This is a genomic window from Polynucleobacter sp. MG-5-Ahmo-C2, assembly GCF_018687735.1.
GTDB lineage: Bacteria > Pseudomonadota > Gammaproteobacteria > Burkholderiales > Burkholderiaceae > Polynucleobacter.
Window position 1 is genome coordinate 795,235 of sequence record NZ_CP061304.1, and the last position, 57,671, is coordinate 852,905.

Below are 57,671 nucleotides of genomic sequence, written 5' to 3' on the forward strand. Positions count from 1 at the left end.
CTGTGCGGTAGTAATCACTTCTTGTGGGCTATGACAGCCTGCTGTATTTGGCAAGACGGGCACAGCCATCTTTTTAAGAAGATCCCAAAAGCCACTATGCGCCTCAGTAGTTGATGTGCCTTGGCGACGCAAACTCACAGTAATCATTGCTGGATTAGAAGCTTGCACCGCATTCTCTAAAACTTGTGGAGAGGGGTAGCGAGAGGTGCCTAGCAATAAACGGCTAGCAAAGCTCTCACCATAAAGAACCAAAGCGTCAGCACTATTGAGATTATTCGGTAAAGGTACTGTCATGACTCTTTAACCACCTGTCACAGGAGCGATTACCTCAACCTGGTCATTCTCATTCAGAAGAAATTCTCCATGCTTGTTCTTGGGAACAAAATTCAGATTTACGGCCACAGCATAGGGTGGCTTAGCATCAACCAAAGCAAGTACATCAGTGATCATGCTCTGATTGGGAACTTGATACTCCACTTGGTTCACGATCACGCGCATAAGCTAGCCTCTCGATTGCTGGCTTCCTTGCTAATGTTCAGGCCTAAGTCTAAAGCGGTATTGCTGTCACCAGACGCTAGAAGCTCTAGAGCGCAATCTAGAATGGCTGGGGCAATCATAAAACCATGGCGATATAAGCCATTGATCATGATCAAATCAGAAAGCCCTTGATCTTTGCGCATTCTAATTTCTGGAAGATTGTTTTTCAGGGTTGGACGGCACTGTGTTGCCATTTCCAGAATACGAGCCTCTGCAAAACCACTGTGAACGGTATAGACGGCACTCAGTAATTCCATGGCCGAACGCACGCTCATCTCGGACAGATCGTCTGATTCGATTTCGGTTGCACCAACCACGTAAATGTCTTTTTCTTTGGGGGCAATATAGATTGGATAGCGCGGATGAATCAAACGGGTAGGGCGCTTGAGTTTGACTTCAGGAGCATATAAGCGCACAACTTCACCGCGTACACCCCGTAAGGTATTGTTACTATTCGCGACCCAAGCATTCTTAGCGCCCGTACCACGACAGTCGATCACGGCTTGGTAAGAATCATCTTTACGCAGATCGTCTGGATTAACTTCGGTATTCCAGTGGCAATGAACCTTCAGATTATTCAACTCAATCAGAAGCGCATCTAAAAGCTGGCGATTATCAAGTTGCCCCTCATTAGGTAAAAACAAGCCTTGTGTGAATCGAGCCGCAACACCAGGCTCAAGATCACGTATTGCTTCATTATTCAGTTTCTGCGGAAGTTGTAGTGACGCGTTATTGCGGCAGTTGCGCTCCAGGTGTGCAGTAAACCGCTCAGCATCACTAGCATCTTGCCGATGCCACAAAATCAATGTGCCATCTTGTTGGATAAATACTGGCGCTGATAATTGATTGATCAATTCTTTCCAACGCGGCAGACTATGAATGCCCATACGGACAACCGAATCTTCAGTAATAACCGATTCTGCCAGCGGGGCTAGCATGGCTGCAGCAATTCTGGCAGCAGCACCACTCGCATCTGAGTGTCCTTTGTCAAAAAGATCTACTTCAGCACCACGCTGGGCAAGTGAGACTGCCAGTAAACGGCCCATTAGGCCGCCACCGACAATCGCGTATTTGCTGTGCGAGAAGGATGCGCTATTCACAATCTGCTCAGATGTACTTACTGATAAATTTCGCTGCCACGCTTACGAAACTCTGCCGACATTTCTTCCATGCCTTTTGCTGGATCTGAAGATGCTTCTGCGGTGATCGGAATGACTTTTGCTTTTGGGTTGCCATCAGCATCGAGTGTTGCAGCGTAGTCACGCACTTCTTGGGTGATCTTCATCGAGCAGAACTTCGGTCCGCACATGGAGCAAAAGTGAGCGATCTTGGCGCCCTCGGCAGGCAAGGTTGCATCGTGGTATTCACGGGCACGCTCTGGATCCAGACCAAGATTAAATTGGTCTTCCCAGCGGAACTCAAAACGCGCTTTAGACAGAGCATTATCGCGAACTTGTGCGCCAGGCAAACCTTTGGCTAAGTCAGCGCCATGTGCAGCAATCTTATAAGTGATGATGCCCTCACGAACATCTTCCTTATCAGGGAGGCCTAAGTGCTCTTTAGGCGTCACATAGCAAAGCATCGCTGTACCGTACCAACCAATTTGGGCAGCACCAATACCGCTGGTGATGTGATCGTAGCCAGGAGCAATATCGGTGATCAATGGTCCAAGGGTATAGAAAGGGGCTTCTAAGCAATGCTTGAGCTCTTCAGTCATATTTTCTTCAATGCGTTGCATTGGAACGTGACCAGGGCCTTCAATCATGACTTGAACATCATGCTTCCAGGCTTTAGCAGTCAGTTCACCCAAGGTATGGAGTTCACCAAACTGGGCAGCATCATTAGAGTCTGCAATACAGCCTGGCCGTAAACCATCACCTAGACTGAATGACACGTCATAGGCTTTCATGATCTCGCAGATCTCATCAAACTTGGTATACAGGAAGTTCTCTTTGTGATGCGCTAAGCACCACTTCGCCATGATCGATCCACCGCGAGACACAATACCGGTGATGCGATCTGCAGTGAGCGGTACGTAGCGCAGCAATACACCTGCATGAATGGTGAAGTAATCCACACCTTGCTCAGCTTGCTCCACCAAAGTATCCCGGAACATTTCCCAGGTGAGATCTTCTGCAATACCGCCAGTTTTGTCTAGGGCTTGATAAATAGGCACGGTACCAATTGGCACTGGTGAGTTGCGAATAATCCACTCACGGGTTTCATGAATATGTTTGCCGGTAGAAAGATCCATGATGGTGTCTGCACCCCAACGAATCGACCACACCATTTTTTCTACTTCCTCATTTATTGAGGAGGTGACTGCAGAGTTACCCAAGTTGCCGTTAATCTTCACACGGAAATTACGACCAATAATCATGGGTTCTAATTCAGGGTGATTGATGTTCGCGGGAATGATCGCTCGACCCGCAGCAATTTCAGAGCGGACAAATTCACCGGTAACGATATCCGGTAGGTTGGCACCATAAGACTTACCAGGATGTTGCTTTAAAAGTTGTTTATATGCAGGATCCTTGCGCAGTTGCTCTAGGCCCATAGATTCGCGGAGAGCTACGTATTCCATTTCTGGAGTAACGATCCCTTGGCGAGCGTAATACATCTGACTGACATTGCTGCCGGCTTTAGCAACCCTAGGGGCACTGATATGTGAGAAGCGTAAGTTTTGGGTTGCTTCATCTTCAGAGCGCGCAACGCCATACTCAGAGCTCGGGCCAGCGAGTTGAACGGTGTCCTTACGTTCAGTAATCCAAGTCTCACGCAGTCTTGGCAAACCTTTTTCAAGATTGATCACGATTTCTGGATCGCTATAAGGCCCTGAAGTGTCATAAACAGGTACCGGTGGATTAGGCATCATCTCTTCACCAACACGTGTAGGCAATTGCTCGATCATGCGAATCGGAGCCTTCACATCCGGGCGTGAACCTTGTAGATAGGTCTTTGTAGATGCAGGGTATGCAAATTTTTGACCAAAGTCACGCTCTAAACTTTTTAAGCTTGGAATTTCATGTTTGGTTTTTTGATTCTCTTTACTCACGTCCATCTCCTCACTGTTTTAGATGGACGAAACCGGGTGTCGGTCTGATGTAACTCCCCACGCCAGCATTACCTGGATCGGGTTCTAGGGTCTTTCTCAGCGCCTCTAGGCAGATTCTGCTCTAGAGGGCACCCCTGTTTCATCCTTATTATGGATTTAACCACGAAATTCAGTTTAGAGGCATGACCTCAATCAAGAGGCTCAAATAGGCCTAGAAGCCGTATTTATTGCGTCGCAAAATGTAGTCAGCCGTTACAAATGCGGCGTCGCTCGTAAATTCATCGGCTAGGATTCGGGCGGCTGCTTCAGCTAGGGATATCTCAATAAAGCCACTGACTTCACCATCATGATTAGTGGGCACAAAGTTATTCGGCAGCTCCAAGTCATAAACATAGAGTTGCTCATCATGAAAGCCGCGACCAGCAATTGGGCGGCGCATATGGATGCGAGCAACTGGTTCAACTTGATCTGCAATATGGGTGGGTACACCAGCCTCTTCCCATAGTTCGCGTTTTGCACAAATCCAAGGTGTCTCATCAGCAGAAATACCGCCTGCAGCAATGTTGTCTAACAGGCCAGGATCGGTAGCCTTTGTTTCACTGCGTCTACCCAACCACAGCAAACCCGATTGTGTATAGCCATTGATATGGGCTGCTGTGCTGCGAAACCCAAAGCTACGAAATGCTGCACGCTCTAAACGAAAGTACTTATGCCCATTTTGATCGATCCAAGCAAAATCTTCGTTGCGCCAACCAGGGATAAAACCACCTGCCCGCATTTTGTCAGCCAGTTTATAAAGGCTGGCAGATAAATCTACAGGGCGAGCTAAGCGGATAGTGAGGCAATCATTTCCAATGGAGATGAGGGGAATAGGCTCTTTTTTAAGAGACTCTTGAAGATACGGGATAAATTCTGGATTTAAGTGGCCAATCACCTGTTCACCCTCAGGGCCTCTAAAAAGATGAATTGGCATAAAGTCGACGGGCGCAGAGCGCGCCGTGTTTTGAAGCATTTCCTCGAGGGCGGCGAGTGTGCTGGTAGATAAGCTAGTCATACATTGGAGTTTAAGGTAACCGACCAGTCTTCGGGTGTTTGTCAATTACTCATAGCATAAAAGTTTGCAGAGAATAAAAATAAATTTCCATCTGCATGCGCAGCAAATCCAGATGAAGCAGCTGCTAATTATTTAAGCAAGCTAGTTCACTCTATACAAATCTGCGACTTACGAAAACTTTTGTGGATTTATCCACATTGCCTGTGGATAAGTTTTACTAAATTAGTGGTCCCGCCGACAGGAATCGAACCTGTATCCCACGCTTAGGAGGCATGTGCACTATCCATTGTGCTACGGCGAGTGTGTATCAAATATAAAACTGTGCTAGGCGATTGAATTCTGAAATGGAAACGGATTACCAACCACAAAGCGCCCAAACTTGATTGGTAACCGCGACCATCATGTCAGGCGCATAGTACGCTGAAAAAATGAGTAGCAAGCCCAATAGGGCAAAACTATAAAACAGCCATTGCGATAAAGAAAATCTTTTGCTCATGCGTTTGCTGTGCGAGCGATGGCACGCTCTTTAACAGGTAAGTTCACCAAAAATGCAAACACACCAAGTGCGATGGCAATTTCCCAAACGATGAAATATGAGCCGGTGCGATCAAACAAGTATCCACCAAGAAAAGCACCACAAAAGCTTCCAAGCTGATGCGAAAAGAACACTAAACCCGATAGCATCGTAAGGTATTTAACGCCAAAGATCTGCGCAACAATGCCGTTTGTGAGCGGGATAGTGGATAACCACAGGAATCCCATGATGGCTGCAAAGATATAAGTGGTCATTGGGCTTAATGGTAGGAGCAAGAAGCCAATAATGGCAATCGATCTGCCCAAATAAATACCAGAGAGTAGATAGCGCTTTGGAAAACGTTGACCCAACATGCCTGCGCTATAGGTCCCAAAAATATTAAATAGACCGATGAGTGCAAGTGCTGTAGTCGCTACTGCAGGTGCGCCGACTGCAGGATAGATTGCAGAAAGATCCTTTAAATAAGGGGCTAGATGAACCGCAATAAATACCACCTGAAAGCCGCAAACAAAATAGCCCAGGGTTAGTAAGCGAAAGCTAGGATTAGAAAGAGCTTCTTTTAAAGCCTGTTTGATTGTTTGATCACCGAGATTGTTATTGTGAACAAAGTTTTTCTCACGCAACATAAAAGCAGTTGGAATCATGAGGCTTGCCATCAATGCTAGTAAGAGGAGTGCATCTTGTGATCCAAAGGCACTTAATAAACCTTGCTCAGCCGGAATCATCAGAAATTGACCAAAGGATCCTGCGGCTGCAGCAATACCCATCGCCCAAACGCGTTTATCTGCAGGAACATTGCGACCTAAGATGCCGTAGACCACGCTGTAAGTGGTTGCAGTTTGCGCTAGACCAATCAGCAATCCGCCAGCAACGGTGAAGTTGAAGATATCGGTAGAGACTGCCATGCCGGCTAAACCAAGTGCATACAGTATGCCGCCAGCCACCATAATCTTGAATGCGCCATATCGATCAGCCAGTGCGCCAGTAATGGGCTGAAAGGCACCCCAAATTAAGTTTTGCAAAGCAATAGTGAGGGCAAAGGTTTCTCTACCCCACTCATTGGCCGAGGTGATGGGCAAATTAAATAAGCCGAAGCCATGACGAATGCCCATGGATAGTGTCACCATGAGCCCGCCATAAATAAGGACTTGTTTCATGGTCAGTGATGGCTTGATCGCAGCAATGTTCATGGTTTAAATGACTCCTTTTTGGTGCAGCGTTTTAATTGCATCATCATCTAGTTTCAGGCGCTCATGCAAAATCTCGTCAGTATGTTGTCCCAGCGTGGGGGGCGCCATCCGAACTTCTGTAGGGGTTTTAGAAAGCTTCATTGGGCTAGCTACTAATTTCATATTGCCAACAGTAGGGTGTTGTACGTTCAATTGCACGTTTCGCGAAATGACTTGCTCATTCTCAAACACTTCTTTGAAATCATTAATAGGTCCGCAAGGAACATTGGCTTGTTCCAATAATGCAATCCATTCACCTTTGCTTTTCTTGCGAGTCATTTGCTCAAGCAAGGGAATCAATTGCTTACGATGCTGTACTCGCAGAGGATTATTGAGATACAAGGGATTATTGGCCAAATGGGCTTCACCGCCTACGGTGACGAAATGCCTGAATTGACCATCATTACCGGCAGCCACAATCATCCAGCCATCTGATGTTGGGAAGGTTTGGTAGGGAACGATGATGGGAGAGGCGTTCCCCCAGCGCTTTGGCACTTCACCCGAGGTGAGGTAGGCGCTCGAGACGTTGGCCATTACGGCAATTTGCGTATCGAGCAAAGACATATCAATGTATTGACCTTCGCCAGTGTGGTCGCGATGAATAACTGCCGCCAAGATGGCAGAGGAGGCATACATTCCAGTAAAGATATCGGCAATTGCCACCCCCGATTTTTGTGGGCTGGCACCTTCAAAATCATGGGCTTCACCCGTAACACTCATAAAGCCACCCATGCCTTGGATGATGAAATCGTAACCAGGGCGATGGGCGTAGGGACCAGTTTGACCAAAGCCCGTGATGGAGCAATAGATTAAATCAGGCTTCACTTTTTTGAGGCTCTCATAATCGAGCCCATATTTAGCTAAATCCCCAACCTTATAGTTTTCAATGACAACATCGGATTCGGCTGCGAGCTTACAAATAATTTCCTGACCTTCGGGTTTGGCAATATCTACCGTGATAGACCGTTTATTGCGGTTAATGCAAATAAAATAGGCAGATTCTTCGGTTTCTTGGCCATTGGCGTCTTTGGCAAATGGAGGTCCCCAATGACGGGTGTCATCTCCGACCCCGGGACGCTCAACTTTGATCACATCGGCGCCCAGGTCGGCCAGGTTCTGGGCACACCAAGGGCCAGCCAGCACTCGGCTAAGATCTAAAACACGAATATGACTTAAGGCTCCCATGCCCTGATTTTGGCATGGATGGCAGGGCAATTCTTGAAAAGTTCGGCTTAGACTTCAGACATGACTACAATTTGCGCGCATGGCTACCCGTAAAACTTCCGAATACAGCGAATCGTCGATTCAGGTCCTAAAAGGCCTAGAACCCGTCCGTCAACGGCCGGGAATGTACACCCGAACCGATAATCCCCTCCACATCATCCAGGAGGTCTTGGATAACGCTTCTGACGAAGCTTTAGGTGGATTTGGTAAGCAAATTATTGTGACGATGCATGCTGACGGCAGTGTGAGCGTGGAGGATGATGGTCGAGGCATTCCAGTGGGTATGCATCCCACTGAAAAACTTCCTGTTGTAGAAATTGTATTTACCCAATTGCACGCTGGCGGCAAGTTCGAAAAAGGCTCTGGTGGTGCATATGCATTCTCAGGTGGATTGCATGGTGTTGGTGTTTCTGTAACCAATGCGTTATCGAAACGTTTAGAAGTCACCGTTTGGCGTGATGGACAACTCTCTACCTTGACCTTTGCTGATGGCAAAGTGATTGAGAAGCTCAAAACAAAGCCGTCATCTAAAGAAGATAAATCGCATGGCACACGCGTTCGCGCTTGGCCTGATGGCAAGTATTTCGATAGTTCAGCCATTCCAATGGCGGACCTGGTGCGCCTCCTACGCTCAAAGGCAGTGTTGTTGCCTGGTGTGAAGGTGACACTCATTCAAGAAAAATCTGGCGAGAGCCAAACTTGGCAATATGCTCAGGGCCTACGTGGCTACTTAAATGAAGCGATTGCGCAGGCAGGTCATGGCCCAGAAGTGATTCCACCATTTGAAGGTGAGCAATACGCTACCGGCACAGGTGAAGATGATTCCTTTGCCGAAGGTGAGGGGGCTGCTTGGGTTGTTTGCTGGACTGAAGATGGTGCACCAGTTCGCGAGAGCTACGTTAATTTAATTCCGACACCCGCTGGCGGCACGCACGAAAGTGGTTTGCGCGAAGGCCTATTCAATGCTGTTAAAGGCTTTATCGAAATGCATGCTTTGCAGCCGAAAGGCGTTAAGCTCATGCCCGAAGATGTATTCGCTCGCGCATCTTTTATTTTGTCTGCCAAAGTATTGGATCCTCAATTTCAGGGGCAAATTAAGGAACGCTTAAATTCTCGCGATGCGGTTCGTCTGGTTTCGGGCTATGCAAAGTCTGCATTAGAACTATGGCTCAACCAGCATGTAGATTACGGCCGGAAACTTGCTGACCTGGTGATTAAACAGGCGCAAGCAAGAACAAGAGCTGGTCAAAAAGTGGAGAAGAAGAAGTCATCTGGTGTTGCAGTCCTACCTGGAAAGCTCACCGACTGCGAGAGCCAAGATATCGCCATGAATGAAATCTTTCTCGTTGAGGGTGATTCGGCGGGCGGCTCTGCCAAAATGGGTCGGAACAAAGAATATCAAGCGATCTTGCCATTACGTGGCAAGGTTCTCAATACTTGGGAAGCGGAGCGTGATCGCTTATTTGCCAATAATGAAGTGCATGATATTGCTGTAGCTATCGGCGTAGATCCACATGGCTTAAATGATGACCCTGATTTATCGAACTTGCGTTATGGCAAGGTGTGCATTCTGTCTGATGCTGACGTCGATGGCGCTCACATTCAAGTGCTTTTGCTAACACTGTTCTACAAGCATTTTCCAAAACTCATTGATCTAGGTCATGTGCATATTTCTAGGCCGCCACTCTTCAGGGTGGATGCGCCAGCACGCGGTAAGAAACCAGCGCAAAAGATTTATGCATTAGACGCAAGCGAGTTACAAGCGATTGAAGATAAATTACGCAAAGACGGCGTTAAAGAATCCGCTTGGCAAATCTCCCGCTTTAAGGGCTTAGGTGAGATGAGTGCTGAGCAATTGTGGGATACCACCTTAAACCCCGACACTCGACGCTTATTGCCAGTAACACTGGGCTCTTGGACGGAAGATGAAACGTTTAAAACCATGGATATGTTGATGGGTAAATCCGAATCTGGTGCGAGACGTGATTGGCTGGAAGAGCGCGGCAATGAAGTTGAGGCAGACATTTAATGGCAACGAAGAAAACACCAGGTAAAAATCCAGCTGCAGAGCAGGCGGATTTATTTTCCAATCCAATGAAGGTGGATATCGTAGAAGTAGACGATGCTCCTCAAGTAAGCACAGCCACAAACAATCCCAAAGGGCCAAACGATCCGCATGATCCAAAGACCATGGATCTCAACGAGGACAATAAAGACAGTTTGACCCTGGCCGTTTACGCAGAGCGTGCTTATCTTGATTACGCAATTAGTGTAGTAAAGGGTCGTGCTCTACCAGAAGTAGCCGATGGGCAGAAGCCAGTACAACGCCGTATTTTGTTCTCCATGAGTGAAATGGGTTTACGTGCTGATGCGAAGCCGGTGAAGAGCGCCCGCGTTGTAGGTGACGTGCTTGGTAAGTTCCACCCCCACGGCGATCAATCTGCTTATGACGCCTTGGTTCGTTTGGCGCAAAGCTTCTCATTGCGCTACCCCCTAATTGATGGTCAAGGTAACTTTGGTTCGCGTGATGGCGACGGCGCTGCTGCAATGCGTTATACAGAAGCACGTTTAACCAAAATCGCTGGCTTGTTATTAAGTGAAATCGATGAAGGTACAGTCGATTTCGCTCCCAACTACGACGGTTCATTTCAGGAGCCCAAGTTACTGCCGGCACGTCTTCCATTTGTTCTTTTAAATGGAGCATCTGGTATTGCCGTTGGTATGGCTACCGAGATTCCGTCACATAATCTACGTGAAGTCGCTAGCGCTGCAATTGCTTTGATGAAGTCTCCAAAGCTCTCTACCGCTGATTTGCTCGGCATCATGCCTGGCCCAGATTACCCGGGCGGAGGACAAATCATTTCCTCTACCGCAGAGATTGCACAGATCTATGAAACTGGTCGTGGCAGCATTAAGGTGCGCGCTCGCTGGTCTGTAGAGGAATTAGCCCGCGGCCAATGGCAGATTGTTGTGAATGAATTGCCGCCGGCAACCTCATCACAGCGCGTGTTGCAAGAGATCGAAGAAATCACCAATCCAAAAGTCAAGGTTGGAAAAAAAACGCTAACGCCAGAGCAAAACAATCTGAAGTCCACCATCCTTAATGTATTGGATGGTGTACGTGATGAATCGAGTAAGGATGCTGCAGTGCGTTTGGTATTCGAGCCTAAGAGTAAAAATATTGACGTTAATGAGTTCGTTAATCTTTTGTTGGCCCATACCTCACTAGAGTCCAATGCGCCAATGAACTTGGTGATGATCGGCAATGATGGTCGTCCTCGTCAAAAAGGGCTGAAAGAGATTTTGACGGAGTGGGTTGAGTTTAGAGTTGCCACAGTGACTCGCCGAACTCAGTATCGCTTGGGCAAGGTGAAAGATCGGATGCACATATTGGAAGGGCGCTTAACCGTTCTTCTCAATATAGACAAGGTCATTAAGATTATTCGCAATAGCGATGAACCGAAAGCTGACCTGATCAAAGAGTTCAAACTCTCAGACCGTCAGGCTGAAGATATTCTCGATATTCGTTTGCGCCAGTTAGCGCGACTTGAAGGGATCAAGATTGAGCAAGAGCTTAAGGCACTGAAAGTGGAGCGTGATGACTTAGAAGGCTTGCTACAAAGTGATGCAAGCCTCCGTAAGCGCATCATCAAGGAGATTGAGTCTGATATGAAGGACTTCGGTGATGATCGCCGAACCTTTATTCAGGAGGATAAACGTGCTGTCGCAGAAACCAAAGTGATTGATGAACCGGTTACGGTGATCGTTTCCCAAAAAGGTTGGGTGCGTGTACGTCAAGGTCATGAGCATGATCCAACTCAATTTGGCTTTAAGGCAGGTGATGCCATGTATGACACCTTTGAGGTTCGTACAGTTGATGTGATGCAAGGCTTTGGTAGTGATGGCCGTGTCTATACGGTGCCAGTGAGCGAATTACCTGGTGCACGCGGCGACGGTTCGCCATTAACCAGCTTTGTGAATTTGGCCCCTGGCTCACAAATGGTTGCTTACTACGCTGGCCAGCCAGATGATTTAGTGCTGCTGTCCACTAAAGCGGGTTATGGTTTCTTGGCTAACGTTTCTGATATGAGTACCCGCAATAAGGCTGGTAAATCTTTTGTGAGCATTGATGCCAAAGTTCCGGGTGATGCTCCATTGGGGGCGGTAAAAGTGAAGATGGGTATGAAGCAAGTTGCTTGCTTATCGCAGGCCTCTAAATTATTGGTATTCCCATTGGATGAACTCAAGCGTTTGCCAACAGGCGGTAAGGGCGTGATCCTGATGGGCTTGGATGATAAAGAGTTCCTAGCGTCTGCAATTGCTGTTGGTCCTGATGGCGCTACTTATGCTGGCGCTGGTCGAGCAGGAAAGCCAACAGAACTGAATCTAGATGCAAAAACGCTCAAATCGTTTGCGGGCAATCGCGCACGCAAGGGTCACTTTGTCGAGCCACGCCTGAAAGATGGCAAGCTGAAAGCGAATTAGGCGCACTAGCCCAATTGGTTTTTCTTGGGAACGCTGATGCCGTATTTAACGGCAATTACCTCCGCCAGAATCGACACTGCGATTTCTGGTGGGGTGAGAGCCCCAATATAAAGCCCTACTGGACCATGCAGTCTATTGACTTGTTCTCGGTTGAGATCAAACTCTAGAAGTCGTTCTTTGCGCTTTTGTGTATTCTTGCGACTTCCCAATGCGCCAACATAAAAGGCAGGGGATCTCAAAGCTTCCATCAGCGCCATGTCATCAAGTTTGGGGTCATGCGTGAGGGCTACAACTGCAGTATGTGGATCAACACCAATTTCCAGCAATACATCATCAGGCATGCCTTTGTGGAAAATAAGATCGTCACGATTTAGGCCTTCTGCATATTCTTCGCGAGGGTCGACCACAATGACTTCAAAGTCAGAAGCGAGTGCAAAGTCCGCCGTATAGAGCGATAGTTGGCCAGCGCCAATGATCACCATGCGCCAGCGTGGGCCGTAAGTGGTTTGCATCTCTTGATCGTTGCAAACAAATTCATCATGGCGAGATCCGCTACTTAAGCTCGATTTGCCAGTACTGAGATTGACTGTACGGCGACTAATTTGGTGGGAGGAGATTTGCTCTAGGAGCTGTTCCAAAATTGTGAGCTCTGGTTTGGGCTCAACCAGCAGTCTCAAAGTTCCTCCGCATGGCAGACCAAAGCGCGCAGCTTCTTGCTGGCTAACGCCATAGACCACCATTTCAGGGGTGTTGCGCGTCAGAATTTCCGTTTGTACACGGCGAATTAAGTCATCCTCGACACAGCCACCAGATACCGAACCTGCTACCTGACCATCGTCCCGAATGGCAAGCCATGATCCAATAGGTCGTGGGGCCGACCCCCAAGTTTGCACTACCGTAGCAATAGCTACTGAGTGGCCAGCTTTAAGCCAGCTGACGGCAGAGCGGAGGACGCTTAAATCGGTGCTATTCATGCTATGTGCTGTCTTTATTGTTTATTTTTTTAGTTTCCTATTTATTATCACTCTAATGACATCTTTCGGTTTGCAATCTAGTTCATCAAATCTTCGTTTGGCGGTACTGTTGCTTGCCGCAGGTGAGGGTAGTCGCTTGGGTTCCATACCAAAAGCACTGCTACAAAAGGATTCTCAAAGCCTCTTAAGTCGTTTTTGCCAATCAATCAAAACATTTGCCGTAATTGAATTAGTGGTTGTAACTGGTTTTCATGCGCAACCCATTGAATCCGAGTTGGCTGAAATACAAAAGAAATTCGATTTACCTATAAAGTGCGTCCGTAATCCCCATCCAGAATCGGGGCAAGCATCTTCGGTGCGTCTTGGTCTCGAATCTCTATCAACCAACTACGAGGTGTTGTTGGTGGCTTTGTGCGATCAACCTCTTATAGGCACCGCTGAAATTGATGCATTACTTGAACAATTTGAGCAACGTGCGCAGCAAATAGAAGTTGTTTTGCCAATGGTGGGTCAGCAGCGCGGCAATCCCGTGGTGTTTTCATATAAGGTGATTGCGGATATCTTGGCGATACCAAATATGGTGTGTAGATCTTATATAGATCAGCATCCAGCGCTAGTGCAAACCTTCACAACAGAAAGTCCAGCGTACATTGCTGATGTCGATACCGATGCCGACATCAGCAGGTTTGCTTTACAGCGCCCTTAGGCTTCAATTTCAGCGATTAATTCAATTTCAACGCAAGCGCCCAGAGGGATTTGCGCTACGCCAAAAGCGCTTCGGGCATGTTTCCCAGCATCACCAAACACTTCAACAAGTAATTCTGAGCAACCATTAATCACCAAATGATGCTCTGTGTATTGATCTGTGGAGTTCACCAAGCCCATGACTTTTACAATCCGCTTGACTTTACCGAGTGAGCCTAAATGATTTTGCAAGGTTGCGATGAGATCAATTGCGATCGATCTTGCTGCAGCTTTTCCAGCCTCAGTATCCATGTCTTTGCCTAACTTGCCTGCCCAAGGCTTGCCGTCTTTCTTGGCAATATGACCTGACAAGAAAACAGTATTACCGGTAGTAGCGGCCATGACGTAAGCAGCGGCAGGGGGTCCCGCTGGGGGCAACTCAATCCCAAGGGATTTGAGGCGATCAAGGTATGTGTTGCTCATGATTGTGAATCCATATTAAGTAGAAGATCAATCTTACCGGGAAGCACTTTCACCTTGCTTTTTTCAGTGCTTTTATCGACTCTGGGGGCCCAAATCCGCCAAACAATGACCCAAAGAGCGTCTCTCCGCTATACTCTCCCAAATTGATTTAAATCAAACTTATTAATACTGATTTCTATGAAAAAACTAACAATTCTTCCTCAAATGCTTGTTGCTGCTGGTTTGGCTCTTACGGGTTTTACTGCCCAGGCTGACGAAGTAAAAGGTAGCGCTGCCGCTGGAAATGCCAGGGTATGGCTTTGCGTTGGCTGTCACTCAATTCCCGACTACCGTGCAGACTACCCATTGGTCTATAAGGTTCCAATGTTAGGCGGTCAAAATGCCGGCTATATCGCTAGCGCCTTAGCGGCTTACAAGAAGGGTGAACGAAAGCATCCAACAATGCGCGCCATTGCAGGTAGCCTTTCTGATCAAGATATGGCTGACCTTGGCGAATACTATGCTGCGCAAACAGCCAGCTCACCTAACAACCCGTTGAAGTGATAGAGGCACGTTTATGAAATTTGCACTAATTACCGCAGTTTTACTATCGAGTATTGGCCTTGTTAACGTATCCAATGCTGCTAGCGTTGATAAAGGTCAGGCACTAGTTGAGAAAGCCAATTGTGCTTCTTGCCACGGCGCTGGCCTGAATGCCCCAATCTTGCCGGTTTATCCTAAACTGGCCGGTCAGTATCCTGACTACCTTTACTACGCCTTGAAGGCGTACAAAGTAGGTAATGGCAATCCACAATATGGTCGTAATAATGCGATTATGGGTTCACAAGTTCAAGTATTCTCCGATGCAGATCTGCAAGATATTGCTGCTTACATTGCATCCTTACCAGGAAACTTTGTAGTCAAGAAGTAAATTCCCTGGGCTGTAGATAAAGCAAAGGCTTAGATTAATATTCTAAGCCTTTGTTATTTATAGGTATTTTATATTACCTAAGTGCTTCCAGGCCTCTAGAGAAGTGCTTTCTCATAGCGGCTTCTGCAGCCAATTCATCTCGCTTGAGAATTGCCTGCAGGATTTCTCGATGCTCAAGGAGGGATGCTTGTAGTCTTCCTGTGCTCGTCAAAGAATCTTTTCGATGCAATTTGAGTACTTTCCTTAAATCAGCAATAACGCCATTCATCCACCGATTGCCGGCAATTTCCTGGATTAACTCATGAAATTTGCCATTAATTTCAAAGAATTGCTCAATATCTCGGTCTGCAGCGGCTTTTTCTAGTCGGTGGTGTAGGTGGTCGAGTTGATTTAGCTCATCCTCAGTTGCTTTTGTGGCGGATTCTTTTGCCGCTTGGCTCTCTAATAGCGATAACACCGTGAAAATTTGCTCTAAATCACCCCGATTGACTTCAGTCACGTAGGCGCCTCTGCGCATCTTGATCGTTATGAGGCCCTCAGAAGCCAATACTTTGATTGCTTCTCGCATCGGCGTCCTGCTAATTCCGTACTGCTCAGCCAGAGATTGTTCGTCCAGCCAGCTCCCTGGAGGAAATTGTTTGCTAAATATCTGCTCACGCAGCCGATCAGCTACATCCTCGTACAAGGGCCTGTTATTCAATTTTGTATTCATAATTATGAATACATGATAACTAGACAAATTCCAAATAGTCAAGCAGAATTGGAGAAATTAGATGCAATGCAATAAAACTACCAGGAGTGCTTTGTGAGTTCAGACAATAAAAGTTCATCAACAAGTTCATGGCCGGAAGTTCCAGAAACTAATTTGGACGCCTGGAAAAAGTCTGCACAGAAATCCGCGCCAAATGGCGATGTGGGCAAACTGGGCTGGAATACGCCAGATGGCATTCAGCTGAAAGCGCTCTATACCTCTGCCGATACCGAGGGATTGAGTTACACCAATACCTTGCCAGGTTTTGAACCTTTTGTTAGGGGTCCACAAGCAACGATGTATTCAGTTCGTCCATGGACCATACGTCAATATGCCGGCTTTTCTACTGCTCAAGAATCCAATGCGTTCTATCGGAAAGCATTGGCTGCGGGCGGACAAGGTGTATCCGTTGCCTTTGACTTGGCCACCCATCGAGGCTATGACTCTGATCATCCTCGTGTCACTGGTGATGTTGGTAAAGCTGGCGTTGCAATTGATTCTGTAGAAGATATGAAGATCTTGTTTGATGGCATTCCATTGGATAAGGTGTCTGTTTCTATGACTATGAATGGTGCCGTTTTGCCGGTATTAGCTGGCTATATTGTTGCTGGTGAGGAGCAAGGCGTAAAGCAGGAACAGTTATCGGGCACGATTCAGAACGACATACTCAAAGAGTTCATGGTGCGCAATACCTATATTTATCCGCCAGAGCCATCGATGCGGATTATTGGCGACATTATTGAATACACCGCTAAGCACATGCCGAAATTCAACTCGATTTCGATTTCGGGTTATCACATGCAAGAAGCTGGCGCAAATCAAGTTTTGGAACTGGCCTTTACATTGGCCGATGGAAAAGAGTACGTCAAAACAGCGCTTGCAAAAGGATTGGATGTGGACGGCTTTGCGGGCCGCTTGTCCTTCTTCTTTGCAGTTGGCATGAACTTCTATTTAGAGGTCGCCAAATTACGCGCTGCAAGGTTGTTGTGGTGGCGCATCATGAAGTCTTTCGAGCCGAAAAATCCAAAGTCTTTGATGTTGCGTACCCATTGTCAAACATCGGGCTGGTCTTTAACAGAGCAGGACCCCTATAACAACGTTGTGAGAACAACTGTTGAAGCTATGGCAGCTGTATTCGGTGGCACCCAATCCCTCCACACGAACTCATTTGATGAGGCAATTGCCTTGCCTTCAGAGTTTTCAAGTCGAATAGCACGGAATACTCAGTTGATTCTTCAAGAAGAAACCCACATCACTAGCGTGATTGACCCTTGGGCAGGTTCTTACATGATGGAGAGCCTCACGCAAGAGATGGCAGATAAGGCCTGGGAAATTATTCAAGAAGTCGATGCCATGGGTGGAATGACCAAGGCTGTAGAAAGTGGTTGGGCTAAATTAAAGATTGAGGCATCGGCCGCTGAGAAGCAAGCCAAGATTGACTCTGGCTCCGATGTGATTGTTGGTGTGAATAAATATAAGCTTGAAAAAGAAGATCTCGTGGATGTTTTGGTGATTGACAACGATCGCGTTCGAGATGGTCAGGTTGCGCTTCTGAAAGATATTAGAGCAAAGCGCGACAGTAAAAAAGTAGAGGCCGCATTAGAAGCATTAACCAAAGCTGCTGAGGACAACACCGGAAACTTGTTGGAATTGGCAGTGAATGCAATACGTTTACGCGCTACGGTTGGTGAAGTATCTGATGCATTGGAAAAGGTTTACGGGCGCCATCGCGCCGATACTCAAAAGGTGACCGGCGTGTATGCAGCTGCCTATGACTCAGCCGAGGGCTGGGAAAAACTCAAACTAGAAATCGCTGACTTTGCCAAAGATTTTGGCCGACGTCCACGCGTGATGATCGCTAAGCTTGGTCAAGATGGTCATGATCGTGGCGCCAAGGTTGTGGCTACAGCCTATGCAGACTTGGGCTTTGATGTGGATATCGGCCCGCTGTTCCAAACCCCCGAAGAGTGCGCACGTCAGGCTATTGAAAACGACGTTCATGCATTGGGTGTTTCAACGCTAGCAGCAGGTCATAAGACATTGGTTCCGGCCATCATTGCGGAACTGAAAAAACAAGGCTCAGATGACATCATCGTCTTTGTGGGCGGCGTGATCCCTAGGCAAGATTACGAGTTTCTTTACGAGGCAGGCGTGAAAGGTATTTATGGACCAGGCACCCCAATCCCAGCTTCGGCTAAGGATGTGCTTGAGCAAATTCGTAAATCAATAAAACCAGCTTAGCCTGGATTAGAGAACATGCTCGAAGCTGCCGATCAAACTTTAGTGAGCGACCTCACTGGTATTCAGTCGCTAAAACAGCGACGTGCATTAGCGAAGATCATTACCTTGCTTGAGTCTACACGCTTAGATCATCGTAAACGTGCTGATGAAGTACTCAATACGCTCCTGCCAAAGACTGGAAAATCATTTCGTTTAGGGATCTCTGGAGTGCCTGGGGTAGGTAAGTCTACGCTGATTGAAACTCTCGGTTTGTATCTGATTGAAAAAGGTCATCGCGTTGCTGTGATGGCGATTGATCCTTCTTCGAGTTTATCTGGAGGATCTATTCTGGGCGATAAAACCCGCATGGAGCGCCTCTCAGTTTTAGAAGGCGCCTTCATTAGACCAAGCCCATCCTCCGGAACGCTAGGCGGTGTTGCCGAGAAAACCCGTGAAGCCATGTTAGTAGCGGAGGCAGCCGGGTTTGATGTCATCATTGTCGAGACTGTCGGTGTTGGGCAAAGTGAAATTGCTGTGTCTGGCATGACAGATATGTTCTTGCTATTGCAGTTGCCAAATGCTGGAGACGATCTTCAGGCAATCAAAAAAGGCGTCATGGAAATTGCGGATCTCATTGCTATTAATAAAGTTGATATTGATCCTGATGCAGCTACGCGTGCGCAACTATTTATTACTAGTTCTTTGCGTTTACTAGGTTTTCAAGGAAATCCTGATCATGCTTCCCATGATCAAGAGTTTTGGCATCCAACCGTCATTACCTTAAGCGCCCTCGAGGGTAAGGGCATTCCTGAGTTATGGGAAAAGGTTTCTCAATTTCAAAAACTGCAAAGGGCAAACGGCAAATTTGAGAGCCGTCGCAAGCAACAGGCAGGTGCATGGATGTGGGATCGTATCGATGCTGGTCTAAAAACCGCTTTCCGAAACAATCAAGCAGTGCAAGAACTATTGCCAATTTTAAGTGCACAAGTAAATCAAGGAACTATGGCAGCTTCAGTTGCGGCAAGACGCTTATTAGAGTCCATGGGGCATGAATTTTTCTAAGGAGCAGGAAATGAAGGAAATCATTCAACAGCTGGAAGCGAAGCGCGAGCTTGCCCGATTGGGTGGTGGGCAAAAGCGTATTCAGGCTCAGCATGCGAAGGGCAAATTAACAGCCCGTGAGCGTATTGAATTATTGCTGGATGCCGGCACTTTTGAAGAGTGGGATATGTTCGTGGAACATCGCTGCCATGACTTTGGAATGGCCGATCAAACAGTGCCAGGTGATGGCGTAGTTACCGGTTATGGAATGATTAATGGCCGCTTGGTGTTTGTATTTTCACAAGATTTCACTGTATTAGGCGGATCTTTATCTGAAGCACATGCAGAAAAAATTTGCAAAATCATGGATCAGGCCCTGAAGGTTGGTGCGCCTGTGATTGGCTTAAATGACTCTGGCGGCGCACGTATTCAGGAAGGCGTTGCTTCCTTAGGCGGCTATGCAGAAATCTTTCAGCGTAACGTTACTGCTTCAGGTGTGATTCCACAGATCTCTTTGATCATGGGGCCATCCGCTGGTGGTGCCGTATATTCACCGGCGTTGACCGACTTCATCTTCATGGTTAAAGACAGTTCTTATATGTTTGTCACTGGTCCAGAAGTTGTCAAGACTGTTACTCATGAGGACGTCACCTCTGAAGAATTAGGTGGTGCTGTAACGCATTCAACCGTGTCAGGAGTCTGCGACTTGGCATTTGATAATGATGTTGAAGCAATCATGATGCTGCGTCGTTTCTTTAATTATTTGCCGCTCTCTAACCGCGAAAAACCACCGCTAATTAAAGGCGCAAACCGCAATGAAGAGTTTGATTTCTCCTTGGATACCTTGGTGCCCTCTAATCCAAATCAACCATATGATATGAAAGAGTTGATTGAGAAGATTGCCGATGATGGCGAGTTCTTCGAATTGCAGCCTGACTACGCTAAAAATATTGTGATTGGTTTTGCGCGTATGGAAGGACGTTCAATTGGTATCGTAGCAAACCAACCATTAGTTTTGGCTGGCTGTTTGGATATTAAAGCCTCCATTAAGGCTGCACGTTTCGTTCGTTTCTGTGATGCCTTTAATATTCCAGTGGTGACCTTAGTAGATGTTCCAGGCTTCATGCCAGGTACTGCACAAGAGTACGGCGGCATTATTAAGCATGGGGCTAAATTACTCTATGCCTACGCTGATTGCACTGTGCCTAAAGTGACATTGATTACTCGCAAAGCCTACGGCGGAGCCTATGATGTGATGGCCTCAAAGCATTTACGTGGTGACGTGAACTTTGCATGGCCATCCGCAGAAATTGCGGTGATGGGTCCAAAGGGTGCTGTTGAGATTATCTTCCGTGAAGAAAAATCTGATCCCGAGAAGATTGCAGCCCGTGAAGCAGAGTACAAATCGAAGTTTGCAAACCCATTTGTTGCTGGGCGTCGTGGTTATATCGATGACGTCATTTTGCCTCATGAAACGCGCAAACGTATTGCCCGTTCTCTGGCGATGCTGAAAGATAAAGACTTGAAGAATCCTGCCCGTAAACACGGCAATATTCCTCTGTAAGGGCGCCAACAAATCATGACTACGAAAATGTTTAAGAAAATTTTGATTGCAAATCGCGGCGAGATTGCTTGTCGCGTTATGAGTACCGCCAAGAAAATGGGTATTAAGACGGTGGCCGTCTATTCAGAAGCAGACAAAGAAGCGCGTCACGTGCAGCTAGCAGATGAGGCGATATGTATTGGGCCTGCATCTTCTAGAGAATCTTATTTGCTAATGGATCGCATCATTCAGGCTTGTAAAGATACGGGTGCTGAGGCAGTTCATCCTGGGTATGGTTTTTTATCTGAGAACGAACAGTTCGCCAGACGTTGCGAAGAGGAGGGTATTGTCTTCATCGGCCCGAAATACCAATCCATTGCTGCAATGGGTGACAAGATTGCCTCCAAGAAATTGGCATTAGAGGCCAAGGTCAACACAATCCCGGGCCACAACGAGGCAATCGCAACAACTGAAGAAGCAGTCAAAATCGCTCATGGTATTGGCTACCCAGTGATGATTAAGGCTTCTGCTGGAGGCGGTGGCAAGGGTCTGCGAGTAGCATTTAATGATAAAGAGGCGGCCGAAGGTTTTGCTGCATGCAAGACCGAGGCAATGAATAGCTTTGGTGATGATCGTATCTTTATTGAGAAGTTTGTTGAAGGCCCGCGCCATATTGAGATTCAGATATTGGGTGATTCGCATGGCAACGTGGTGTATCTAAATGAGCGAGATTGTTCGATTCAGCGTCGTCACCAGAAGGTGATCGAGGAAGCGCCATCACCCTTTATCGATCCTGCAACTCGTAAGGCTATGGGTGACCAAGCTGTTGCTTTGGCTAAAGCAGTGAACTATCAATCTGCCGGTACTGTCGAGTTTGTGGTGGGCAAAGATAAGTCTTTCTACTTTTTGGAGATGAACACCCGCCTACAAGTCGAGCATCCGGTAACCGAGTCGATCACAGGTCTTGACCTCGTTGAGCAAATGATTCGTGTAGCTGCCGGCGAAAAGCTCGCTTTTAAGCAAGCGGATGTGAAGTTGGATGGTTGGTCAATAGAATGCCGTATCAATGCTGATGATCCATTTCGCAATTTCTTACCTTCGACTGGACGTTTAGTTAAGTATCGCCCACCAGAAGCCATCAATGGCGTACGCGTCGATACAGGCGTATATGAGGGCGGTGAGATTCCGATGTATTACGACTCCATGATTGCCAAATTGATTGTGCATGGCAGGGATCGCACTGAGGCTATAGAAAAAATGCGTGCTGCCTTAAATGATTTCGTCATTCGGGGCATCCATTCTAATATTCCTTTTCAGGCAGCGCTGTTGCAGCATCCCCGTTTTGTGAATGGTGATTTCACAACGGGCTTTATTGCAGAGGAATATCCAGAAGGATTTAAAAAAGACTCCGTACAACCAACTGATCCGAAGCGCCTTGCAGCACTGGCTGCCTTTATGCGCTATCGCTACCTAGAGCACATCAAAATGATTGACGGTCAATTAGCTGGCCATGAAATGATCATAGCGAAAAAGTTTGTTGTGGTTACGGGTATCAAAGCCGGCTCGATGAATGATCCAGTTGAGCTGCCTATTCGCGTCGAGTTAAAGGATGGAATTTACTCTGTCTATATCGATGAGGCCGATGAAGTAAGTCGTTACGATATCGTTAGTGATTGGCGCCCAGGACAAATTTGTCTGAACGCTACCATTAATGGCAGCCATAAAATTACTGCACAAGTAGAGCGCCGTAGTGTGAAATATATTTTGGTGCTTGATGGCGTACATTTTGAATGTATGGTCCTGAGCCCATTAGGTGCAGAGCTCCAGCGCCGGATGCCAGTGAAGCTGCCACCGGATACATCGAAGTTGGTGATGTCGCCCATGCCTGGTCTTTTGACGAAGATTGCTGTCAAGGCCGGCGAGACGGTAACAGCGGGTCAAAAACTCGCATCAATCGAGGCCATGAAAATGGAAAATACACTGTCAGCAATGCAAGATGGTGTAGTAGCAGAGATTTGCGCTAACGAGGGCGATAGCTTGGCAGTTGATCAACTCATCATTCGCTTCGAATAAGGAAAAAGATGTCTGCTAAGCCATTTAAAATTTTAGGCATCCAGCAAATTGCTATTGGTGGCGTGAATAAAGACCGCCTAAAGAAATTATGGGTTGATCTGTTGGGCTTTGAATATAAGAGTACTTTTGTCTCTGAGCGTGAAAACGTGGATGAGGATATTTGTGCAATTGGTAAAGGTGCGTATGAGGTTGAAGTTGATTTGATGCAACCTTTTGATATTGAAAAGAAGCCGGCAGTACATCAAACCCCCTTAAATCACATTGGTTTATGGGTGGATGACCTGCCTAAAGCAGTTGAATGGCTATCTGCTAATGGTCTGCGTTTTGCCCCAGGCGGTATTCGCAAGGGAGCGGCTGGTTTTGACATCACTTTTGTCCACCCTAAAGGTAATGAGGAGTTCCCGATTAGTGGCGAAGGGGTCTTAATTGAGCTTGTACAGGCGCCGCCTGAAGTGATTGCAGAATTGGGTTCATAATTTCATTTTTAAAGCACAGTAAACGAGTTCAAATTGGCCCGCATTCTAGCCATCGACACCTCAACAGCTTGGTGTTCGGTGGCTTTATCTTTAGGTGATCAAGCACCAATAGTCCGACATGAGTTGGTATCGGCTGGCGCTAGCCAACTGGTTTTACCTTGGGTTGAGGATCTGCTGGATGAGGCAAATTTGAAGCTAAATGGACTTGATGCCATTGCGGTTGGGATTGGTCCTGGTGCCTTTACAGGGGTCAGGCTTGGTGTAGCAGCAGTTCAAGGCTTGGCCATCTCCTGTAATTTGCCAGTTTTGCCTGTGGCTAGCTTGGATGCCATTGCGGCGCAATTCATTAAAACGGAAGACTTCAGTCGGGCAAAGCCAGCACATTTTGTCATCGCCATAGATGCCCGTATGGATGAAATTTATTGGGCTAAATACGAAACTCCGATTGGTGCAGATCAATTGCCAAAGCGTATCACCGCTATCCATTTGTCAAAGCCTGAAGAATTAGATCTCGTTGATGTTGATCATTTAGCCGGTAGTGCTATTAAGACCTACGGCGATCGCCTATTGACCAAGGTAAACGTACCACTTTCTTCGGTTACGCTGGATGCGGAAATCCATCTAACCGCCTTAGGCATCTTAGATTGCGCTAAGCAAAATTATCTGGAAGGTAAGCAAATCGATGTGCGCATGCTTGAACCGCTGTATGTGCGAGATAAGGTTGCCTTTACCACCCTAGAACGCCAAGAATTACTCAAGTAATGTCTGAGAGCTTTTCTGAACTTTCTTTTCTGCCTATGCAGACTGCAGATTTAGATGCTGTTTTAGAGATTGAATCGGTATCGCATCAGCACCCGTGGACCAGGGGAAATTTTTCCGATTCGCTAGCGGCAGGACATTGGGCTTATTGCATTCGCCCGCAAGTAGATCAGGCGGTCAAAGGTTCCTATTTAGATCCCGCAATTTTATGGGCTTATTGCATTCTCTTTCCCGCAGTTGATGAATTGCATTTGCTGAACATTACGGTATCTACAAAGTTGCGCAAGCTGGGGTTGGGTTCCAGGATGATGGCGGCAATCGAGGGTGTGGCTGCGCAGCAAAAAATTCCCAGAATTATTCTAGAAGTTCGGCCGTCGAATGTTGCGGCAGTCAATTTGTATCAAAAGCTTGCTTACGAGCAAATTGGTATGCGTAAAAATTACTATCCAGCTGATCCACACTTGGGAACACGCGAAGATGCGCTCGTGATGGCTAAATCGATTAAGCTAGAGTCATGAGCAATACACATTCAGTCTTCCTGAAGGAAATGGGCATTACCGAATGGTCTTCTAAAGATGCGGTTCATGCCATCTCATCTGCGGAAAGTTCAGTCCAAGTACAGCAGGCAACTGCTATAGCACCCCAAGAGGCTGTTGAAAAAGTTTCTCAAGGGCATTGGTGGTTCTTTGGTACTCAGCCGCAAGGTGATGCGCAGACTCTCTTTCAGAATGTCGTCCGCACGCTAGGTTTAGGACCGCAAGAGTGGTCATGGAAGAGTACCAACGATAATCTGGGTGCGCTTCAAGCCCCGGGCGATGGTTTGCCAGTGGTGGCGTTTGCCTTTGGAGGTCCTATCGCTCAAAAAATTACTGGTGAGCGAGATCCTTTGCCGCAACTACGTGAAACGATACTCTCTCTAAATAATGGGGCTGATGAGGAGATTCCAGTCATCGCTTCATTTGACTTGGCGCAACTAGTTACTAAACCCAAAGACAAGGCCTTGCTCTGGCAGGATCTTTTATTAGCAAAGTCAGTACTGCAGAATATTTAATGCTTGTGTTCACCGATGAGGTGCATCGAGTCATATTCCGCTTGGTTTTTAGCGTGACGCTTAATAACCAGCCACATCAAGCCACTGACTGTTAATCCAAAGCCAATGATGACATACGGTACTGGTACATCAAGCCATATCAATACTGAATACATGGCAAGCATCATTAGCACCGAAATATTTTCATTGAAGTTTTGAACTGCGATTGAGTGGCCGGCAGACATCAGCACGTGACCGCGATGCTGCAGTAGTGCGTTCATTGGTACAACAAAATAGCCTGCCAACCAACCAACTAGTATCAATAAAAGATATGCCGGTAGCAAATTGAGGCTTACTTGCATTTTGCCGATTGTCATCATCGTTATATTAGGCAACATATCTGAGTTGTAGACAGCCATCACACAAACCACTAAACCCATGGCGATGCCATATGGCAATACCTTTAGAGAGTTACGAAGAGGTACGCGACCTGCGGCCCAAACGGCTCCACCGGCTACTCCGACAGCGGATATGGCTTGCAGAATGGCGCCTTGCGACAGATTCATGTGAAGGGCAACTTGAGCCCACTTAATCACAATAAATTGCAGAGTAGCACCAGCACCCCAAAACAAAGTGGTCACTGCCAATGAGATTTGACCGAGGCGATCATTCCATAAGGTTTTAAAGCAAACTGAAAAATCTTTGATAAGTTCAATGGGATTTGCTTTTTGAGCAACATAGCGCGCCCCGGTATCTGGAATCTTGAGATTAATCAGTGCTGCAACGATATAAATCATCATGATGATCATGATGGCGGATTCAGCAGGCGTATCAATCCCCGTATCAATGGTTGGCATATCCAATGCCAGCAGGCTTTGGGATACCGTACTGCTAATCAAAACACCACCTAAGACGGTACCTAAAATAATGGAGCCAACCGTGAGGCCTTCGATCCAGCCATTGGCAGCCACTAGTTTTTCTGGTGGGAGAAGTTCAGTCAAAATTCCATACTTCGCGGGTGAATAGGCTGCAGCACCAAGACCGACGATCGCATAAGCTAGCAATGGGTGGCTACCAAAAAGCATGACTACGCAGCCTACGAACTTAATCGTATTGGTGATGAACATGACATTGCCCTTGGGGCGTGAGTCTGCAAAGGCGCCTACAAAGGCAGCTAGAACCACATAGGACAATACGAAGAATAATTTGAGTAAAGGGGTCATCCAGGCCGGAGCATGAAGCTGGGCCAATAGGGCAATTGCTGCGATCAGCAGGGCGTTATCAGCAAGCGACGAAAAAAATTGCGCCGCCATAATGATGTAAAAACTACGGTTCATTCGTACAATCTAGTCATTGATTCAATTAAAACACGAAAGGAGGGGTCAATATGGGCCCTTCAGCTAATGGCTTGATTAATAGGCCAATTTTGGCATCGATTTACACCGAGGCCTTTCGGCATAATTTAAACAGAGTTCGGGAGCTTGCTCCAGAGTCTAAGATTTGGTCTGTCATTAAGTCTAGAGCCTACGGGCACTCTTTTGAGGCCGCCTTGCAGGGCTTGGCATCTACCGACGGTTTTGCCCTCCTAAACATGGAAAGTGCACTGCGTTTAAGGGAGCAAGGTTGGCAGGGCAGAATCCTATTATTGGAAGGGTTATTCCATGAAAATGAATTGGCACTAGCCCACAAGTTGTCATGCGATCTCGTTGTTCATTGCGAAGCTCAGGTTGAATGGCTTGAGAAATATCAAGCGCATAAACCATTTAATGTTTTTCTGAAAATGAATACCGGCATGAATCGCCTAGGCTTAAAACCTGCAGCCTACAGAACGGCATTTCATCGCTTGCATGCCTCGGGTTGCAAAATGCATCACATGACGCATTTTGCAAATGCTGATCAAGTTGATCGGATTCCCACTGTCGATAGTCAGTTGGAATTATTTAATGACACGATTGATGGCTTGGCTGCCCCCACTTCACTGGCTAACTCAGCGGCGATTTTGTGGCATCGCAATGCTCTTGGCGATTGGGTTAGACCTGGAATTATGCTTTATGGCGCATCGCCAACAGGGCTGTACTCGGATATTCAGAATGCCCATTTAAAGGCGGTAATGCATCTACATAGTGAAATCATTGATATTCAGGAGTTGGAAAAAGGCGAACGCATTGGTTACGGTGGACGCTTTGAGACTCCTGAAGCAATGAGGGTGGGCATCATCGCTTGCGGATATGCCGATGGTTATCCGCGTCACGCAAAAGATGGTACGCCAGTCTGGGTAAGTGACGGAAGCAAAGATGGCGGAATAATTTGCCCAATCGTTGGTCGTGTATCGATGGATATGATGAGCATTGATCTACGTAATGCACCTCATGCAAAAATCGGTAGCGTTGTAGAGTTATGGGGCGATAAGGTTCCTGTTGATGATGTTGCACAAATGAGTGACACCATTGGGTATGAACTTCTTTGTGCTGTAGCCCCTCGTGTCCCTGTAGTCATTAAGTAAACATTAAAGGGTAGCTAGAGAAGGTGCTTCAATAAAAAACCCCATTCAATTTGAATGGGGTTTGAACTTGCGATACCTTGCGTTCTTACTTATTCCAGAACTGCCACCATCTACGCTCTTTCTTCACGCGCTGCCCAGTTTCTAACATCTGACTATCCGGAAAGTTAAGCTTAAAGACGCGAGCCGTATCGTTGCTGAGGTCAACCATGCCCAGCTTTTGATAGGACTTATACAGCAGATAGAGAGCCTCTTCCACGGCAGGTGCGCGGTCATAGTCTCGAATGACGAGCTGCGCACGATTGGCGGAGGCTAAATAGGCGCCGCGCTGATAATAAAAACGGGCCACAATCACATCGGCTTCAGCCAGCGAATTGACGATATAGCGCATCCGATCCAAAGCGTCTGGTGCGTATTTACTGTCGGGAAAACGTTCGACAACTACTTTGAATGATTCAAACGCATCTTTAGCTGCTTGCGGATCACGCTCACTTAAATCTTGGCCGGTAAATTTACCAAGCCAACCCAAGTCATCATTGAAGGTGATAAGACCTCTGAGGTAATAGCCATAATCTAAGTTTGGACTACCTTGATGCAATTTGATAAAGCGATCGATCGCAACCAGTGCTTGTGCTTGTTCATTGCCCTTCCAGTAGCAATAAGCAGCATTAATTTGCGCTTGCTGTGAGTAGGGGCCAAATGGAAAGCGTGCCTCTAGTTTGTCAAAGTATTTGCCGCATTTAACGAAGTCACCATCATTTAATTTATCGGTGGCTTCCGAATAGAGTTTGGCTTCTGACCAAATATCGGTATCGTCTTTTTGGCCATCGCTACCGGCGCATCCACTGAGTAATAGCACTGCCGTCAGCATTACCAAAAGCAATGCTAGGGGGCTGTTATTAAAAAAAGTGGCCTTTTTTTGTTGGGCAGAGTTACCAGCAAGCCTTAAACTGGCGTCTGATATTACGTCGGACATTACTGAAAGGCTCTTTAAGCGTGGCATTGCCGCAAACTCCTGATTCGAATCCTACCGATTATATCGATGATGAGGATTTCATCTCCCTGGAGATTCCTTTAGAGATGGCTGGGGAGCGACTCGACAAGGTATTAGCAGGGTCTTTGCCTGATTATTCCCGTAATCGACTCAAAGCCTGGGTTGAGGCAGGGGCTGTTATGGTGGACGGAAAAGTCACCAAAGCCCGTTATTTGCTGCATGGTGGTGAAAGTATTAAGCTCTTTCCACAAGAAATGCCGGAGCAATTTGCCTTCAATCCGGAAGATATTCCTTTGGATGTTGTTTATGAGGACGAATCTATCATCGTGATAAATAAGCAGCCAGGTTTGGTAGTGCATCCAGCCGCCGGAAATTGGTCGGGCACTTTGCTCAATGGACTCTTATTTCGCTATCCAGAGCTCAAGTCCTTACCTAGGGCTGGGATTGTTCATCGCTTAGATAAAGACACTTCTGGGTTGATGGTGGTAGCTCGCACCGCTCAAGCTCAAACTGCTCTAGTAAGGCAGCTACAAGAGAGAACTGTTGGGCGTCGCTATTTATCTTGGGTTTGGGGTGATGCGCCTAGTCAAGGCAAAGTTTTAGCCTCTGTTGGCAGGGATCAACGCGATCGTCTTCGAATGGCAGCCGGCAGCCCACAGGGTAAGCCTGCAGCGACTGTATTTCGAAGGCTTGCAAAGGGCAGTTTTAATGAGTCTCCTCTAGCCTTGCTTGAGTGCCGCCTAGAGACAGGGCGTACGCATCAAATCCGCGTACACCTCGAATCACTTGGCTTTCCATTGCTAGGCGATCCGGTTTACCGTAAAAAAACGCCTGGAGTTGCCAAGTCCTTGCCATTTGAGCGCCAGGCTCTACATGCATACGCCCTCAGTTTGCAACATCCCTTATCTCAGCAATGGATGACTTGGTTTCGCTTGCCGCCGCTTGATTTGATGGACTTATTGCCACAGCTTGGCATGGGCCCCGAGGTGCTGCCAAGGGAAGAGGCTTTATTAGCATCCATTCATCATGAGCATCAATCATGAGCTTTATTTTGCCTAAATGGTCAGCCCCACAATGTGTTCATTCATTGCAAACAACAAGGCAGGACGGCATTAGCAATCCACCTTATGAAAGCCTCAATCTTGGGGATCATGTTGGAGATCAATACCCAAGAGTTCTAGCAAATCGTCAAATTCTGAGAAAGCATCTACCGACAGAGCCTATATGGCTTAAACAAACACACGGTGTTCAGGTGAGTACGCCTGCTAGTCGCGCCCTAGTGATTGCTAAGCCATTCGAGGCCGATGCTGCCGTAACAAATATTCCAAACGAGGTATTGGCTATTTTGACGGCTGATTGCTTACCGGTCCTACTTTCTACTACTAATGGTTCTGTTATTGGCGCCGCCCATGCAGGGTGGCGTGGCTTATGCGATGGCATTTTGGAAAACACAGTAAGCGAAATGCTCAAGCTTGTAGATCTTCCTAGGGCAGCAGAGTTGGTCGCCTGGATGGGACCAGCAATTGGTGCAGAATCCTTTGAAGTTGGCCAGGATGTATTGGAACGTTTTCAGGAAACGGGGATGCATGACATCCAGCAGTGTTTTTTACCTATTCCCCATAAGCCTGGAAAGTATTTTGCTGACATTTATCAGTTAGCACGAGATCGACTCACGGCTATTGGCTTGAAATCCATCTTTGGCGGTGATATGTGTACCGTGAAAAATGAAGCACAATTTTTCTCCTATCGTCGTGATGGAGTAACGGGTCGATCTGCATCCCTCATTTGGATTTCCAAATAACGTTGATTGTGTGCGGGTAAACACTAGCCCATTTCTGCGGCTAGGGTTATTGCGTATAACTTTATAAGCAGTATAGACCGAGAATGATCCTAATTAATTGAAGAGACTACTATGTTTGCAGGCATGAATACCGGGGCCACCCCATCATTGGCGCCGCACCATATGGCGATGATTCCTCCAGAGCGCTTGGCGGAAATTCAAAAGGAATACTTCGCCGAGTTAGCACATATTGCGACTAATCCCGAAGCCATTGAGGTAAAGGATCGTCGCTTTGCTGGTAAAGCTTGGCATTCATCTTGGAGCAAGGTGATTGCTGCAACCTATTTGTTGAACTCAAAACATCTGATGTCTTTAGCCAATGCAGTGGATACAGATGAAAAGACTAGACAGAAGATTCTGTTTACGACCGAGCAAATGATCGATGCGCTCTCGCCATCGAACTTCATTGCGACTAATCCAGAGGTGCTAGAAAATATTATCAGTACCCAGGGCCAATCGATTCAAAAAGGGATCGTAAATTTGCTGGGCGACATGAAGAAGGGCAAAGTTTCTCAAACGGATGAGAGCGCTTTTGAGGTTGGAAAGAATATTGCAACAACAGAGGGTCACGTTGTCTTTCGTAATGAATTATTTGAATTAATCCAATACACGCCGCTGACGGAAACTGTTTTTGAACGCCCTTATTTAATGGTGCCTCCATGCATTAATAAATATTACATTTTGGATTTGCAGCCCGATAACTCCGTTGTGCGCCATATGGTTGCTCAAGGACATACCGTCTTCCTCGTTTCCTGGAAAAACCCAGATGCCGCTATGGCGGAGGTGAGCTGGGATGATTACGTTGGAAAAGGTGTCATTAAAGCGATTGAGGTTGTAAAAGATATTGGCAATACCAAGCAGATCAATATCCTAGGATTTTGTGTTGGCGGTACCCTAACGTCTTCAGCCTTAGCAGTTCTTGCGGCACGCGATGAGCACCCAGCAGCTAGCCTAACTTTATTTACAACCTTATTGGATTTCACCAATACGGGCGTTTTAGATGTCTTTATTGATGAAGGCATGGTGGAGTTACGCGAGAACACCATCGGCGGCAAGAATGGCAAGTGCGGAATGATGTCTGGTTTAGATCTAGGGAACACTTTTTCCTTCTTGCGTCCTAACGATTTAGTTTGGAACTATGTAGTTGAAAACTATCTCAAAGGCAATTCTCCGCCCCCATTTGATTTGCTCTATTGGAATGGTGATTCAACCAACTTGCCAGGCAATATGTATTGCTGGTACTTACGTCATACCTATTTGCAGAATGATTTAGTTAAGCCTGGCAAGCTTAAGATTTGTGGTGAGAAAGTTGATTTAGGCAAGATTAAGTGCCCAGCCTATTTATATGCTTCTCAAGAGGACCATATTGTTCCTTGGCAATCTGCTTATGAATCAACGCATATCCTGAAAGGGAAAAATCGTTTTGTTCTTGGCGCCTCTGGTCATATTGCTGGTGTGATAAATCCGCCAGCAAAAAATAAGCGTTATTACTTTGAAAATAACAAGATTGCAGCTACTGCAGATGAATGGCTTAAAGGCGCAAAGCAACTACCCGGAAGCTGGTGGCCGAATTACACCAAATGGCTTGAGCAATTTGGCGGAGAAAAAAAACCAGCAAGCAAAACATTTGGTAATGCCAAGTACAAAAAAATGGATGCTGCACCTGGGGTGTATGTAAAAGAAAAGGCAGTTCAAGCGGCTTAAGCGCCGTAAAAATTCATGAAGGTTTTTTAAGGGGGAAATCAATGTCTCAAAAAGTCGCGTACGTAACTGGTGGTATGGGCGGTATTGGTACTGCTATTTGCCAACGTTTAGCAAAAGATGGATTTAAGGTGATCGCTGGTTGCGGTCCAAATTCACCGCGTAAAGATCGATGGATTGCTGAGCAGAAGGCTTTGGGTTATGACTTTATTGCCTCCGAAGGTAATGTCTCTGATTGGGACAGTACTGTTGCTGCTTTCGAGAAGGTAAAGGCTGAAGTGGGCCGCGTCGACGTATTGGTAAACAATGCCGGCATTACGCGCGACAGCGTATTCCGCAAGATGACCCCTGATGCATGGAAGGCTGTGATTGATACCAACTTAAATTCGCTTTTTAACGTTACCAAACAAGTGATCGATGGCATGGTTGAAAACAATTGGGGTCGTGTGATCAATATTTCTTCTGTCAATGGTCAAAAAGGTCAGTTTGGTCAGGCGAACTATTCAACTGCTAAGGCAGGTTTACATGGTTTCACAATGGCCCTGGCACAAGAGGTTGCCACTAAAGGCGTTACTGTGAACACCGTTTCTCCAGGTTACATTGGTACCGATATGGTTAAAGCCATCCGCGAAGATGTTCTTGAGAAGATTGTTGCTGGTATTCCTGTGAAGCGTTTAGGTACTCCTGAAGAAATTGCTTCCATTTGCTGCTGGATTGCTTCTGATGATGGTGGCTATGCAACTGGTGCAGACTTCTCATTAAACGGCGGCATTCACACTGGCTAATACTGCAGTGCAGCATTTCTGCACAATGATTTGGTCGCAACATTGCTTATTTACCTTTGCATCAAACTAGAGATAAACTAGGCTAATGTTGCGTTGCAGTATTCAGTAAGGAAAAAAATGGTTACCCGAACAAAGCGAGCTGGTGAAGACCGCCTCATTAAGAAATACCCCAATCGTCGTCTCTACGATACCCAAACCAGCACCTATGTCACCTTGTCTGACATTAAGGGGTTGGTCATGGGAAATGAAGTTTTCAAAGTGATTGATGCAAAGACGGATGAAGATCTGACTCGCAATATTTTGTTGCAAATTATTCTGGAAGAAGAGGCTGGTGGTGCTCCAGTGTTCTCCTCTCAAATGCTTTCACAAATCATTCGCTTCTATGGCAACTCGATGCAAGGTTTGATGGGTAATTATCTTGAAAAGACAATGCAGTCTTTCGTGGATATTCACAATAAATTAGGTGATCAGACCAAAGGCTTAGGCGCTGGTAGTACGCCTGAAGCTTGGTCGCAAATGATGAATCTTCAAAACCCCCTCATGCAAGGCTTGATGGGGAATTACATGGAGCAGAGCAAAGATTTATTTGTAAAAATGCAAGAGCAATTACAGGGCTCACAAAACCTATTTGGTAATTTTGCGTTTACACCACAACCTACTAAAAACCAAAAAGAATAGTTGTGGCTGGGAAAATTGGTTTTGTATCCTTAGGCTGCCCTAAGGCGCTCGTTGATTCTGAGCTGATTCTCACGCAATTGAGTGCCGAAGGGTATGAGACGGCAAAGGATTATTCAGGTGCTGACTTAGTGGTTGTGAATACCTGCGGATTTATCGACTCTGCGGTAGAAGAAAGTCTTGCTGCGATTGGTGAGGCGCTTGCTGAAAACGGCAAAGTGATTGTCACTGGATGCTTGGGTGCCAAAAAGAATGCTGACGGTAGCGATCTTATACAAAGCATCCATCCTAAAGTGCTTGCAGTGACTGGGCCACATGCTACCGATGAAGTGATGCAGGCAATTCATTTGCACCTGCCAAAACCACACGACCCATTTACAGACTTAGTTCCTCCAGCGGGTGTCAAGCTGACACCAAAACATTATGCTTATCTAAAGATATCTGAGGGCTGTAATCACCGTTGCACTTTCTGCATCATTCCTAGTCTTCGTGGGGATTTGGTATCAAGACCTATTGGCGAGGTATTGCTGGAAGCTAAGCGTTTATTTGAATCTGGTGTGAAAGAGTTATTGGTTGTCTCTCAGGATACGAGTGCTTATGGCGTTGATATTCAATACCGCACAGGTTTTTGGGATGGCAAGCCAGTAAAGACTCGGATGTTTGATTTAGTAAACGCCTTAAATCAGATTGCCCGCGAACATCAAGCATGGGTACGGCTGCATTACGTTTATCCTTACCCGCATGTTGATGACATCTTGCCTCTGATGGCAGAGTTTTCTGAGCATGGCTATGGTGTATTGCCTTATCTTGACATTCCTTTGCAGCATGCACATCCTGATGTTCTGAAAAGAATGAAGCGACCTGCTAGCGGAGAGAAAAATTTAGAACGCATCTTAGCTTGGCGGGCTGCTTGTCCTGATTTGGTTATTCGCAGTACTTTTATTGCAGGATTCCCGGGTGAAACTGAAGCAGAATTTGAGTACTTGCTCAATTTCTTGGATGAGGCACAAATTGATCGCGCAGGATGTTTTGCGTATTCACCTGTCGAGGGTGCAACCGCAAATCAATTGGATAGTCCAGTTCCCGACGCAGTTCGAGAGGATCGCCGTGCGCGTTTCATGGCAAAAGCAGAAGAAATCTCCATTAAGCGTCTTGCCAATAAAATAGGAAAAAGGGTTCAGGTCCTGATTGACCGTGTTGACGAATCTGGTGGAATTGGCAGAACCATTGGGGATGCCCCTGAAATTGATGGTCTGGTGAGGGTTTTGCCGCCGACTAAGCCCTCAAAGCGCTATCGCACAGGCGAAATCATTCGTGCAACGGTTATTAGCTCCCAAGGGCATGACCTAATAGCGGAAACTTGACGATTGCTATAAAAATAATGTTTGCGTCATTCATTTAGTACAAATTCAGCCCAATTTTGGGCTCGTCTAAGGGGATTTTTATGAGTCGTGATGTCGTTGTCTTAAGTGCAGTACGTTCCGCTATTGGCGCCTTCAATGGCTCCCTCAGTAGCTTTGAGCCTTCCGAGCTCGGCGGTATTGTGATGAAAGAAGCAGTTGCCCGCTCTGGTGTAGACCCCGCCTTGATCAATTATGTAACTGTTGGAAACACCATCCCAACGGATAGTCGTTACGCTTACGTTGCTCGCGTTGCCGCGATTCAAGCTGGTTTGCCAATGGAATCTGTAGCCATGGCCTTGAACCGTTTATGTAGCTCTGGCCTACAGGCAATTGTGACTACTGCGCAGCAAATCATGTTGGGTGACTGCGATTACGGTGTTGGCGGTGGTGTTGAAGTCATGTCGCGCGGTATGTATGGTTCGCCAGCGATGCGCAGTGGTGCTCGTATGGGTGATACCAAAATGCTTGACTTGATGGTTGCTGTATTGACCGATCCATTTGGCGTTGGTCATATGGGTGTTACTGCAGAGAACCTCGTTGAAAAATGGAAGCTGACTCGTGAAGAGCAAGACGCATTGGCAGTGGAATCACACCGTCGTGCTGCTAACGCAATTAAAGAAGGTCGCTTCAAATCCCAAATTGTTCCAATTACCATTAAGTCTCGCAAGGGCGATGTCGTATTTGATACTGACGAACATTGCAAACCAGATACCACTATGGAAACTCTGGGCAAGATGAAAGCTGTATTTAAGAAAGAGGGTGGCTCTGTTACTGCAGGTAACGCCTCTGGTATTAACGATGGTGCAGCGTTCTTTGTATTGGCTGATGCAGAAACTGCCAAGAAGGCTGGTCATAAGCCAATCGCACGTTTAGTGTCCTATGCGGTGGCTGGTGTTCCGAACCATATCATGGGCGAAGGTCCAATACCCGCAACTAAGCTTGCTCTTGAGCGTGCTGGCCTCAAGTTAGATCAAATGGATGTGATTGAATCCAACGAAGCATTTGCTGCGCAAGCCTTGGCAGTGACTAAAGGTCTTGGTTTAGATCCAGCCAAAACGAACGTGAACGGTGGTGCGATTGCTTTGGGTCACCCTATTGGTTGCTCTGGCGCTGCTATTGCCACTAAAGCCATCCATGAATTGCAACGTGTTCAAGGTAAATATGCTTTGGTAACGATGTGTATTGGCGGCGGTCAAGGTATTGCTACTATTTTTGAGCGTCTGTAATAAAAGCTGGGGTAAAGACTCAGAACGATTTGCGATTGATCTCTTTGGTTAAATGCTCAAGAGATCAGTAGTAAAGCAGCATCCAAGCCGACTCGGTCAAAAGCCGCGTCGGCTTTTTCTTTGACGACTGGTTTTGCTTTATAGGCAACACTAATGCCTGAGCCATTCATCATGATGAGGTCATTTGCGCCATCACCCATCGTGATTGCATTTACTTTAGCGCATCCCAACAAGCGACAAGCTTCATCGAGATAGGCTGCCTTAGCAGCGCCATCGACAATATCGCCAAGCACTTTGCCCGTCAACTTGCCACCGATGATTTCTAAGGTATTGGCTTGTGATTGCTTAAAGCCGAGTTGTTCGCGAAGTTTTTCTGTAAAAAAGGTGAAGCCACCAGATACTAAAAGAGTGTAAAGACCGCGTGCACTTGCTCCTGCCAACAGTTCTTGGGCACCAGGATTTGGCTGCAAGCGTTCTCGATAAACTGCTTCTAGCGAGTCAACGGACACTCCTTCTAGTAGGGCAACACGACGCCGCAAGCTTTCTTTAAAGTCTTTAATCTCACCACGCATCGTTGCTTCGGTAATTTGTGCAACTGCAGATTTTTTTCCGCTAAAGTCGGCAATCTCATCAATACATTCAATGTTGATTAACGTTGAATCCATATCCATCGCCAGCACTTTGATGTCAGCAGGCTTGAGCTCGGGATTTAAGAAGCAGAGGTCGCTATTAAATTTTGCTGCAATGGAGCGCAGATGTTCCCTTTGGGCAATATCTAATAATTGATTCAATTCCCAACGCTCAGAATGGTAGGTGCCATTGGAGATTTGTCCGACTATCGAATCTACGGACACTCCATATTGATTGGCTTGCTTCTGAAGTTCAAAGACTAGCTTTTCGGAGATTGGCTCTTTAGAGAGGGCAACAAGAGTTTGCTTGGACATAACTTAATAATAAAGGCGAATGATTAATTGGCTTTAGCAGGGCTCAGCATGGCAGATTCATTCAGGCGGCGCAATACTTGGCGAATTGCATCTAATCGCTGCTCAAGTTTTTCGAATTCCCGATCTTTTTGGGGTAATACTTTGAGCTTATCTTGGCCGTTGAGTTGAATGTGTTTAGAGCTCTGAATCAGCTGAATGATCTTGAGTGGGTCAATAGGTGGATTTGGGATAAATTGAATTTGTATTGATGTTGCTATGGCATCAATCTTTTTAATGCCAAAGCCGGCCATCTCCAGGCGGAGTCGATGCGTTTCGTAAAATGATTTAGCCTGATCGGGAAGATCCCCAAAGCGATCTACCAATTCTTCCCGTAAGCCCATGAGCTCTGAGAAATCATTTGTACCGGCAAAGCGCTTATACAAAGAGAGGCGCTCATGCACATCCGGACAATAGTCATTCGGAAGCAAGGCCGGGACACCGAGATTAACGTCGGTAGTTGCTTGTAATGGTGCAAGTAAATCAGGTTCCTTACCGCTTCGCAAAGACTTGACTGCTCTATTGAGCATCTCTGTATAAAGTTGAAAACCAATCTCATGAATTTCACCAGATTGTTTATCACCTAAGACTTCGCCAGCACCCCGAATCTCTAGGTCATGCATAGCCAAATAGAAGCCTGACCCAAGCTCTTCCATGGCCTGAATGGCATTGAGGCGCAACTGGGCTTGTTTGCTTAAGGCCTCTGGATCGGGAACGAGCAGGTAAGCATAGGCTTGGTGATGTGAGCGACCAACACGACCGCGTAGTTGGTGTAGTTGGGCTAAGCCAAACTTATCGGCACGATGCATGATGATGGTATTGGCAGTTGGTACATCAATACCAGTTTCAATAATGGTCGTGCACAACAAAATATTAGTTCTTTGGGTAACGAATTCGCGCATGACAGACTCAAGTTCACGCTCATGCATTTGACCGTGAGCGACACTAATACTTGCTTCTGGAATCAGCTCTTGTAGTGCGTGTTTACGATTCTGAATAGTTTCCACTTCATTGTGAAGAAAGTAGACTTGGCCGCCACGTTTGATTTCTCGAAGAACTGCTTCGCGAATAACGCCATCACCCTCCCGGCGTACAAATGTTTTAATCGCGAGACGTTTCTGAGGTGCGGTAGCAATAATAGAAAATTCGCGTAAGCCCTCCATGGCCATTCCCAAGGTTCTGGGTATTGGTGTGGCAGTCAAGGTGAGGATATCAACTTCGGCCCGTAAGGCCTTTAGAGCATCTTTTTGGCGGACGCCAAAGCGATGTTCTTCATCCACAATCACCAAACCGAGATTTGCAAACTGTGTTTCCTTGGAGAGTAGCTTGTGGGTTCCAATAATGATGTCAGCTTCGCCCTTGGCAATTGCTTCTAATGCAGCATTGATTTCTTTGGTAGTTTTAAAGCGTGAGAGTTCAACAATTCGAACGGGCCAATCGGCAAATCGATCCTTCCAAGTGGCAACATGCTGTTCGGCGAGTAAGGTAGTCGGCGCAAGAATAGCAACTTGCTTGCCACCCATGACTGCAACAAAACTAGCCCTTAGCGCAACCTCAGTTTTACCAAAGCCAACATCACCGCAAACCAAGCGGTCCATCGGCGTACCGCTCGTCATATCGCCAATCACTGCAGCAATTGCATTTGCTTGATCGGGAGTTTCTTCAAAGCCAAAGCTTTCAGCAAAAGCGGCGTAATCGTGGGCTGAAAATTCAAAGGCATGGCCTTTACGGATTGCTCTTGCAGCATAGAGCCCAAGGAGTTCGGCAGCAGTATCCCGAATTTGTTGAGCTGCTTTGCGTTTGGCTTTATCCCATTGTCCAGACCCTAGCTGATGAAGCGGTGCTGAATCTGGGTCAGATCCAGCATAGCGCGTTACCATTTGCAATTGTTGAACGGGGACATACAGGGTTGCTTCACCTGCATACTGAAGATGGAGAAACTCTTCAAAAATGGGTGCTTCTTTAGGGGGAGCTAAATTGAGAAGTACCAAGCCCTGATAGCGCCCAATACCGTGTTCAGCATGTACTACAGGGTCACCAATCTTGAGCTCTGACAAATCCTTAAAGAGCATGTCAGGGTCGGCACTCTCGGATGCTTTACCCTTGCGCCTTTGCCTTGCGGTTGCAGTAAATAATTCTGTCTCGGTAATGATGATGAGGTTTTGGGCCGGCCAGGAGAAACCATTAAAGAGTGGGGCAGTTGTTATTCCAAATAAGGAGTCACTCTTAATAAAGTCGGCAACCGTTTCAAAGCCTTCGGGTTTTAGCTCATAAAGGGGTTTGCCATCTAGGCCAGCAACAGAGTTGCTTTCTTCAAATAATTGTCGAATTGATTCTTTGCGACCAGCGCTATCGCTACAAATTAGAATGCGTACTTTCTCATTTGCTGTTAATTTTCGTAAACCGCTTACTGGATCAGCGTCGCGACGATGAACTGCAATATCTGGGACCGGAAGAAACTGCGCAGCTTCGTTAGTTTCTTTTTCTAGGGAGAGGCGAGCATGTGGTTTTGCAGTAGAGAAGAATTCATCAACATCCAGAAATAATTCTTTTGGCGGAAGAATGGGTCTATCAAGATCATGTTTGAGAAACTCATAACGTGAGAGAGTGTCTTTCCAAAAGCTTCGTATCGCATCCTCAATATCGCCGGTGCTGATAATCCATACCGGATCGCCTGATCTTGGGAAATAATCGAATACGCTTGATTGTTCCTCAAAGAACATAGGTAGATAGGACTCTATGCCTGCGCTAGGGATGCCTAAGTTCGCATCCTTGTAGATGGAGCAGCGGGTGGGGTCTCCTTCAAAGACTTCTCGCCAACGGCCTCTGAATGCCGTGCGAGCCTCATCATTAAAGGGAAATTCATGCCCCGGAAGAAGGCGAACCTCTTTGACGGGATAGAGACTTCTCTGGGTGTCCGGGTCAAACGAACGAATCTGCTCGATTTCATCGCCAAATAAATCTAAGCGATAGGGCAGAGTAGAGCCCATTGGAAATAGATCAATCAGTCCACCGCGAATGCTGTATTCACCCGGACGCATGACTGCACTTACAGGATCATAGCCAGCCTGTTGGAGTTGTAGTTTTAGCGCTGCCTCATTGAGTCTGTCTCCCTGCCTAAAGAAAAAGGTATGCCCTGATAAGAAGTTTGGTGGCCCCAATCTTTGCAGTGCCGTGGTTACAGGGACCAGAACTATATCGCAGCTACCATTCAGAAGCTCATAGAGGGTTGCTAAACGCTCAGACACTAAGTCTTGATGCGGGGAGAAATGGTCGTACGGAAGAATTTCCCAGTCAGGCAAAAGACGTGTTTTGAGCTGTGGAGCAAAGGCCGGAATTTCTTCTAAAAGTCTTTGGGCTTCTTGTGCCTGTGCACAGAAGATCACCATGACTGAAAAATCCTTGCGATAGTGCAGGGCGGTTTGGGCTATCAGAGCAGCGTCAGCCGAGCCTACCAGCCCCGAAAAGGTAAAGCGCTGCCCAGCCCGCGGAGCGGGTATGGGGGGTACTAGATTTAATCCATCAGACATCTACGCTCATTATAGAATCAGGCATGAGCTCAGGAAATCAATCCAAGAAGAAATGCCATGCGCTTCTGCCAACTGCAGGAACAGGATCTCGCTTAGGTGGTGATTTACCTAAACAGTTCCAGCAATTAGCTGGCAGGCCTATGCTGGCTTATGCCATAGACGCTTTTATGCAGTCTCCCCTCATTGAATCCATCTGGATAGGTGTCGCACCGGGTTTTATTGATAACCCCATTTTGAAAACCCTTACCAAAGGCAGCAAGCCAATTCATTTCTTGCCTACTGGTGGCCTTACCCGTCAAGAGACCGTTTGCAACACTCTTGCAGCATTACTCAAATCCGGCATGCCAGAAGATGATTGGGTCCTAGTTCACGATGCAGCTAGGCCTGGTATTACACCTGCACTCATTCAAAAATTGATTGACCTGGTACTAGCCACTGATGTGGGTGGTTTGTTGGCTGTTCCTTTGGCGGATACTTTGAAGCAAGCGGATTTGGATTCTGTTATTGCGGGCAACATGCCCCATGTAGAGAAAACCATTCCACGCGAACACTTATGGCAGGCTCAAACCCCTCAAATGTTTGGCCTGAAGAAATTGCATGCTGCTCTTGAAGATGCTATTCGATTAGAGGCTGACGTCACTGATGAAGCAAGTGCTATGGAGTTGGGGGGAATGAGGCCATTATTAATTGAAGGCGCAACTCGGAACTTTAAGGTAACCCATCCTGCTGATTGGGAGTTGATGCAACTACTTTTATCAAACAACAAGTAATCAATCAAGAGTTCATATGACACCAAGTAACACTTACGTTCCACTGTTTCGTATTGGTCAGGGTTATGACATCCATGCTTTGGTGGCTGATCGCAAGCTCATCCTTGGCGGAGTGCATGTGCCGCATGAAAAAGGTTTATTGGGCCACTCTGATGCTGACGCCTTACTCCACGCATTAACTGATGCTTTGTTAGGTGCAGCAGGGTTAAATGATATTGGGCAGTTATTTCCGGACACTGATCCAAAATTCAAAGACATGGATAGTCGAATCTTGCTCCGCGCAGCTTTGCAAAAGGTTCAGGCGGCAGGCTTTCAGGTTGGGAATGTCGATGCCACCATTATTTGCCAGAAGCCAAAATTGGCTGATTATTTGCCTGAAATGGTCAGAAATATCGCTGCTGACCTCTTGGTGACCCCTAGCCACGTAAACCTGAAGGCTAAAACCAATGAATCTCTAGGTCACCTGGGAAGGGGTGAGGGCGTTGCAGTGCACGCTGTTGCATTGCTCTACAAGGCCTAAAGATCCTCGAAGACCCCAAGCATTGTAGAATTACGGTCTTTAGAGTGAAGTTTAAGCGTGGCAGTGTTTGCGGATATTCGCGAGGATGGCGAAATTGGTAGACGCACCAGGTTTAGGTCCTGACGCCAGAAATGGTGTGGGGGTTCGAGTCCCCCTCCTCGCACCACAAGATTGCTACTTGGCTTGGACTTCACATACCCTGATTTCAATATAGAGACGAGAATGGCTGTGCAGATAGAAAATTTAGGTTCGTTAGACCGCAAGATGACTTTGGAATTCGCTCGTGCCGATTTGGCAAAAGCGCGCGACGCCCGTTTGGCTCAAGTTGCTAAGACCATGAAAGTGGCTGGCTTCCGCCCAGGCAAAGTACCAAAGAACATGGTTGAGAAACAGTACGGTATGCAAGTTGATTTCGAACTTCAGTTTGATAAAGCTTCTGAACTGTTTTACGAGCAAAGCAAAAAAGAAGGCATTGCACTAGCAGGCCAACCACGTCTCGAGCCAAAGAGTGAATTAGATGCAGACCAGATTGTTTTTGATGCATTCTTTGAAGTCCTCCCAGAGGTAAAGATTGGCGACTTCTCAACAGCAGAAGTGACCAAATATACAACTGATATCGGTGATGCTGAAATTGATCGCGCAATTGATGTATTGCGTAAGCAGCAGGTTCACTACCATCCTCGTGGCGAGGCAGGTGCCCATGGTGATGGCGGCTCTAATACAGCAGCCCAAAATGGCGACCAGGTTGTGATCGATTTTGTTGGCAAGATTGATGGCGTTGAATTTGCTGGCGGTAAAGCTGAGAACTTTGAATATGTTTTGGGTGAAGGTCGTATGTTGCCTGAATTCGAGGCTGCAACCCTGGGCCTCAAACCGGGCGAGAGTAAATCATTTCCCTTGAGCTTTCCGGCTGACTACCATGGTAAAGACGTAGCTGGTAAAACGGCTGAGTTCACTATCACTGTCAAAGCCGTGAACTGGGCACACATGCCAGTAGTTGATGATGCATTTGCATTGTCTATGGGTGTTACAGAAGGTGGTGTTGCAAAAATGCGCGCAGAAGTGAAAGAAAACTTAGATCGCGAAGTGAAGCGTCGCATCACTTCCTTGATGAAAAATGAGGTTATGGAGAAACTCAATACTTTGTGTGAGCTTGAAGTTCCCAAGTCTTTGGTATCTTCTGAGCAAGAGCGTTTGGTTGAGAGTGCCCGTCAAGATTTAATGCAACGTGGTGTACCAAATGCCAAGGATGCCCCCATTCCAACTGAACTATTTGCAGAGCAGGCGCTTAAGCGTGTACGCCTAGGCTTGATTCTGAGTGAATTGGTTAAAAAAGAAAGTTTGGCTGCTACTGCAGATCAAATCAAGGCTGAAATTGATGAGCAAGCTGCTACTTATGAAGATCCAAAAGAGGTTGTTCGTTGGTTCTATAGCAACCCAAGTCGCCTTAAAGACATCGAAAACCTGGTTCTTGAAGATAATGTGATTAAGCATTTCACATCGCTTGCCAAAGTAGGCGATAAGGCGATAAGCTTTGAAGAGCTAAGCAAGCTAAACTAAGTCTCAATAGCTATTAATCTACCCCAAATAGGATACTTATCAATGAGCCAGAACCATTTTCAGTCTGAAAACATAGAGCCAAAAGGTTTGGGCTTGGTTCCAATGGTGATTGAAACCTCTGGCAGAGGCGAGCGCGCTTATGACATTTATTCGCGTCTATTAAGAGAGCGGGTTGTTTTCTTGGTGGGTGAGGTTAATGATCAGACTGCTAACTTAGTGATTGCGCAGTTATTGTTTCTTGAGAGCGAGAATCCTGATAAAGAGATTTCTCTTTATATCAACTCACCTGGCGGTTCTGTATCTGCAGGGCTTGCCATATACGACACCATGCAGTTCATCAAGCCACACGTGAGCACCTTGTGTATGGGTATGGCCGCTAGTATGGGCGCGTTTTTATTGTGTGCTGGTGAAAAAGGTAAGCGATATGCCTTGCCAAATTCACGCGTGATGATCCATCAGCCATTGGGCGGAGCGCGTGGTCAAGCCTCTGATATTGAAATTCAAGCCCGTGAAATTTTGTACTTGCGTGAGCGTCTGAATAAGATTTTGTCTGAGCGCACTGGCCAATCGATTGAGACCATTGCAAAAGACACCGACCGTGATAACTTTATGTCTGCTGAACAAGCCCGTGAATACGGCTTGATTGACAAGGTTATCGAGAAGCGTCCTTAATACTTATATAGAGCATACTTTGAGCGATACGAGCACTCCAAGCACATCAGATAAAGTTTTGTATTGCTCCTTTTGTGGAAAAAGTCAGCATGAGGTCAAGAAGTTAATTGCAGGCCCGTCTGTATTTATTTGCGATGAGTGTATTGACCTTTGCACGGACATTATTCAAGAAGAAATTGCCAAACTTCCGAAGGAGGGCGGCGATGATTCTTTACCAACGCCTCACCAGATCAGGGAAAATCTCGATCAGTATGTGATTGGTCAAGATCATGCCAAGAAGACCTTGGCGGTTGCTGTCTACAACCATTACAAGCGCCTGCAATATTTGCCCAAGCCTAAAAAAGAGAGGCTGGACAAGGACGGTAAGCCAGCTGAAGTGGTAGATAAAAAGGAATCTAAGTTACCTGCTAAGGCAATGGTTGACGGTGTTGAGTTGGCTAAGAGTAATATTTTGCTGATCGGGCCAACTGGTTCTGGTAAGACGCTCTTGGCGCAAACATTAGCGCGCATGCTTGATGTACCGTTTGTCATGGCTGACGCAACTACCTTGACTGAAGCTGGTTATGTTGGCGAAGACGTTGAAAATATTATTCAAAAGTTACTGCAAGCTTGCGACTACAACGTAGAAAAAGCGCAACGCGGCATTGTATATATTGATGAGATCGATAAGATCTCGCGTAAGTCAGATAATCCCTCCATTACTCGCGATGTTTCAGGTGAAGGTGTCCAACAGGCCTTATTGAAGTTAGTTGAAGGCACCATGGCAGCTGTGCCACCTCAAGGTGGGCGTAAGCACCCTAACCAAGATTTCTTGCAAGTTGATACTACGAATATTCTATTTATTTGTGGTGGTGCTTTTGATGGTCTTGAAAAGGTGATTCAGCAACGCACAGCCAAGACGGGCATTGGATTCAATGCATCAGTTCCTGGCAAGGATGATCGTGGTGTGAGTGATTTATTGATTGAGGTTGAGCCAGAAGATTTAATCAAGTTTGGCCTGATTCCTGAGTTGATTGGTCGTTTGCCGGTGGTGGCAACTTTGGCACAATTGGATGAAGAGGCTTTGATTCAGATTCTGACTGAGCCTAAGAATGCCCTAGTGAAGCAATACCAGGCATTGCTCACGATGGAAGGGGCTGAGTTAGAGGTGCGTCAAGCCGCTTTAGCCGCTATCGCCAAGAAGGCCATTGCTCGTAAAACGGGTGCACGAGGTCTCAGATCTATTCTTGAGGGCTCTTTGATGGATGTCATGTATGACTTGCCATCTCTCAAGAATGTCCAAAAGGTAGTTATAGACGACAGCAGTATCGCAGAGGGTGGAAAGCCCTTATTGGTCTACAAGCAAGATCCAGAGCAAGCGGATTTAAGCAAAAAAGCCTAAATACTTAGGGTTTTTGCTATTTTCGGGGCATTTTTGCCCGTTTTTTGTACTTTTCCCCCTTGAATTTTCAAAAGAGTGACCCATATAGGTAGTATGCTACTCATGAATAATGTCTCTATTTAGTGGTGCATTACTTTTAGAGACTTTTGAGGATTGACTACTTTGGAGGATTTGCCCTATGCCTGGCCACTTATTACTACCCTCTGAACCGATTCAGCTACCTTTGCTCCCATTGCGGGATGTTGTTGTCTTCCCTCATATGGTGATCCCTTTATTTGTGGGTCGCCCTAAGTCGATTAAAGCTTTAGAAGCTGCCATGGAAACTGGCAAAAATGTTTTACTGGTTGCTCAAAAGACAGCGGCCAAGGATGAACCTGGTATTGAAGATCTGTATGAGGTTGGTTGCATTGCCAACATCTTGCAAATGCTGAAGCTTCCAGATGGTACCGTTAAGGTCCTGGTAGAAGGCGTGCAGCGTGCTGAAGTGAGTCAAATTGAAGACAGCATGGGTTACTTTAATTGTGAAGCTACTCCAACTGCTATTGACGCGATTGATGCGCATGAGACTGAAGCTTTGCGCCGTGCCATCATGGCTCAGTTTGATCAGTACGTAAAACTTAATAAAAAAGTTCCACAAGAAATATTGTCTTCGCTTGGCGGCATTGATGACCCAAGCCGCTTAGCCGATACCATTTGTGCGCATTTGCCAGTCAAACTAGAACAGAAGCAACGTTTGTTAGAAATGACTGATGTAGTGCAGCGTTTAGAAAGTCTTTTAGCCGATCTTGAAAGCGAGATTGATATCTTGCAAGTGGAGAAGCGCATTCGTGGACGTGTTAAACGTCAAATGGAAAAGAGTCAGCGCGAGTACTACCTTAACGAGCAAGTGAAAGCAATTCAAAAAGAATTAGGCGAGGGTGAAGAGGGCGCCGATCTCGAGGAACTTGAGAAACGTATTAAAGCTGCTCGGATGCCAAAAGAGGCTTTGAAAAAAGCTGAATCTGAGCTGAAGAAATTAAAGTTGATGTCACCGATGTCTGCTGAGGCTACAGTGATTCGAAACTTTATCGATACTTTGGTGAATCTTCCATGGAAGAAAAAAACCAAGATTAATAATGACCTCACCAATGCGGAAAAAGTATTGGATGAAGATCACTATGGCTTAGATAAGGTTAAAGAACGTATTTTGGAGTACCTCGCAGTTCAACAACGTGTTGATCGTGTGAAGGCGCCGATTCTTTGCTTGGTAGGGCCTCCTGGCGTCGGTAAGACTTCCTTGGGCCAGTCAATTGCCCGTGCGACCAATCGTAAGTTTGTGCGTATGGCATTGGGTGGTGTACGTGATGAGTCCGAGATTCGTGGACATCGTCGTACTTATATCGGTTCGATGCCAGGTAAGATTTTGACAAGTCTTACCAAAGTGGGTGTCCGCAATCCATTATTCCTTTTGGATGAAGTGGATAAGATGGGCATGGATTTCCGTGGTGATCCTGCGAGCGCCTTGTTGGAAGTTTTAGACCCTGAGCAAAATCACACCTTCCAAGATCACTATGTTGAAGTTGACTTTGATCTATCGGATGTGATGTTCGTTGCAACCTCTAACTCGCTTAATATTCCAGGCCCTTTATTGGATCGCTTGGAAATTATCCGTTTGGCTGGTTACACGGAAGACGAAAAAACTAGCATTGCTATCAATTACCTCATTCCCAAGCAAATTAAAAATAATGGCTTGAAAAAGGATGAGTTAAAGATTGAAGAGAGTGCAGTACGCAACATCATTCGTTACTACACCCGCGAAGCAGGTGTGCGCTCTCTAGAAAGAGAAATCAGCAAGATCTGCCGTAAGGTTGTCAAGCTTTTACTCCTGAAAAAAGAGGCCGCCCCAGTTGTAGTGAACGCTGATAACCTTGAGAAATTCTTATCCGTTCGTATGTATGACTTTGGTTTGGCAGGTAAAGAAAACCAAGTAGGCCAAGTAACGGGCTTAGCCTGGACTGAGGTGGGTGGAGATCTATTAACCATTGAGGCTGCAGTAATGCCAGGTAAAGGTGTCATTACACGTACAGGCTCCATCGGTGATGTCATGAAAGAGTCTGTCGAGGCTGCACGTACTGTTGTTCGCTCTAGATCAAAACGGCTTGGCATTACGGATGAGGCATTTGAGAAGAAAGATATTCACATTCACTTCCCAGATGGCGCAACCCCTAAAGATGGTCCCTCTGCTGGTATTGCGATTACCACCGCCTTAGTTTCTGTTTTCACGGGAATTCCGATTCGCTCTGATGTTGCAATGACCGGTGAGATCACTTTGCGAGGTGAGGTTCTTCCGATTGGCGGCTTGAAAGAGAAGCTTTTGGCGGCGCACCGTGGCGGCATCAAATTAGCGTTGATACCAGAAGAGAATGTGAAGGATTTGATTGATATTCCGGATAACGTCAAGAACGCAATTGAAATTATTCCTGTGCGCTGGATTGATAAGGTTCTAGAGCTTGCGTTGGAACGTATGCCAGAAGCATTGCCAGAGCCAACACCCGAAGAGCTTGCTAAAAAGGCATCTGAAGTCAGTAAAGTGAGCGAGAAGATATCCTCAGGAGAAGTTCTCAAGCACTGAATGTAGATGGGTTTTCCGTCTTATCTGCCCTGTTGCTAGTGGTTGATTTGACGGAAAACACGCTTATCTTTGGTACTTAGGTTACAATTCCACCTGTAATATTTTGGGGCGCTTAGCTCAGTTGGTAGAGCGTCTGCCTTACACGCAGAATGTCGGGAGTTCGAGCCTCTCAGCGCCCACCAAATGTTTACTTCTTCTTGCCTGTTTCAAGGCGTCCATGCTCCAGATCCTGTCGCCTAGTACACTCACATAGTTGATATTTATTACTAGCGAACTTACTCATGTTTGATACTGTCCGTAAACACCAAAAGCTTCTCCAGCTCGTGTTGATGCTATTCATCGTTCCATCATTTGCTATGTTCGGAATTTCTAGTTATTCCAGCTTCATGGATAAGGAAACAGACCTTGTGAAGATCAATGGCAAACCCATTACCGCCCAAGAGGTCGACAATGCAGCTAAGCGTCAAGCAGAGCGAGTTGGTGGCAATCTACAGATTGCACAAAGCCTGCAATTTAGACAGGCGATCCTAAATGAGTTACTGCAACAGCGCATTCTCGGCTTTGCAGTAAATGATTTGCGTCTTCAGGTTGGCAAAGATGCTTTAGTAAAGAGTTTGCAAAATATTCCGCAAATTCGAGCCCTTTACAAACCAGATGGCACTTTTGACGACGTTCGTTTCAAGCAACTCTTAGCAAACAATGGCCTGAATGAAGAGCAGTTTTATGCCGGCCAGGCATTTGATCTCAAAATAAGTCAGTTGGTTAATTCGGTTGCTCGTACTGAAATTGGAAGCCCGAAGCTTTCTGAGATCATTTCCACTCTATATGAAACAGAGCGCCAAGTTCAGGCTTTGCCGTTCGAAGCTAAAAGCTTTTTAGCCAAGGTAAATCCAAGTCAAGAAGAGCTGCAGAATTTTTACAACGCCAACGCTAGTTTATTTGAGAGTCCTGAGTTTATTGATGTTGAGTATATTGTTCTCAAGGCTGACCCTAAGGAAGATGCTAAGGTCTTTAGTGAAAAGGCTGACCAATTCGCTAATATGACTTATGACCAGTCCGATAGTTTGAAGCCTGTGGCTGAAAAATTAAAGTTGAATATTCAGAGTCAAAAGGGCGTTACTCGCTCTGGCCTGGGCGGTGTATCCAGGGATCATCCATTAGCTAACCCTAAAGTCATCCAATCACTTTTTGGCGACGAGGCCCTAAAGAATAAGCGCAATATTGAGGCAGTTCAAACTGCACCTGGTGTTTTTGTATCTGCGAGGGTAGTGATTTTCCATCCCGCTCAGACTTTGCCATTTAAAGACGTTGCTGGAGAAGTAAAGCGGCAAGTTAGCCAAAGGGCTGCAGAGAAATTGGCTGTTGCTGCTGCTTCTGAGCGTTATGCAGAACTTCAAAAGGATCCAAAGAATGCTACTGGATTTGGCAGTGCTGTATGGGTATCTCGTAATAAGCCGGCAAACCTTGTTGGCAGCGCTTTAGATGATGTAATGTCCACCAATCCAGATAAATTACCCGCTTATATTTCGGTGAGCAATCCTGGGGTTGGCGCTACTTTGTATCGAGTAGATCAAATTCGCCAGCCAACTGGTGTGGATGCAAAAGTTCATAAAGCACAGTCACAGCAAATTCAAGCGCTGGCTGCACAATCTGAGTTTGCGGGTTTTATGGCTTATTGGCGCGACACTGCAAAGGTGAAAACTATCAATCCATTGAAGCCCCCATCTACAGGTGCAGGCAGTTAATCTGCTGCTTGAACTATTTCTACTTGCTGAGAAGTGATTGATATGGGGCCATAGCGCCCCATACGTTTTTATACAAAATCATCTGTGCTTTTTCATTGGGATGAATGTTGTCCTGCTGAAATAGTGCAGCGTTACTCGCAACACCTTCTAAGAAAAACGGTAGTAGTTCGACGCTCTCTTGGGCGGCGAGTTTTGGATAGAGCTCTTTAAATTTCTTTGTATAGGCATGGCCATAATTTGGCGGAATTTGCATACCAAGTAACAAAACCTTAGCACCGGTTTTTTTGCTCAGCACGATCATCCTGCGTAAGTTCTTTTCGGTCTCAGTAATAGATAGGCCTCGCAAAGCATCATTCGCACCGAGCTCAAGAAATACAATGGCAGGCTTTTTCTGCTCTAGTAGCTTGGGTAGGCGGGCAAGACCACCAGAAGTCGTTTCTCCGCTGATGCTGGCATTAAATACAGTCCACTGACTTCCTTGTTTTTGAAGTTGACCCTCAAGAAGTTTTACCCAACCCGAACCCCTGACGAGGCCATATTCAGCTGAAAGACTATCGCCCATTAGCAAAATGACAGGATTAGGGCTCGCAGATGTGACAAAGGAAATTAACAGGCAAAATAAGCCTATTGCAATAGCTTTTTTTGATATGAAAGTCGACGGAATATTTTGATTCATCTATTTATTGACTTCGGGGCTAGCAAGCCTTTATTTCAGATTTCATATTTATGAGCGCCTTCGAAAAAGTTCTTAGCGCTGTTCACTTGGGTAAGTCCGTTCGCTCCAGCGATGGCATCCTTAGCATTTTGCACGACATTTGCTTTGAGCTCAGTCAAGGTGAAAGTGTAGCTATCACTGGCAGCTCTGGTTCCGGTAAAAGTACTTTACTCGGCCTTTTGGCCGGCTTAGATCTTCCGAGTGAGGGTAATGTCACCTTGATGGGGCAGAATCTCAATACACTCGATGAAGACGGCCGTGCCAAACTGAGGGGTTTGCAGGTTGGCTTTGTTTTTCAGTCATTTCAACTGTTACCGCACCTAACGGCGCTTGAAAATGTGATGCTCCCGGCAGAGCTGTCGAGAATGGAAAACCCCAAGGCAAATGCTAAAACATGGCTCGAGCGCGTGGATTTAGGTGAGCGATTTGACCATTTCCCCAAAACCCTTTCTGGAGGGGAGCAACAACGGGTGGCCTTGGCAAGAGCCTTCATTACTAAGCCTGCCATTCTGTTTGCTGATGAACCTACCGGAAGCTTAGATGAAGCTAGCGGAAATCGGGTCATTGAGCTCCTTTTTGATCTCAATCAAGCCAATCAATCTACCCTTGTTCTGGTTACCCATGATCCAGCCTTGGCTAGTAGGTGCCAGCGCCAATTACACCTTCAGGGCGGGCGCTTGTTGTAGGCAAAACCTTATAATCTAGGGATGTCTTTTTTCCACTTTTTGCCCGGCGCTGATGCGCTTTCCTCCTTCCGCCAACAGCGTCTTTTAGCCTCATTAGCTTCTCAAGGCATTGAGCTTGATTCCATTGAGGCGCAATACATTCATTTCATTTGGTCTGAAGAAGCTCTAAGCACTGCAGATCAGGAGCTTCTTGCTAGTCTTCTGACTTACGGGCAACCGTTTAGTTCCAAAATGAATCCAGGTAAATCCTGGTTTTCTAAAAATTCAGGCTCAGGCCAAGGTGCTGTCGTCATTCCGCGCTTGGGAACAGTATCCCCATGGTCCAGTAAAGCAACTGATATTGCACGGCAATGCGGACTAACAGTATTGCGCATTGAACGTGGCATACAGTACTCATGGAATGCTAAAAACACATTAAGCCCGGCACAAGAACAATTAGTGTTGGCAGCAATTCATGATCGGATGACTGAAGCGGTTATTCATTCTGTAGAAGAAGCGAATGCACTTTATCAAACCCTCGAAGATCGTCCATTAAGCCGTATCTTGCTATTAGAACAAGGTAGGGCAGCTTTAGATAAAGCCAATCAAGAGCTTGGTCTAGCCTTATCTGATGATGAGGTGGATTATTTAACGGAAAATTTTATACGCCTAAAGCGCAATCCAAGTGATGTAGAGCTCATCATGTTCGCGCAAGCAAATAGTGAGCATTGCCGGCATAAGATTTTTAATTCAAGCTGGACTATTGACGGTGACGACCAAGAGCGTTCACTGTTTGCAATGATTCGCAATACGCATCAATTGCATCCAGAGGGAACAATTGTTGCGTATTCTGACAACTCTGCCGTGATGGTTGGCTGTGAATCAGAGACTTGGGTTCCCCAGGGCGGTGATCATCGCTATGAGAAAGATACGCGTTTAGTCCATACCTTGATGAAGGTAGAGACGCATAACCATCCAACTGCCATTGCACCATTTCCGGGAGCTTCTACAGGCGCTGGCGGTGAGATTCGTGATGAAGGAGCTACTGGTATAGGTGGACGCCCTAAAGCAGGCTTAACCGGCTTTTCAGTTTCCAATCTGAATATCCCAGGCACCGAGCTTCCTTGGGAAAGTGAAAAATATGGCAAGCCGGAGCGGATTGCCACACCTTTGCAAATCATGATTGATGGCCCCTTAGGGGGAGCCGCATTTAATAATGAGTTTGGCCGCCCCATCTTAGGCGGTTATTTCCGTGTCTTTGAGCAAACCTTAGATGACACACGTCGCGGTTATCACAAGCCAATCATGATTGCTGGTGGTATTGGCAGCATTGATGCAATTCATACAACGAAGAAAGCAATTGAAGCAGGGCATTTATTGATTCAATTGGGTGGTCCAGGTATGCGTATTGGTATGGGTGGCGCAACAGGTAGTTCCGTTGCCACTGGCACCAACACTGCAGATTTAGATTTTGATTCTGTTCAACGCGGAAACCCTGAGATGGAGCGTCGCGCCCAAGAGGTTATTAATGCTTGTCGCGCAATGGGCGAAAACAATCCAATTGTTTCCATACATGATGTAGGTGCCGGTGGCCTTTCTAATGCGTTCCCTGAGTTAGCGGATGGCGCAGGATTAGGCGCTAAATTTAAATTACGCAGTGTGCCGCTTGAAGAGAGTGGCATGAGCCCAGCAGAAATCTGGTGTAACGAATCTCAAGAGCGCTATGTATTGGCGATTGAAGCAAAAGATTTAGACCTCTTTAAATCCTTCTGCGAACGCGAACGCTGTCCATTTGCTGTAGTAGGTGAAGCGACCGCAGAGCGTCAACTGCAACTCAGTGACTCTAAGCAAGACGCAAGCACTGATGCTGCAATGCCAATTGATATGCCAATGGAAGTACTGCTTGGCAAGCCACCACGCATGCATCGTGATGTGCAACGAATTACTCAAGAGTTCAGCGAGCTTGATGTCACTGATACTGACCTTGCTCAATCAGTTGCCTGGGTCCTGCAACAACCTACAGTGGCAAGCAAATCCTTCTTAATTACGATTGGCGATAGATCTGTTGGTGGCCTCAATGCCCGCGATCAATTTGTTGGCCCATGGCAAGTACCTGTAGCTGACTGTGCGGTTACCTTAATGGACTACAAAGGCTATCGGGGCGAAGTAATGAGTATGGGTGAAAGAACCCCTGTTGCCGTAATCGATGCTTCTGCCGCTGCCCGTATGGCCGTAGGTGAGGCCATTACAAATTTATTGGCTGCCGATATTCATTCTTTAGGGGATGTGAAGTTATCAGCCAATTGGATGGCGGCTTGTGGCTCTCCGGGAGAGGATGCAAAACTATATGACTCGGTCAAAGCTGTTGGTATGGATCTCTGTCCTGCCCTAGGCATTTCAATCCCAGTCGGAAAAGATTCTTTATCGATGGCAACTGCTTGGCAAGATGGAGCAGAGTCAAAGAAGGTTGTTTCCCCCGTTTCTTTAATCATTTCTGCGTTTGCTTCAGTCCAGGATGTACGTAAAACACTGACCCCTCAATTAAAACTCAAAGAGAAAAATGGCGCCTCCCTTGATACTGAATTAATCCTGATTGATCTGGGGCGTGGTAAGAACCGCATGGCTGGGAGTATTCTTGCTCAAGTATTGAATCAGTCAGGTAAAGAGGCGCCTAATCTAGATCACCCGGAAGATCTCAAGAACTTAGCAGCTGCCATCATTGAGCTTCGCAAAGAGAACAAGTTACTGGCGTATCACGATCGCTCTGATGGCGGATTATTGGCTTGTATTGCTGAGATGGCGTTTGCATCTCATTGCGGAGTCTCCATCAATGTTGACATGATTGCGGTGGATGCTGGACAAGAGCCAGATTACGGCGATGCCAAGAACTGGGCGCAACAAGTTTCTGGCCGTCGGCATGAGCAAACCATGCGTGCTTTATTTAATGAAGAGCTTGGTGCAGTGATTCAAGTTTGCAGAGAAGAGCGTGATGCAGTTTTTGCAATCCTACGTAAGCTAGGCTTAAGCGCGTTTAGTCATGTCATTGGCAAGCCAAATACTAATGGCCGAATTGAAGTCTGGCGGGATGCTAAGAATGTCTTCGCAGAGCCACGCGAGGTTTTGCAAAAGATGTGGGCTAATACCAGTTATCAAATTGCTCGTTTGCGCGACAACCCTGTCTGTGCTGATAGCGAATTTGCGCTCTTGGATAATTTGTCTGATACTGGAATGTCCCCAAGGCTTACTTTTGATTCGAGCGATGATATTGCTGCGCCATTCATTCAGAAGAATGCACGCCCCAAAGTGGCGATTTTGCGTGAGCAGGGCGTTAACTCCCATGTTGAAATGGCCTATGCCGTTAACTGGGCCGGATTTGACAGTTTTGACGTCCATATGTCTGATTTATTGAGTGGCAAAGCAAAGCTCGATGACTTCCGTGGATTAATTGCTTGCGGCGGCTTTAGTTATGGTGATGTGCTTGGTGCTGGTGAAGGGTGGGCCAAAACAATTTTATTCAACCCGCAACTTCGAGATCAATTTTCCACATTCTTCAATCGTCAGGATAGTTTCGCCTTAGGTGTTTGCAATGGTTGTCAGATGATGAGTAATCTTTCTGGGATTATTCCTGGCGCACAGGCTTGGCCTAAATTTACCCGCAATCAATCAGAGCAATATGAAGCGCGTTTAGTCATGGCGGAAATTCTTGCTTCCCCTTCAATCTTCACTCAAGGCATGGAAGGTAGTCAATTACCCATTGCTATAGCGCATGGTGAAGGTTTTGCGAATTTTAACCAACAGGGCAATTTGAATCTACTACATCAGCAAGGTTTAGCAGCCTTACGTTTTGTTGATCACCAGGGCAATCCAACGGAAACTTATCCTCTGAACCCAAATGGTTCACCTGGTGGTCTCACTGGTGTAACAACGCCAGATGGTCGTTTCACAGTAATGATGCCTCACCCCGAGCGTGTATTTCGTGCTGTGCAGATGAGTTGGTGCCCGCCTGAATGGTTGGATACTTCAGATGGTGCAAGCCCGTGGTTACGTTTATTCCGTAATGCGCGCCATTGGGCAAAGTAGGGTTACGAAAATATGTTGATGGAGCCCGTAACCTTTTCTGAAAGTGGTGGAATTCGTTATTTGCATTTTGGTACTGAGTTGATTCAAGGGGCAATGCGTATCCGTGACCCCAATGAAATCTATCTCGAATATAACCAGCAAATGATGGCATGGCTTCTCTTTCTTGAAACCAAGCCAGGGATGCGAGTTGCACAATTGGGCCTGGGAACAGGCGCGTTAACAAAATTCACACATCTCCATTGTCCTGCAGTTAAATCTACCGTGGTAGAGCTTAACCCTGCAGTCATTGTTGCAGCGAGAAGTATGTTTTCAATGCCAGACGATGATCGCAGATTGGAGACCTTGCAAGTGGATGCTAAAGAATTTGTGAGGCGTTCTCAATATCTCAATACGTTTGATGCCGTGCAAGTTGATTTGTATGATGCTATTTGCGACGGTCCGTCTGCCAGTTCTTTAGAGTTTTACAAAGGTTGCTATCAAATTCTCAAGGGCCCTGGGGTTCTGACGGTTAACCTCTTCTCAAAGCATAAAAGCTTTGATATCAATCTTAAGAATATTTGCGAAGCGTTTGGTGATCGCGTGCTCTTATTCCCCGAATCACATGATTGCAATGTCGTTGCGATTGCGTTTAAAGGTCCAAAACTAGAAGCAGAGTGGCGTGATGTTTCTGCGCGAGCCAAGCTGATTAAGGAAAAAACAGACCTACCAACCAATAAATGGGTGTCAGGCATTAGTCATGTAAATGCCCATCAGGAATCAAAGTTATCCATCTAATAAATAATTGGATAAGAAAAAAGGCGATCATCTGATCGCCTTTTTGGTTTTCAAGCATTGAGTGCTTGAAGGCTTTTTCAATTAAACGGTCACAGTATCTGCAACATCGCTAAATGACTTGATCTTATCAAAGCTCATATATTTATAGACATCGCTGGCTTTAGCATCTAGAGCCTTTACTTGCTCTAAATACTCGGCTGGCGTAGGTAGACGTCCCAACAGGGCGGCAACAGAAGCCAGTTCGGCAGAGGCCAAATACACGCGCGTATCAATACCTAAGCGGTTAGGGAAGTTACGTGTGGAAGTTGATACAGCCGTTGAACCTTTGCGGATTTGCGCTTGGTTGCCCATGCACAATGAGCAACCTGGACTTTCCATACGAGCACCAGCAGCACCCAACATACCGTAGTAGCCTTCTTCCATCAAGATCATGGCGTCCATCTTGGTTGGAGGCGCTACCCATAAACGGGTTGGCATATCTTTTTTACCTTGCAACACTTGACCAGCGGCACGGAAGTGTCCAATGTTGGTCATGCATGAACCAATAAAGACTTCATCAATCTTGTCACCGGCAACTTCAGACAATACTTTTACATCATCTGGGTCGTTAGGGCATGCAAGGATCGGCTCTTTGATTTCATCGATATTGATTTCGATAATTTCCGCATAGTCGGCATTAGCATCAGGTTGCAGCAGTTGCGGGTTTGCAATCCAAGCTTCCATTGCTTTGATACGACGACCAAGAGTACGCTTGTCGTCATAACCATTAGCAATCATCCACTTCATCAAAGTGATGTTCGATTGCATGTACTCAATGATAGGTTCTTTGTTTAAATGAACGGTGCAACCACCAGCAGAACGTTCAGCAGAGGCATCAGATAATTCAAATGCTTGTTCAACCTTGAGATCGGGTAAACCTTCGATTTCTAGAATGCGACCAGAGAAAATATTCTTCTTACCTTGCTTCTCGACGGTGAGTAAACCCCTCTTAATTGCATACAAAGGAATTGCATTGACCAAGTCACGTAAGGTGATGCCTGGTTGCATCTTGCCTTTGAAGCGAATCAAGACAGATTCAGGCATATCTAAAGGCATAACGCCTGTAGCAGCAGCAAAAGCAACTAAGCCTGAGCCTGCGGGGAAAGAGATGCCAATTGGGAAGCGAGTATGACTATCGCCACCAGTGCCACAGGTATCAGGCAATAGCAAACGATTTAACCAGCTATGGATCACGCCGTCACCAGGACGCAATGCAACGCCACCACGATTGGTCATGAATGGCGGCAATTCATGCTGAGTACGAATGTCTACCGGTTTTGGATAAGCGGAAGTGTGGCAGAAAGACTGCATTACTAAGTCAGAAGAGAAGCCTAAGCAAGCTAAATCCTTTAATTCATCACGAGTCATCGGACCAGTGGTGTCTTGTGATCCAACGGTAGTCATGTGAGGCTCACAGTACGTTCCGGGACGTACACCTTGAC

The 57,671-nt window shown here is 46.4% G+C and carries 48 protein-coding genes, 3 tRNA genes and 1 riboswitch (2 of these 52 only partly in view); of the genes, 33 read left to right on the forward strand and 18 right to left on the reverse strand.

Annotation, left to right across the window (positions count from 1 at the left end; translation table 11 throughout):
• From C2740_RS04140 to C2740_RS04180, 9 genes are all read right to left on the reverse strand, one after another.
• Window positions 1-294: the start of a thiazole synthase gene (locus C2740_RS04140; RefSeq protein ID WP_215294138.1), read on the reverse strand. 525 nt of this gene lie to the left of the window's left edge; only the first 294 of its 819 coding nucleotides appear in the window; its start codon is at window positions 292-294; its stop codon lies off the left edge, out of view.
• Window positions 295-300: 6 nt separating this feature from the next.
• The gene (gene thiS / locus C2740_RS04145; RefSeq protein WP_215294139.1) at window positions 301-498 is read right to left on the reverse strand and encodes a sulfur carrier protein ThiS; all 198 of its coding nucleotides are present in this window, start codon (window positions 496-498) and stop codon (window positions 301-303) included.
• Window positions 489-1,637 carry an FAD-dependent oxidoreductase gene (locus C2740_RS04150; RefSeq protein WP_256440747.1) on the reverse strand — a complete coding sequence of 383 codons (1,149 nt, stop codon included), beginning with the start codon at window positions 1,635-1,637 and terminating at the stop codon, window positions 489-491. The genes thiS and C2740_RS04150 overlap by 10 nt, the downstream gene beginning before the upstream one ends.
• Before the next feature lie 17 nt (window positions 1,638-1,654).
• Complete coding sequence (gene thiC, locus C2740_RS04155; protein WP_215294306.1) at window positions 1,655-3,559, reverse strand: phosphomethylpyrimidine synthase ThiC; 1,905 nt, start codon at window positions 3,557-3,559, stop codon at window positions 1,655-1,657.
• A 70-nt stretch (window positions 3,560-3,629) separates the two neighbouring features.
• A riboswitch (TPP riboswitch) is annotated at window positions 3,630-3,738 on the reverse strand.
• 65 nt (window positions 3,739-3,803) lie between these two features.
• Window positions 3,804-4,646 (reverse strand): NUDIX domain-containing protein, encoded by an 843-nt coding sequence (locus C2740_RS04160; protein ID WP_215294140.1) that lies wholly within the window; start codon window positions 4,644-4,646, stop codon window positions 3,804-3,806.
• A 226-nt stretch (window positions 4,647-4,872) separates the two neighbouring features.
• A tRNA-Arg gene (locus tag C2740_RS04165) sits at window positions 4,873-4,947 on the reverse strand.
• A gap of 54 nt (window positions 4,948-5,001) precedes the next feature.
• On the reverse strand, window positions 5,002-5,142 hold the full coding sequence (locus tag C2740_RS04170; protein WP_215294141.1) for a hypothetical protein: 141 nt from the start codon (window positions 5,140-5,142) through the stop codon (window positions 5,002-5,004).
• Window positions 5,139-6,371: an MFS transporter gene (locus tag C2740_RS04175; RefSeq protein WP_215294142.1), complete on the reverse strand. Its 1,233-nt coding sequence runs from the start codon at window positions 6,369-6,371 to the stop codon at window positions 5,139-5,141. The genes C2740_RS04170 and C2740_RS04175 overlap by 4 nt, the downstream gene beginning before the upstream one ends.
• 3 nt (window positions 6,372-6,374) lie before the next feature.
• The gene (locus tag C2740_RS04180; RefSeq protein ID WP_215294143.1) at window positions 6,375-7,595 is read right to left on the reverse strand and encodes a CaiB/BaiF CoA-transferase family protein; all 1,221 of its coding nucleotides are present in this window, start codon (window positions 7,593-7,595) and stop codon (window positions 6,375-6,377) included.
• A 79-nt stretch (window positions 7,596-7,674) separates the two neighbouring features.
• Between C2740_RS04180 and C2740_RS04185 the strand changes: the two genes are divergently transcribed.
• Both C2740_RS04185 and parC read left to right on the forward strand, forming a co-directional pair.
• Entirely contained in the window at window positions 7,675-9,663 is a 1,989-nt protein-coding gene (locus tag C2740_RS04185) for a DNA topoisomerase IV subunit B (RefSeq protein ID WP_215294144.1), read from the forward strand.
• A gap of 161 nt (window positions 9,664-9,824) precedes the next feature.
• A complete protein-coding gene (parC, locus tag C2740_RS04190; protein WP_215294307.1) occupies window positions 9,825-12,119 on the forward strand; it encodes a DNA topoisomerase IV subunit A in 2,295 nt (764 codons plus the stop codon).
• A gap of 5 nt (window positions 12,120-12,124) precedes the next feature.
• On the opposite strand, the gene C2740_RS04195 is transcribed toward parC, so the two are convergent.
• Window positions 12,125-13,093, reverse strand: a complete 969-nt coding sequence (locus tag C2740_RS04195; RefSeq protein ID WP_215294145.1) for an XdhC family protein — start codon at window positions 13,091-13,093, stop codon at window positions 12,125-12,127.
• 55 nt (window positions 13,094-13,148) lie between these two features.
• Between C2740_RS04195 and C2740_RS04200 the strand changes: the two genes are divergently transcribed.
• Entirely contained in the window at window positions 13,149-13,799 is a 651-nt protein-coding gene (locus C2740_RS04200; protein ID WP_215294146.1) for an NTP transferase domain-containing protein, read from the forward strand.
• Here the strand turns inward: C2740_RS04200 and C2740_RS04205 are convergent.
• Complete coding sequence (locus C2740_RS04205; RefSeq protein WP_215294147.1) at window positions 13,796-14,260, reverse strand: RidA family protein; 465 nt, start codon at window positions 14,258-14,260, stop codon at window positions 13,796-13,798. The genes C2740_RS04200 and C2740_RS04205 overlap by 4 nt on opposite strands.
• A 204-nt stretch (window positions 14,261-14,464) precedes the next feature.
• Here C2740_RS04205 and C2740_RS04210 point away from each other — a divergent pair, with 204 nt between their 5' ends.
• Together C2740_RS04210 and C2740_RS04215 are read left to right on the forward strand one after the other, a co-directional pair.
• On the forward strand, window positions 14,465-14,803 hold the full coding sequence (locus C2740_RS04210) for a cytochrome c (protein WP_215294308.1): 339 nt from the start codon (window positions 14,465-14,467) through the stop codon (window positions 14,801-14,803).
• Window positions 14,804-14,816: 13 nt separating this feature from the next.
• The gene (locus C2740_RS04215) at window positions 14,817-15,170 is read left to right on the forward strand and encodes a cytochrome c (protein WP_215294148.1); all 354 of its coding nucleotides are present in this window, start codon (window positions 14,817-14,819) and stop codon (window positions 15,168-15,170) included.
• A 73-nt stretch (window positions 15,171-15,243) separates the two neighbouring features.
• Here the strand turns inward: C2740_RS04215 and C2740_RS04220 are convergent, their stop codons facing one another.
• A complete protein-coding gene (locus tag C2740_RS04220; RefSeq protein WP_215294149.1) occupies window positions 15,244-15,882 on the reverse strand; it encodes a GntR family transcriptional regulator in 639 nt (212 codons plus the stop codon).
• Window positions 15,883-15,975: 93 nt separating this feature from the next.
• Between C2740_RS04220 and scpA the strand changes: the two genes are divergently transcribed.
• The 8 genes from scpA to C2740_RS04260 are packed head-to-tail and all read left to right on the forward strand — an operon-like array spanning window position 15,976 to window position 25,084.
• Window positions 15,976-18,162: a methylmalonyl-CoA mutase gene (gene scpA, locus C2740_RS04225; RefSeq protein ID WP_215294150.1), complete on the forward strand. Its 2,187-nt coding sequence runs from the start codon at window positions 15,976-15,978 to the stop codon at window positions 18,160-18,162.
• Window positions 18,163-18,177: 15 nt separating this feature from the next.
• Window positions 18,178-19,203 (forward strand): methylmalonyl Co-A mutase-associated GTPase MeaB, encoded by a 1,026-nt coding sequence (meaB, locus tag C2740_RS04230; RefSeq protein WP_215294151.1) that lies wholly within the window; start codon window positions 18,178-18,180, stop codon window positions 19,201-19,203.
• Window positions 19,204-19,213: 10 nt separating this feature from the next.
• Window positions 19,214-20,746, forward strand: a complete 1,533-nt coding sequence (locus C2740_RS04235) for an acyl-CoA carboxylase subunit beta (RefSeq protein WP_215294152.1) — start codon at window positions 19,214-19,216, stop codon at window positions 20,744-20,746.
• 27 nt (window positions 20,747-20,773) lie between these two features.
• A complete protein-coding gene (gene accC, locus C2740_RS04240) occupies window positions 20,774-22,798 on the forward strand; it encodes an acetyl-CoA carboxylase biotin carboxylase subunit (RefSeq protein WP_215294309.1) in 2,025 nt (674 codons plus the stop codon).
• A gap of 8 nt (window positions 22,799-22,806) precedes the next feature.
• A complete protein-coding gene (locus C2740_RS04245) occupies window positions 22,807-23,274 on the forward strand; it encodes a VOC family protein (RefSeq protein WP_215294153.1) in 468 nt (155 codons plus the stop codon).
• 33 nt (window positions 23,275-23,307) lie between these two features.
• A complete protein-coding gene (tsaB, locus tag C2740_RS04250; RefSeq protein WP_251369698.1) occupies window positions 23,308-24,036 on the forward strand; it encodes a tRNA (adenosine(37)-N6)-threonylcarbamoyltransferase complex dimerization subunit type 1 TsaB in 729 nt (242 codons plus the stop codon).
• Window positions 24,036-24,551, forward strand: a complete 516-nt coding sequence (rimI, locus tag C2740_RS04255; protein ID WP_251369699.1) for a ribosomal protein S18-alanine N-acetyltransferase — start codon at window positions 24,036-24,038, stop codon at window positions 24,549-24,551. Before tsaB ends, rimI begins: the two co-directional genes overlap by 1 nt.
• Window positions 24,548-25,084, forward strand: coding sequence for a DNA polymerase III subunit psi (locus C2740_RS04260; protein WP_215294154.1), 537 nt, complete (start codon window positions 24,548-24,550; stop codon window positions 25,082-25,084). Before rimI ends, C2740_RS04260 begins: the two co-directional genes overlap by 4 nt.
• Here C2740_RS04260 and lplT read toward each other — a convergent pair.
• Window positions 25,081-26,400, reverse strand: a complete 1,320-nt coding sequence (gene lplT, locus C2740_RS04265; RefSeq protein ID WP_215294155.1) for a lysophospholipid transporter LplT — start codon at window positions 26,398-26,400, stop codon at window positions 25,081-25,083. The genes C2740_RS04260 and lplT overlap by 4 nt on opposite strands.
• A gap of 74 nt (window positions 26,401-26,474) precedes the next feature.
• Between lplT and alr the strand changes: the two genes are divergently transcribed.
• Complete coding sequence (gene alr / locus C2740_RS04270; protein WP_215294312.1) at window positions 26,475-27,566, forward strand: alanine racemase; 1,092 nt, start codon at window positions 26,475-26,477, stop codon at window positions 27,564-27,566.
• Window positions 27,567-27,651: 85 nt separating this feature from the next.
• On the opposite strand, the gene C2740_RS04275 is transcribed toward alr, so the two are convergent.
• The gene (locus C2740_RS04275; protein WP_215294313.1) at window positions 27,652-28,539 is read right to left on the reverse strand and encodes an outer membrane protein assembly factor BamD; all 888 of its coding nucleotides are present in this window, start codon (window positions 28,537-28,539) and stop codon (window positions 27,652-27,654) included.
• A gap of 20 nt (window positions 28,540-28,559) precedes the next feature.
• Between C2740_RS04275 and C2740_RS04280 the strand changes: the two genes are divergently transcribed.
• The 7 genes from C2740_RS04280 to C2740_RS04310 all read left to right on the forward strand — a co-directional run bounded on the left by C2740_RS04280 (window position 28,560) and on the right by C2740_RS04310 (window position 36,187).
• Window positions 28,560-29,600, forward strand: coding sequence for an RluA family pseudouridine synthase (locus tag C2740_RS04280; protein ID WP_215294156.1), 1,041 nt, complete (start codon window positions 28,560-28,562; stop codon window positions 29,598-29,600).
• Window positions 29,597-30,358 (forward strand): peptidoglycan editing factor PgeF, encoded by a 762-nt coding sequence (gene pgeF / locus C2740_RS04285; protein ID WP_215294157.1) that lies wholly within the window; start codon window positions 29,597-29,599, stop codon window positions 30,356-30,358. The genes C2740_RS04280 and pgeF overlap by 4 nt, the downstream gene beginning before the upstream one ends.
• A 111-nt stretch (window positions 30,359-30,469) precedes the next feature.
• Window positions 30,470-32,101 (forward strand): class I poly(R)-hydroxyalkanoic acid synthase, encoded by a 1,632-nt coding sequence (phaC, locus tag C2740_RS04290; RefSeq protein WP_215294158.1) that lies wholly within the window; start codon window positions 30,470-30,472, stop codon window positions 32,099-32,101.
• Window positions 32,102-32,142: 41 nt separating this feature from the next.
• Window positions 32,143-32,883 (forward strand): 3-ketoacyl-ACP reductase, encoded by a 741-nt coding sequence (locus tag C2740_RS04295; RefSeq protein WP_215294159.1) that lies wholly within the window; start codon window positions 32,143-32,145, stop codon window positions 32,881-32,883.
• A 117-nt stretch (window positions 32,884-33,000) separates the two neighbouring features.
• The gene (phaR, locus tag C2740_RS04300) at window positions 33,001-33,561 is read left to right on the forward strand and encodes a polyhydroxyalkanoate synthesis repressor PhaR (protein ID WP_215294160.1); all 561 of its coding nucleotides are present in this window, start codon (window positions 33,001-33,003) and stop codon (window positions 33,559-33,561) included.
• A gap of 2 nt (window positions 33,562-33,563) precedes the next feature.
• Window positions 33,564-34,922, forward strand: a complete 1,359-nt coding sequence (gene rimO, locus C2740_RS04305; RefSeq protein WP_215294161.1) for a 30S ribosomal protein S12 methylthiotransferase RimO — start codon at window positions 33,564-33,566, stop codon at window positions 34,920-34,922.
• A gap of 80 nt (window positions 34,923-35,002) precedes the next feature.
• Complete coding sequence (locus C2740_RS04310; RefSeq protein WP_215294162.1) at window positions 35,003-36,187, forward strand: acetyl-CoA C-acyltransferase family protein; 1,185 nt, start codon at window positions 35,003-35,005, stop codon at window positions 36,185-36,187.
• Window positions 36,188-36,243: 56 nt separating this feature from the next.
• Here the strand turns inward: C2740_RS04310 and serB are convergent, their stop codons facing one another.
• The gene (gene serB, locus C2740_RS04315; protein WP_215294163.1) at window positions 36,244-37,131 is read right to left on the reverse strand and encodes a phosphoserine phosphatase SerB; all 888 of its coding nucleotides are present in this window, start codon (window positions 37,129-37,131) and stop codon (window positions 36,244-36,246) included.
• 23 nt (window positions 37,132-37,154) lie between these two features.
• Complete coding sequence (mfd, locus tag C2740_RS04320) at window positions 37,155-40,697, reverse strand: transcription-repair coupling factor (protein WP_215294164.1); 3,543 nt, start codon at window positions 40,695-40,697, stop codon at window positions 37,155-37,157.
• Between the two features lie 23 nt (window positions 40,698-40,720).
• Between mfd and ispD the strand changes: the two genes are divergently transcribed.
• The 9 genes from ispD (at window position 40,721) to C2740_RS04365 (ending at window position 49,956) form a co-directional block, all read left to right on the forward strand.
• Window positions 40,721-41,467 carry a 2-C-methyl-D-erythritol 4-phosphate cytidylyltransferase gene (gene ispD / locus C2740_RS04325; protein WP_215294165.1) on the forward strand — a complete coding sequence of 249 codons (747 nt, stop codon included), beginning with the start codon at window positions 40,721-40,723 and terminating at the stop codon, window positions 41,465-41,467.
• Window positions 41,468-41,483: 16 nt separating this feature from the next.
• Window positions 41,484-41,987: a 2-C-methyl-D-erythritol 2,4-cyclodiphosphate synthase gene (ispF, locus tag C2740_RS04330; RefSeq protein ID WP_305849421.1), complete on the forward strand. Its 504-nt coding sequence runs from the start codon at window positions 41,484-41,486 to the stop codon at window positions 41,985-41,987.
• Between the two features lie 79 nt (window positions 41,988-42,066).
• A tRNA-Leu gene (locus tag C2740_RS04335) sits at window positions 42,067-42,153 on the forward strand.
• Window positions 42,154-42,209: 56 nt separating this feature from the next.
• Window positions 42,210-43,547 (forward strand): trigger factor, encoded by a 1,338-nt coding sequence (gene tig, locus C2740_RS04340; RefSeq protein WP_215294166.1) that lies wholly within the window; start codon window positions 42,210-42,212, stop codon window positions 43,545-43,547.
• 42 nt (window positions 43,548-43,589) lie between these two features.
• Window positions 43,590-44,219, forward strand: a complete 630-nt coding sequence (gene clpP, locus C2740_RS04345; RefSeq protein ID WP_215294167.1) for an ATP-dependent Clp endopeptidase proteolytic subunit ClpP — start codon at window positions 43,590-43,592, stop codon at window positions 44,217-44,219.
• Window positions 44,220-44,238: 19 nt separating this feature from the next.
• Window positions 44,239-45,600, forward strand: coding sequence for an ATP-dependent Clp protease ATP-binding subunit ClpX (clpX, locus tag C2740_RS04350; protein ID WP_215294168.1), 1,362 nt, complete (start codon window positions 44,239-44,241; stop codon window positions 45,598-45,600).
• A gap of 178 nt (window positions 45,601-45,778) precedes the next feature.
• Window positions 45,779-48,211, forward strand: coding sequence for an endopeptidase La (lon, locus tag C2740_RS04355; RefSeq protein WP_215294169.1), 2,433 nt, complete (start codon window positions 45,779-45,781; stop codon window positions 48,209-48,211).
• A 106-nt stretch (window positions 48,212-48,317) separates the two neighbouring features.
• Window positions 48,318-48,393: transfer RNA gene (locus tag C2740_RS04360), tRNA-Val, on the forward strand.
• 99 nt (window positions 48,394-48,492) lie between these two features.
• Complete coding sequence (locus C2740_RS04365) at window positions 48,493-49,956, forward strand: peptidylprolyl isomerase (RefSeq protein ID WP_215294170.1); 1,464 nt, start codon at window positions 48,493-48,495, stop codon at window positions 49,954-49,956.
• 19 nt (window positions 49,957-49,975) lie between these two features.
• Here C2740_RS04365 and C2740_RS04370 read toward each other — a convergent pair whose 3' ends face one another.
• The gene (locus C2740_RS04370) at window positions 49,976-50,632 is read right to left on the reverse strand and encodes an arylesterase (protein ID WP_215294171.1); all 657 of its coding nucleotides are present in this window, start codon (window positions 50,630-50,632) and stop codon (window positions 49,976-49,978) included.
• Window positions 50,633-50,682: 50 nt separating this feature from the next.
• Here C2740_RS04370 and C2740_RS04375 point away from each other — a divergent pair, with 50 nt between their 5' ends.
• From C2740_RS04375 to C2740_RS04385, 3 genes are read left to right on the forward strand one after another with little or no spacing between them, the layout of a single operon-like run.
• A complete protein-coding gene (locus C2740_RS04375; protein ID WP_215294172.1) occupies window positions 50,683-51,357 on the forward strand; it encodes an ABC transporter ATP-binding protein in 675 nt (224 codons plus the stop codon).
• 21 nt (window positions 51,358-51,378) lie between these two features.
• The gene (gene purL, locus C2740_RS04380) at window positions 51,379-55,416 is read left to right on the forward strand and encodes a phosphoribosylformylglycinamidine synthase (protein ID WP_215294173.1); all 4,038 of its coding nucleotides are present in this window, start codon (window positions 51,379-51,381) and stop codon (window positions 55,414-55,416) included.
• Between the two features lie 12 nt (window positions 55,417-55,428).
• Window positions 55,429-56,190 carry a spermidine synthase gene (locus C2740_RS04385; protein WP_251369700.1) on the forward strand — a complete coding sequence of 254 codons (762 nt, stop codon included), beginning with the start codon at window positions 55,429-55,431 and terminating at the stop codon, window positions 56,188-56,190.
• Between the two features lie 81 nt (window positions 56,191-56,271).
• Here C2740_RS04385 and C2740_RS04390 read toward each other — a convergent pair whose 3' ends face one another.
• A protein-coding gene (locus tag C2740_RS04390; protein ID WP_215294174.1) for a bifunctional aconitate hydratase 2/2-methylisocitrate dehydratase crosses the window boundary here: on the reverse strand, window positions 56,272-57,671 show its 3' portion. 1,186 nt of this gene lie beyond the right edge of the window; only the last 1,400 of its 2,586 coding nucleotides appear in the window; its start codon lies beyond the right edge, outside the window — the gene reads right to left on this strand; its stop codon occupies window positions 56,272-56,274.

Excerpts from the sequence above, each read along its gene's own strand:
- C2740_RS04220 (WP_215294149.1), bottom strand. The coding sequence starts at position 15,882 with ATGAATACAAAATTGAATAACAGGCCCTTGTACGAGGATGTAGCTGAT.
- C2740_RS04260 (WP_215294154.1), top strand. The coding sequence starts at position 24,548 with ATGAGCAATACACATTCAGTCTTCCTGAAGGAAATGGGCATTACCGAA.
- clpP (WP_215294167.1), top strand. The coding sequence starts at position 43,590 with ATGAGCCAGAACCATTTTCAGTCTGAAAACATAGAGCCAAAAGGTTTG.
- C2740_RS04160 (WP_215294140.1), bottom strand. The coding sequence starts at position 4,646 with ATGACTAGCTTATCTACCAGCACACTCGCCGCCCTCGAGGAAATGCTT.
- C2740_RS04295 (WP_215294159.1), top strand. The coding sequence starts at position 32,143 with ATGTCTCAAAAAGTCGCGTACGTAACTGGTGGTATGGGCGGTATTGGT.
- parC (WP_215294307.1), top strand. The coding sequence starts at position 9,825 with ATGGATCTCAACGAGGACAATAAAGACAGTTTGACCCTGGCCGTTTAC.
- ispD (WP_215294165.1), top strand. The coding sequence starts at position 40,721 with ATGAGCTCAGGAAATCAATCCAAGAAGAAATGCCATGCGCTTCTGCCA.
- ispF (WP_305849421.1), top strand. The coding sequence starts at position 41,484 with ATGACACCAAGTAACACTTACGTTCCACTGTTTCGTATTGGTCAGGGT.
- C2740_RS04200 (WP_215294146.1), top strand. The coding sequence starts at position 13,149 with ATGACATCTTTCGGTTTGCAATCTAGTTCATCAAATCTTCGTTTGGCG.
- C2740_RS04235 (WP_215294152.1), top strand. The coding sequence starts at position 19,214 with ATGAAGGAAATCATTCAACAGCTGGAAGCGAAGCGCGAGCTTGCCCGA.
- pgeF (WP_215294157.1), top strand. The coding sequence starts at position 29,597 with ATGAGCTTTATTTTGCCTAAATGGTCAGCCCCACAATGTGTTCATTCA.
- C2740_RS04185 (WP_215294144.1), top strand. The coding sequence starts at position 7,675 with ATGGCTACCCGTAAAACTTCCGAATACAGCGAATCGTCGATTCAGGTC.
- C2740_RS04195 (WP_215294145.1), bottom strand. The coding sequence starts at position 13,093 with ATGAATAGCACCGATTTAAGCGTCCTCCGCTCTGCCGTCAGCTGGCTT.
- C2740_RS04275 (WP_215294313.1), bottom strand. The coding sequence starts at position 28,539 with ATGTCCGACGTAATATCAGACGCCAGTTTAAGGCTTGCTGGTAACTCT.
- C2740_RS04175 (WP_215294142.1), bottom strand. The coding sequence starts at position 6,371 with ATGAACATTGCTGCGATCAAGCCATCACTGACCATGAAACAAGTCCTT.
- lon (WP_215294169.1), top strand. The coding sequence starts at position 45,779 with ATGCCTGGCCACTTATTACTACCCTCTGAACCGATTCAGCTACCTTTG.
- C2740_RS04180 (WP_215294143.1), bottom strand. The coding sequence starts at position 7,595 with ATGGGAGCCTTAAGTCATATTCGTGTTTTAGATCTTAGCCGAGTGCTG.
- rimI (WP_251369699.1), top strand. The coding sequence starts at position 24,036 with ATGTCTGAGAGCTTTTCTGAACTTTCTTTTCTGCCTATGCAGACTGCA.
- C2740_RS04310 (WP_215294162.1), top strand. The coding sequence starts at position 35,003 with ATGAGTCGTGATGTCGTTGTCTTAAGTGCAGTACGTTCCGCTATTGGC.
- C2740_RS04170 (WP_215294141.1), bottom strand. The coding sequence starts at position 5,142 with ATGAGCAAAAGATTTTCTTTATCGCAATGGCTGTTTTATAGTTTTGCC.
- serB (WP_215294163.1), bottom strand. The coding sequence starts at position 37,131 with ATGTCCAAGCAAACTCTTGTTGCCCTCTCTAAAGAGCCAATCTCCGAA.
- accC (WP_215294309.1), top strand. The coding sequence starts at position 20,774 with ATGTTTAAGAAAATTTTGATTGCAAATCGCGGCGAGATTGCTTGTCGC.
- meaB (WP_215294151.1), top strand. The coding sequence starts at position 18,178 with ATGCTCGAAGCTGCCGATCAAACTTTAGTGAGCGACCTCACTGGTATT.
- C2740_RS04205 (WP_215294147.1), bottom strand. The coding sequence starts at position 14,260 with ATGAGCAACACATACCTTGATCGCCTCAAATCCCTTGGGATTGAGTTG.
- phaR (WP_215294160.1), top strand. The coding sequence starts at position 33,001 with ATGGTTACCCGAACAAAGCGAGCTGGTGAAGACCGCCTCATTAAGAAA.
- C2740_RS04210 (WP_215294308.1), top strand. The coding sequence starts at position 14,465 with ATGCTTGTTGCTGCTGGTTTGGCTCTTACGGGTTTTACTGCCCAGGCT.
- C2740_RS04370 (WP_215294171.1), bottom strand. The coding sequence starts at position 50,632 with ATGAATCAAAATATTCCGTCGACTTTCATATCAAAAAAAGCTATTGCA.
- lplT (WP_215294155.1), bottom strand. The coding sequence starts at position 26,400 with ATGAACCGTAGTTTTTACATCATTATGGCGGCGCAATTTTTTTCGTCG.
- phaC (WP_215294158.1), top strand. The coding sequence starts at position 30,470 with ATGTTTGCAGGCATGAATACCGGGGCCACCCCATCATTGGCGCCGCAC.
- C2740_RS04215 (WP_215294148.1), top strand. The coding sequence starts at position 14,817 with ATGAAATTTGCACTAATTACCGCAGTTTTACTATCGAGTATTGGCCTT.
- mfd (WP_215294164.1), bottom strand. The coding sequence starts at position 40,697 with ATGTCTGATGGATTAAATCTAGTACCCCCCATACCCGCTCCGCGGGCT.
- tig (WP_215294166.1), top strand. The coding sequence starts at position 42,210 with ATGGCTGTGCAGATAGAAAATTTAGGTTCGTTAGACCGCAAGATGACT.
- purL (WP_215294173.1), top strand. The coding sequence starts at position 51,379 with ATGTCTTTTTTCCACTTTTTGCCCGGCGCTGATGCGCTTTCCTCCTTC.
- C2740_RS04385 (WP_251369700.1), top strand. The coding sequence starts at position 55,429 with ATGTTGATGGAGCCCGTAACCTTTTCTGAAAGTGGTGGAATTCGTTAT.
- C2740_RS04245 (WP_215294153.1), top strand. The coding sequence starts at position 22,807 with ATGTCTGCTAAGCCATTTAAAATTTTAGGCATCCAGCAAATTGCTATT.
- C2740_RS04365 (WP_215294170.1), top strand. The coding sequence starts at position 48,493 with ATGTTTGATACTGTCCGTAAACACCAAAAGCTTCTCCAGCTCGTGTTG.
- C2740_RS04375 (WP_215294172.1), top strand. The coding sequence starts at position 50,683 with ATGAGCGCCTTCGAAAAAGTTCTTAGCGCTGTTCACTTGGGTAAGTCC.
- thiS (WP_215294139.1), bottom strand. The coding sequence starts at position 498 with ATGCGCGTGATCGTGAACCAAGTGGAGTATCAAGTTCCCAATCAGAGC.